Raw genomic sequence first — 57,302 nt, 5'->3', positions numbered from 1 at the left:
CGAGGCGCCGTTCGTGTTCAGCGGCGTCGTCGCCGTCGCTGCCACCATCGCCTGGTGGCTCGCCTCCCGACCGGCGCGGCCGCCGGGCCCCCGTTGGGCCGGAAGTCGTCGATGACCGCCTCACCGGTCGCCCAGCGGTTCCAACACCGCCGCGAGTGCGGCCGATTGCGGGTACGCGTGCACGGTAGGTAGCTGTCCATCTCGACGTTATGACCGAGACCACTACCTTGATGTGTCGATCGTGACGGACGCTGCGCCACTGCGGGGAACGCGCCCGGGCCCCGATGTTAAGAAGGGGCCCTTTTACTACCGCAGGCGTTAAGAAGGGGCCCTTCCTTACACCTCAGTGGGGTAGGGCCTGTTGGAGTTCGGCGCGGAGGGCAGGGGTGAGCATCTCCCCCGCCTGCTTGGCCAGCCGGGCCATCTCGTAGCCCACCACACCGATGTCGGCGTCCGCCGCCGCCAGGGTGGCCAGGATCGAGCCGTCGCGTACCTGCATCACCAGGAAGTAGCCGCGTCCCATCTCGACCACGGTCTGCTTGACCACGTCGCCGTCGAACATCGCCGCGGCGCCGGCCGTGATGCTCATCAGCCCCGAGGTCACCGCGGCGAGTTTGTCGGCGTGGTCTCTCGGCAGGTGGTCGGAGATCGCGACCAACAGTCCGTCGGAGGAGACCACGACCGCGTGCGCCACTCCGGGCACACGCTCGGCGAACGCGCTGACCAGCCAGCTCAGGTCCCGAGCTTCCTGTGACAAGGTCGTCACTGCTGTCCTCCTTCGTTCCACATCCCGGGCGGTGGCACGGGTATCTCGGCGGTCTGCTCAGCCTCGGCCCGCCGCACACCGTTGTACAGCCGCGACAGCATTCCGCCAACCGCCTCCGGGTCCGGGTCGCGCCGAGCCGGCTGCCGCTGTTGGGGACGGGCCGGCTGGGTGACGGTGCTCAGCTGTGCCATCGGCACCCGTACCGGCAGGCCCCGCTCGTTGGTTCCCGCGGTCACCGGCACCACCGGTGGGGCCGGACTGCCGGCGCCCGTCGTCGGGACGGCCGACGACGGACCTTCCCGGGACCACCAGCCGCCTCCGGTGGCCACCGGTGCCGCCGGGGCGAGCACGTCCTCCGCGCGTACCGGCACCGGGTGGGCCTGGCGGGGCACGGTGGTCGGTCGGCGGCCGGCGACCGGCAGTTCAGCCGGGCCCGGGCTGCTCGGTGTGTCCGGCCCCGACCTGCCGGCCGACAGGAACCGCCGCGACGGCGGCGGGTCCAGGCTCGGCGGCGGGGCCGCCGCCAGCAGCGCACCGGGCAGCCGTACCCGGGCCACCAGACCGCCGGCGCCACCGTGCAACCGCACCTCGATGCCGTGCCGGGCGGCCAGGTGGCTGACCACGAACAGCCCCATCCGCTCCACCGTCGCCACGTCCGCGGCCGGCGGCTCGGCCAGCACGGTGTTCGCCTCGGCCAGCGCCGTCGGGCTCATGCCCAGGCCCTGATCGGCGATCTCGATCACCGCCCCGGCGCCGTCAGGCCGGGCCATCACCTGCACGATGGTGTCCGGCCGGGAGAACGCGGTGGCGTTTTCCAACAACTCGGCGAGCAGGTGCACCAGCTCACCGACGGCGTGCCCGACGACATGAAGGTCGGCCACCGCCTCGTGTCGGACCCGCTGGTACTGCTCGATCTCGGCGCTGGCCGCCAGCAGCACCGCGTTCAGCCCGATCGGCCGGTTCCACCGGCGGGTCGACTCGGTGCCCGCCAGCACCAGCAGGCTCTCGTCGTTACGGCGCATCCGAGCGGCGAGATGGTCCAGCTTGAACAGGTTCTCCAGCTGGTCGGGGTTGCTCTCCTCGCGTTCCAGGTCGTCGAGCAGCTCCAGCTGCCGCTCCACCAGCACCTGGCTGCGTCGGGCGAGGTTGACGAACATCGCGTTGACGTTGCGCCGCATGGTGGCCTGCTCGACCGCCACCCCGACCGCGCTGCGGTGCACCGCGACGAACGCCTCGGCCAGTTCGCCGATCTCGTCGAGGGAGCGCACCACCGCCGGCGAGACCTCGATGTTCGGCACCCCGCCGGAGACCGACCTCAGCCGGGCAAGCGCCTCGGGCAGCTCGATCTGCGCGATGCGCAACGCCCGGGATCGCAGCAGCCGGATCGACCGGGCCAACGACCGACCGATCAGTACGGAGATCAGCAACGCCACCAGCAGCACCGTGATGATCACACCGACGACCAGCAGCGTCTCGCGGAGCTGGGCGCTGCTGGCCGTGTCGGCCTGTTCCGCCGACGCGGCCAGCACCTCGGCCTCGAAGTCCCGCAGCAGATCGTGCCGTACCTCGCTGGCCGTCCACCACTGTTCGGCGGGCAGCAGCCGCGGCGCGGTCGAGCCCTGCGTCAGGGCCCGCTCCTCCATCCGGGCGGCCTCGACGAAGGCCGGATCCTGGCTCAGCTGGTCGTAGCGGGCCACCTGGGCGTTGGTGGCGGCGATGCGGAACGTGCCCAACGCGGTGAACTGCCGCGACCGCAGATCGGTCAGTTGAGTCGCGGCACCCCTGTCGTACTCGCCGGCGCTGGCCGCCGCGTAGAGCTCCGCCCGTAGTCGCGAGGACAGTTCCTTGGCCCGGGCGAACTGTACGTAGCGCAGCGCCGCGGCGGACAGCTCGGACCGGTCGTCACCCGGCGACGGATGGGCCAGCAGGGTCAGCAGCGCGTCGATGGCACGGTGGTAGTTGCCGAGGATGGTCTCGTCGCCCAGCACCACGGTGGCGAGGACGTCCCGAATGTAGTCGACCTGCTGGTACGCCTGGGAGGCCACCGAGTAGTTGCCCCGCCAGGAGCTGTCCGCGTCGGCCAGCGGCTCCGCTGCCTGGCGCAGGGCCTGCGCCGCCTGGTCCGAGGCGTCCCGGTAGGGCTGCAGCGCGGTCAGCACCGCCGCGTTCTCCTCCTCGCCGGCGGCGGCGCGCAACGCGAACAGTTTTCCGGCCGTACGGTCGCGCTCCTGCTGCAACCGGTGCACCAGCTGGGTGATCTCCTGCCCGATGCCCACCTGCGCGGCGAAGTCACTGAGCGTGGTGGCCCGACCCACCAGGCTCTGGGTCTGCACTCCGGCCAGGACCAGGAAGGCGACCGACGGGATGACCAGCACCGTGGCGAGTTTGGTGCGCATCCGCCAGTCCTGCAGGCGCAACGGGGAGCGACGCCGGTGGGGCACCACCCGGACGTCGAACCGACGCCGGCGGTGCTGCGACACCGTCTGCGCCCGGCCCGCTCCTACACCCACCAGTCCTCCCCCCCATGCGTCCGCCGCGGCCCGGGGAGCGTCGTCCATCCAACCAGCCCCCGGAGCAGTGTCAAAGGCCTGCCCTTAAGAACGGTTCAGGAAGGGTACCGCCGGTCGGCACCCTATGCCGTGGTCGGTGAGGGTTGATCATCCGTCCGACCGATGTCGGCCATCATCGCGGCGTCGGCGATCCGGCCGCAGGCGACCAGCGCCGCACCGGTCGCCCCGATCTCCGGGTAGCGCCCGAAGCACACCGTCCGGGGCGCCAGCACCGTGGCGAACGTCCGACGCCACCAGCGCGAGGCCGCCATCGCGCCGCCGCCCAGGATCACCTCCACCGGCTGACCGACCGTGGACTCCAGCGCCGCCAGATCGTCGACGACCTGCTCGCACACCCCACGCATCAGCCCGGCCAGCATCTCCACCGCGCTGGTGCCGAAGCCCAGGCCGCGCAGCTCACCCGAGCCGGCGCGACGCCGCCCCGGCGGCCGGTCGCCACCGAAGCCGACGTTCGCCGGCCGGCCGCCGTGCGGGGGCAGCGCCGCCAGCGCCGCGTCCAGCGCCTCGCCGCTGGGCAACCGCAGCGTCCGGTCGGCCCAGGCGAACAGATTCCCACCGGAGGAGTACGCCGCCCCGGTCACCACATGGTCGTGGTCCACCCGGTACCGCCACAACCGTTGTGGCAGCGGCGGCAGCTCCGCCCCCGCGGGCATCCGTTGCAGCAGCCGTACCGCCGAGGAGGTGCCGACGGTCACCGCCACGCGGGTGTGGTCGACGCAGCCGGAGCCGACGTTGGAGGCGGCGCCGTCACCGACCGGGGCGGCCCACCGCGCCCGCGCCAGGTCGGGCCAGCGCCGGGCGGATTCGGCACCCAGCCGGCCGTACCAGCCCGGCGGCGCCAGCTCGGGCAGGTCCGTGCCCCGGACGTCGGCCAGCGCACACGCCTCGGCGTCCCAGTCCAGGGTGCGCAGGTTCAGCAGGCCGGTGCCCGACGCCTGGGACACCGACATCGGAGCGTCGGTGAGCAGCCGGCCCAGCACGTACTCGACCAGCCCGACGAAGCGGGCCGGCGGGCTGCCGATCTGCGCCCGCAGCCAGGGCAGCCGCGCCGACCAGTAGCAGCGGTGCCACCAGGTGCCGGTGCGCTGGTGGTAGGCGTCCGGGTCGGCCGGCCCGGCCTGCGTGGCCGGCGGCTCGGGCCGGGTGTCCAGCCAGGTGAGCACCGGGCCGAGCGGCTCCTCGTCCGGCCCGAGTGGCAGCACCGAGTGCCACTGGGCGCTGATCGCCACCAACTCCACCCCGCCCAACCGGCCCTGTTGGCTCAGCTCGTCCAGACACTCGGTCAGGCAGGCCAGGTAGTTACCGGCGTCCAGGGTGCCGGTGCCGTCGTCCTGGGCGGTCAACACCACCCGTCGCCGGGCCAGCGCGCCGGGCAGCGGCCGGGCGTCGGCGTCCAGCACGAGCCCGCGTACCGAGGAGGTGCCGAGGTCGAGAGCGAGAATCTTCATCGCGGGTCAACGTACCCGCTGGGGCCGGCAGCACAACGGCAGCGCACACCGGGTACGCCGATCGGCTTTCCGCGCCGGCACCGGGCGCGTAGGGTGAACGCATGCTCGCGCGACTGACCTGCTGGTGGCCCGCCGACCCGGCGGCCCATCTCCGCGCGTAGCTTTTCCACGCGGCCGCCCGACGAGGCGGCCGCCGGTCACTTCCCGGCCCACGGGCGCCCCGACGGCGGCACCCGGCCCCGAAGGAGACCGATGACCCCGCTGATCGACCTGCTCACCACCCTCGCCACCGGCGCCGATCCGGGCCCGTTCGCGCTGATCCGCCGGGACGGCGGCGACCATCTCGACCTGTTCACCGGTCCGGTGCACACCGTCGACCAGCTCGCCGACATCCCGCTGCCCGTCGGCTCGTCCGGCCCCACCACGCTGGCCCTGGTGCCGTACCGGCAGCTCGCCGAGCGGGGATTCGCCTGCGTCGACGACGGCGTCCCGCTGGAGTGCCTGCGCATCGCCCACCACGACCGGCTGCCGCTGGACACCGTCCTCGACGCCCTGCCCGACGCGCCGGTACGCACCACCGGCGCGGCGTTCGACGTCACCGACGACGAGTACGCCGCCGTCGTCGCCCGGGTGCTCGCCGAGGAGATCGGCCGCGGCGAGGGCGCCAACTTCGTCATCCACCGCACCCTGCACGCCCGGGTGCAGGGCGCGCCGGTGGCCGCCGCACTGGCCGCGCTGCGGTCGCTGCTGCAACGCGAACGTGGCGCGTACTGGACGTTCGTGGTGCACACCGGCGCGCGCACGCTGGTCGGCGCCAGCCCGGAGCGGCACGTCAGCGTCGACGACGGGCTGGTCATGATGAACCCGATCAGCGGCACCTTCCGGCACACCGGGACGACCGCGGACCGGGCCGCGCTGCTGCGGTTCCTCGCCGACACCAAGGAGACCGAGGAGCTGTACATGGTCCTCGACGAAGAACTGAAGATGATGGCCAGCGTGGCCGAGCACGGCGGGCAGGTGGTCGGGCCGTACCTGAAGGAGATGTCCCACCTGGCGCACACCGAGTACCTGCTGGCCGGGCGCGGCTCGAAGGATGTCCGGGACGTGCTGCGGGAGACGATGTTCGCGCCGACCGTGACCGGCAGCCCGATGGAGAACGCCTGTCGGGTGATCGCCCGGCACGAGTCGGCGGGGCGTCGCTACTACGGTGCCGTGCTGGCGCTGCTCGGTCACGACGACGCCGGCCGGCAGACCCTCGACGCGCCGATCCTCATCCGCACCGCTGAGATCTCGCCCGCCGGTGACCTGCGGGTGCCGGTCGGGGCGACCCTGGTACGCCACTCCACCGCGGCGGCCGAGGTCGCCGAGACCCACGCCAAGGCCGCCGGGGTGCTGGCCGCCCTCGGCCTGGGACCGCAGGCACCGGCCGTCGACCACCGCGGGGCGGCCCGGCTCGCCGACGACCCCGACGTACGCGCCGCCCTGGCCGCCCGCAACGTTCCGCTGGCCCGTTTCTGGCTGGACCAGCGGCCCCCGGGCGCCCTCGCCGTGCCCGGGTTGACCGACCGGCGGGCTCTGATCGTCGACGGCGAGGACACCTTCACCGGCATGCTGGCCCACCAACTCGGCGCGCTGGGGCTGGGGGTGACCGTGCGACCGTGGCACGACGCCGGGCCGGTGTCCGGGTACGACCTGGTGGTGGTGGGACCGGGGCCGGGCGACCCGACCGGCGACACCCCGAAGATGAGCGCCCTGCGCGCCCTGCTGGCCACGCTGCTGGACGGCGGGCAACCGACTCTCGCCGTCTGCCTGGGCCACCAGCTCCTCGCCGGTCTGCTCGGGCTGCCCGTGCACCGCCGCGACGCGCCCTACCAGGGGCTGCAACGCGCGGTGCCGCTGTTCGGCACGCCCCGGCGGGTCGGCTTCTACTCCACCTTCACCGCCCGCGCCGCCGCCGACCACCTGGACGGCCCGTACGGCCCGGTCGAGCTGGCCCGCGACGAGGTCGACGGGGCGGTGCACGCGCTGCGCGGGCGGGGTTTCGCCGGGGTGCAGTTCCACCCGGAGTCGGTGCTCAGCCCGGACGGCGTGACGGTCCTGGCCGACCTGCTGCGTGCGCTGTTGCCGGCACCGGCCGGGGAGTTGTCGGGCAGCGCCCAGGCATAGTCGGACGGATCCGGGGTAGCGCTGTGGACAGCCGACGGCCCGGGCGGGTCCGAGAGCCCCCGCCCGGGCCGCCGGTCCGGCTTCAGCCGACACACCGTTGTCGGTCGGCCGCCCGCACGTCCGGTCAGCCGGCCAGGCCCTGCTTGAGGGCGGCGCCGATCCGCACCGCCCGCTTGGCCGTCAGGGCCGTCGCCGACAGGGCCACCTGATCCGGCGCGATCTCGCCGTTGTTGCTGGTGTGCGACGCGCCGTACGGGTTCCCGGCGACGAACTGGCTCGGGTCGGTGTAGCCGGGCGCGACCACGATCCCGCCCCAGTGGTAGAAGACGTGGAACAACGACAGCAGGGTCGACTCCTGCCCACCGTGCTCGGTGGCGGTGGAGGTGAAGGCCGAGTACACCTTGTCGGCCAGCGCCCCGTTGGCCCACAGCGGGCCCGTGGTGTCGATGAACTGCTTGAGTTGGGCGGCGACCAGCCCGTACCGGGTCGGCGAACCGAAGATCACCACGTCGGCCCAGCTCAGGTCGTCCGGCTCGGCCTCCTCGACGTCCTGGGTCTCGAGCCGGTGCGCCTGCCACCCGGAGTTGGAACGGATCGCCTCGTCCGGCGCCAACTCCCGCACCTTGCGCAGCCGCACCTCCGCGCCCGCCTCACCGGCGGCGTCGCTCGCCGCCTGCGCCATCTGATAGGTGATGCCCGTGGCGCTGTAGTAGATCACCGCCACCTTGACCTGTGCCGCCATCGCACGTCCTTCCTGGTTTTGGATCAGCTTTGGCGACTACCCGATGTTTACGTCGACAAACAGCTCTGCTGTCCACCGTTCGATGGACAGCGCGATCCCGTCCACCGGTCGTCCCGTGCCCCGCCGGGGCCGGCCGACGATCGAGGCATGACCGACACCCCCGCCGTCCGCGTACGCGGACTACGCAAGACGTACGGCGACACCCTCGCCGTCGACGGCGTCGACCTGGACGTCGCCGCCGGCGAGGTGGTGGCCCTGCTCGGCCCCAACGGGGCGGGCAAGACCAGCACCATCGAGATCCTGGAAGGGCACCGCGACCGCGACGCCGGTGAGGTGAGGGTGCTGGGTCACGACCCGGCCCGCGCCGGTCTGGACTGGCGGACCGGGATCGGCATCGTCACCCAGGACGGCGCCGACCTGACCGAGCTGACCGTCCGGGAGGCCGTCCGCCACTTCGCCCGCTACTATCCCGAGCCCCGCGACCCCGACGATGCCATCGAACTGGTCGGCCTGACGGGCAAGGCCGACGCTCGGGTCCGTACCCTCTCCGGCGGCCAGCGCCGCCGCCTCGACGTGGCGATCGGCGTCGTCGGCCGCCCCCGGCTGCTCTTCCTCGACGAGCCGACGACCGGCTTCGACCCGCAGGCCCGTCGGCAGTTCTGGGCCCTGATCCGGCGGCTGGCCGCCGACGAGGGCTGCACCATCCTGCTCTCCACTCACTACCTGGAAGAGGCCGAGGCACTGGCCGACCGGGTCGCGGTGATCGTCGACGGCCGGATCGTCGCCGCCGGCACCCCGGCCACCCTCGGCGGGCGGGCCACCGCCCGCACGCTGGTGCGCTGGGCCGACGGACGGCAGGAAACCGACGACCCGGCCGCCCTCGTCGCCTCGCTGACCCGCCGCTACGGCGGCGTGGTGCCGGGGCTGACCATCAGCCGGCCCAGCCTCGAAGACGTCTACCTCGACCTGATCGGAGACCCGTCGTGACCACGACCCTGGGCCGCCCCGGCACGCGTCCCTCCGCCGCCCGGCTCGGGCTGTACCGGGCGGCGATCGAGCTGAAGACCTTCTTCCGGGAGCGCGACGCGGTGGTCTTCACCTTCGCCCTGCCGGCCGTCATCCTCGCCCTGCTCGGCGCCATCTTCGACGGCGTCTACCCGGGCAGCGACGTCACCTCCGCCGAGTACCTCGCGCCGAGCATGATCGCCGCCGGGATCGCCTCGACCACCTTCGTCAACCTGGGCACCGGCATCGCCACCGACCGTGACGACGGCACCCTGCGCCGGCTACGCGGGGCCCCGATGCCGCCGTCGGCGTACGTCATCGGCAAGATCCTGATGGCGTTGGTGGTCACCGTGGGCGAGACACTGCTGCTGCTCGGCATCGCGGTCGTCGCCTTCGACGTACGACTGCCGACCGACCCCGCCCGCTGGTTCACCTTCGGCTGGGTGTTCCTGCTCGGCACCACCGCCTGCGCCCTGGCCGGCATCGCCGCGAGCAGCCTGGCCGGTTCGGCGCGCAGCGCCGGTGCCGTGATGCACCTGCCCTACCTGGTGCTGGCCTTCGTCTCCGGCGTCTTCTTCACCCCGGTCGGGGCGCTGCCCGGACCGCTGATCACCCTCGGCTCGCTGTTCCCGCTCAAGTGGATGGCCCAGGGCTTCCGTTCCGTGTTCCTGCCCGACAGCATCCTTCCGCAGGAGGTCGTACCCTCCTGGGAGCATGGCCGGATCGCGCTCGTGCTCGCCGCCTGGTGCATCGGAGGCATGCTGCTGTGTCTGACCACCTTTCGCTGGCACGGCCGGCGGGGCCGGTGAGGCAGACCGACGCGACCGCCGAGGTGTGGAGCGCGCGCTTCCGGCTCTGGGACGGCTACTTCGCACTGGCGGCCACCGGCGTCGCGGTGGCCGTGGCCGCCGACGGGTTCTGGTCACCGGCCGCCCGCGCCGGCTGCCTCGGGCTCATCCTCGCCCTGGCCGGCTGGTATCTCGGCTTCGGGCGGCGACTGATGCGCGACTCCGTCGAGGACCGGCGCGGCTACCTCTACCTGGCCGGCGTCCTCCTGCTCTACGTGCCGGCGGTGCTGCTCGACGGAACGGCCTCGTTCCTGCTGTTCGTGCTCTGCCCGCAGGCGTTCATGGTGCTGCCGGCCGTCCCGGCGGTCGGCGGGGTGCTGCTGCTCAACTCGGTGCACGTCATCGTGCTGGCCGTCCGCGTACCGGACCTGAGCGACGTCGCCGCACCGGCGCTGATCGCGCTGCTGACCGTCTTCGTGGTCTGCGTCGTGGGTGTCTGGTCGCAACGCACGGTCACCGAGAGCGTCCAGCGGGCCGAGCTGATCGCCCGGCTGGAACGCACCCGGGCGGAGCTGGCCGAAGCCTCCCACCGGGCCGGGATCGCCACCGAACGTCAGCGCCTCGCCGCCGACATCCACGACACCGTGGCACAGGGCCTGTCCAGCGTGGTGATGCTGATCCAGGCCGCCGAGGCCGACCTCGACCGCGATGCCACGCAGGCCCGCCGACACCTCGACCTGGCCCGGCAGACCGCCCGGGAGAACCTGCTCGACGTGCGTACGCTGGTCGCCGCCCTCACCCCGGCACAGCTGGACGGCTCCCCGCTGCCGCAGGCCCTGCACCGGCTGGCCGAACGGTTCACCCGGGAGACCGGAGTGCCAACCAACTCTGCCGCCGCCGGCACCGGACCCGCGCCCGGCACCGCCACTGAGGTGGTGCTGCTGCGTGCGGCGCAGGAGGCGCTGACCAACGTGCGCCGGCACGCCGACGCCAGCGCCGTGGCGCTGCTGCTGCGCCACCACGACGACCGGATCACGCTGGAGGTGGCCGACGACGGCGTGGGCTTCGAGCCCGGCGACCGCACCGACGGCTACGGCCTGACCGGGCTGCGGGCCCGAGTCGAGCAGGTGCACGGCACCCTGGTCGTACGATCGGCGCCCGGCGAGGGCACGACGATCCGGGTGGAGGTGCCGTACGCATGATCACCGTACTGCTGGTGGACGACCATCCGGTGGTCCGCGCCGGAGTGGCCGGCATGCTCGCCGGCACCGAGGACATCGACATCGTCGGGGAGGCCGGCGACGCGGCCGAGGCGGTGGCGGCGGTCCGGGCCCGGCGCCCCGACGTGGTCCTGATGGATCTGCGGCTGCCCGGTGATGACGGGGTGAGCGCCACCGCGCGGCTCCTCGCCGAGTCCCCGGCCACCCGGGTGGTGGTGCTCACCACCTACGAAACCGACGCCGACATCCTGCGCGCCGTCGAGGCCGGCGCCGCCGGCTACCTGCTCAAGGACGTCACCCGGGCCGACCTGGTCAACGCGGTACGCACCGCCGCGCGTGGCGGCACCGTGCTCGCGCCGTCGGTGGCCACCCGACTGCTGCACCAGGTCCGCCGACCCGCCCGGGGCACGCTGTCCGCCCGGGAGGTGGAGGTGCTCCGGCTGGTCGGCCGCGGGCTGTCCAACGCCGAGATCGGCCGCGAACTGCACATCAGCGAGGCGACCGTGAAGACCCACCTGTTGCGTACCTTCAACAAGCTCGACGTCTCCGACCGCACGGCGGCGGTCACCACCGCGATGGCCGCCGACCTGCTGTGAGCCGTCCCGCGCCGGCCGATAGCCTGGGCCGGTGATGTTGCCCCTGCCCACCGGCGAGTTCCAGGCGTACCTGTTCGACTGCGACGGCACCATCGTCGACTCGATGCCCCAGCACTACACGGCCTGGCGGGAGACCCTCGACGAGTGGGACTGCCCCTTCCCCGAGGCGCTCTTCTACGCCTGGGCCGGGCGGCCGACGGCGGACATCGTGATCACCCTGAACGAAGAGCACGGCCTGCGGATGCCGGTGGAGACGGTCGTCGCCCGTCGGGAGGCCCGCTTCCAGCAACTGCTGCCCACGACCACCGGCATCCCGGGGGTGCTGCACCACATCGACGACGCGCACGGGCGCATCCCGTTCGCCGTGGTTTCCGGCAGCACCCGGGAGGCGGTCACCGCCTCCCTCGACGCCATCGGCATCCTCGACCGCTTCGACGTGTTGGTCTGCGCCGGCGACTACACCCGGCCCAAGCCCGATCCGGAGCCGTTCCTGCGCGCCGCCGAACTGCTCGGTGTGCCGCCGCAGTCGTGCCTGGTCTTCGAGGACGCCGATCTGGGCATCGAGGCCGCCACCGCCGCCGGCATGGCTGCGGTACGCGTACCGCAGCCCCGCCAGGGCTGACCGGGCTCCCGCCCGACCGGCACGACGGCGCTCGGTTCCTCAAGATATCCGCAAGTTGCGCCGATCACAGTTCTCGGCCGGGTCGGAAAGCGCCATCCTGATGGGATCGGTGCCGGCGATCCGTCGCCGCCCGCACCGACGAACCTGAACGGGGGATCGCGCTCCGCCATCAACGACGCTGGTGTAGCGCGGTCAGGGGCACCGGATGTCGGTGCCGATTTCTATGCTGCGGTCGACCCCGACGAAAGGCGGCCGACTCGTGGCAACGACCGGTTCGACGGCGCTGACCGGCGCCGAGGCGCTCGCGTTGCGAATGAGCAGTCTCCGGCTGCGCCCGCATCCCACCGCCGCCCCGCTCACCACGGTGGCCGAGGTGGTCGAGTGGTTCGGCGCCATGCAGGCGCAGGACATGGCCAGCGGCATGTGGTCACTGGGCGTACGGCTGCCCGGGTCGACCCACGCGGACGTGCACGCCGCGTTGGAACGCCGCCAGGCCCTGCGGACCTGGCCGATGCGCGGCACCATCCACCTCGTGCCGTCCCGGGACGCTCGCTGGATGCTGGAGCTGACCGGCGTACGCGCGCTGGCCGGGGCGGCCCGGCGGCGCGAGTTCCTCGGCCTGTCCGAGGCCGACGCGGACCGCGCGGCCGACGTGCTGGGCGAGCTCCTGGCCGGCGGCGGCCGGCTGACCCGCACCGAATGCGTGGCCGCGTTGACCGAGGCCGGCATCGACGGCGCCGGCCAGCGCGCGTACCACCTGCTGTGGTACGCGGCCCAGCGCGGCGTCACCTGCATCGCCCCCAACGTCGGCACCGAGCAGACGTTCGCGCTGCTCGACGAGTGGGCGCCGGGCCAGCACCAACCCGACCGGGACGAGGCGCTGGCCACCCTGGCGCTGCGCTACTTCCGCAGCCACGGCCCCACCACCCGGCAGGACTTCGCCGGCTGGACGGGCCTGACCGCGACCGACGCGAAACGGGCCATCGCCGCCGCCGGAGACGCCCTGGCCACGGTACGCGTCGACGGCGTCGAGGCGGTGCTGCCCACGCCGCTGCTCGACGCGCCCCGCACGGCGGTCGACGACGTGCTGACGCTGCCCGGCTTCGACGAGTACCTGCTCGGCTACAAGGACCGCACGCTGATGCTCGACCCGGAGCACAAGCAGGCGATCATCCCCGGCGGCAACGGCGTCTTCCAGTCCACCGTGGTCGTCGGCGGTCGGGTGGTCGGCACCTGGAAACGCAGCCTCGCCAGGACCCGCGTCACCATGGCCGTGCAGCCCCTGGTCGACCTCGCCCCCGCCAGGCGCGAGCAGGTCGACCAGGCCCTCACCCGCTACGCCGACTTCCTCGCCCTGCCACCCCGCGTGACCTGGCCCTGACCCCCCACCCCGTTGATCATGAGGTTAGCGGCAGTTGAGGAGATCAACTTCGCCGCTAACCTCATGATCAACCAGGTGGGCGGGCCGGGTCGCGCATCGCCAGGCCCTGGGAAGGGGGCGTTCTGCCCACGGCGAAGATCCTTGGTTGCGTCGGGTCGTCGCTGCTTGGCTGGGCGGCGTGGAGATTCTGGTGCTGGGCGGGACGGCGTGGCTGGGCCGGGAGATGGCCCGGCAGGCGATCGGGCGAGGGCATTCGGTGACCTGCCTGGCCCGGGGCGAGAGCGGCGCGGTGCCGCCCGGTGCCGTCCTCGTCCCCGCCGACCGGGCCGATCCGGCAGCCTACGACCCGTTGCGTGACCGGGACTGGGACGCCGTCATCGAGGTGTCGTGGCAGCCGGGCTTCGTCCGGGACGCGTTGCGGGCGCTGGGCGACCGGGCGCGGCACTGGAGCTACGTCTCCTCCGTCAGCGCCTACGCCGCGCACGACACACCCGGCGCCGACGAGTCGGCCACCACCCTGCCGGCCACGACCCGGGACGTGGTCGACCGCGAGGAGTACGGCGAGGCGAAGGTGGCCTGCGAGCAGCTCGCCACGACCGCGGTGGGCGACCGGCTGCTGGTGGCCCGCGCGGGCTTGATCGGTGGCCCCGGTGACCATACCGGCCGCTCCGGCTACTGGGTCGCCCGCGCCGCCCGTGACCCCGAGGCGCCGCTGCTGGTGCCCCGCACCCCCGACCTGCCCACCCAGGTCATCGACGTACGCGACCTCGCGGCATGGCTGCTCGACAACGCCCAGACGGGCACGGTCGGCACGTTCAACGCGGTGGGCCCGGTGGTGCCGTTCGGTGAGTGGGTCGCCCGGTGCCGCGCCGTCGGCGGGCACACCGGCCCGGTGGTCGAGGTCGATGCGGACTGGCTGCTGGCCCAGGGCGTGGCGCAGTACATGGGCCCCGAGTCGCTGCCGATGTGGCTGGTCGAGCCCGGCTGGTCGGGTTGGTCGGCGCGCAGCGGCGCGGCGGCGACCGAAGCCGGGTTACGCCACCGGCCACGCGCCGACCTGCTGGCGGACACTCTTGCCTGGGAACGCGAGGCCGGCCTGCACCGCGACCGGCGTGCCGGCCTGAGCGCCGCCCGCGAGGCCGAACTGCTCGCCGCGCTGCCCCGCCCGACCGGTGCCGTCTGAGCGGTCCCGCCGGGGCGCCGTGGCCCCGGGCCGCCGCTTCCGTCGGTGATCAGCGCTTCGGGTCGGCGGCCAGGAAGGCCCGGATGGTTTCGGTGATGGCCGGCCAGTCGGCGGCGAACTCGTAGAAGTGGTGATTGGCCTGGCTTTCCACCAGCTCGGCCCGACGAATCCGGGTGATCAGAGCCTCGGCATGCGCGAACGGCACCCCACCATCGCGGCGGCTGGCGATCACCAGGGCCGGCTGGGTGACCTGCGGGGTCAGATCCTCGCGGGGCCGCAGATCGTTGCGGAATCCGGCGCCGGAACGCATCCGGGAGAAGAGCCAGACCAGTTGCGTACGCTGCTCGGGGCTGAACTCGGCCAGCACCCGCTCGGCCGGAAGGGTGGAGAGGCCGGAGAGCAGCTGCCGCAGGGCCAGATCCGGGTTACGACGCAGCAGTGCCCGCATCCCGCCCCACGTCAGGCCCTCGATCCAGGGTGAGAACATCAGGCCCGCGAGGAGACGGGTGCGGCGGTCCGGATAGGGCAGCGGCCCCACTGCGGCCTGTGTGATCAGCCGCTCGACCAGGGCCGGGTGACGGGCGGCCAGGGCCACCGCGGTCGGCCCGCCGGCGGAGATGCCGACCGCCGCCGTGATTCGTTCGATGCCCAGGTGCCGGCAGAGTTCGGCGGCCACGTCGGCGAAGCCCGGCAGGGTCGTCCCGGTGGTGAGCGGGGTCCGGCCGTAGCCCGGACGCGACGGCGCCAGCACGGTCACGTTGGCCTCGGCGTACACCCGCTCGTCCAACGTCAGACCGGCCCGCATGTGGCCACCGTGAAACACCACGACGACGGCGTCCCCGCGTCGTTCCAGCCGATAATCCACCGGGCCAGCAGGTAGGTCCACGATGGTCGTCGGGCGCTCCGTCATCGGGATCACCGCACGAAGACTAGGGCACCCGAGCCGCACAGTGGAGCTCCGGCCCAACGCCGGCTCCGGCTCAGTCCCGGCTCACGGCCACCATGGCACTCTCACTCCCACTGTCGCTTCCGGTGCCTGTCGAGCTGATCCGTTTGCGCTATCACGCCTGCCGCAGAGATCCGCGTTCGCCATGGCCACCTCGCCTCCGCCGGCACCACCCGACGACGGCGAGCGGCCCGACCCGAGCGACACCACCCCGGCCCCACCCGGCACCACCCCGGTGCCCGTCGGGGCCAGTCCCCGCGATCCGTTCACGCCATCAGCTCGACACGCTCACCCTCCACCTCCACCTCCACCCCCACCCCCACCCGGCACCCCGGCACAGGCACAGGCACAGGCACAGGCGTTGATCATGAGGTTAGCGGCGCTTTGAAGATCAACCACTGCCGCTAACCTCATGATCAACGCCTGGGTGGGGGTCAAGGGGTCCAGGAACGGGGCGAGCGTTTCGGGGAGGCCGGTGATAGGTGGTGGTGGCGAGGTCCAGGCCGGGTGGCCGATGTACCTGAGGGTGCGGGCGGCGCGGGTTGCGGCATCTCGGGGTATTCGGGTGCTCAGGGCGGGCACGGGTTACGGCATGTCGGCCCATCCCGCCCTTCGGGCGGCGCGGGTTGCGGCATGTTGGGCTTTCCGGACCGGTTGACACCGCGAGTTACGGCGTCCTGCGCGCGGCCCCGCGAGTTGCGGCATCCTGTGGCAGAGCCCGCGAACTGCGGCATCCTGTGGGCAGGGCCGCGAGTTGCGGCGTCCTGTGACATGCGGCGGTGCCGGTTGAGGATGTGGTCTCATCGCCCGGCCGCCGTGTTAGGACCTGCCCCGAACGGGGGCCGATCACCGCTGCGCGAGCCCGGCCCGCCGTCCTATTGCCGGTCGCTCTCGGAGTGGCGAAAAGCCCTCGGCCGGGTGGCCGAGGGCTTTTGCGAGGGTTGGGAGGTCGGTCAGACGGTTGGGTCGGCGGTCTTTGCCAGCTCGACGAAGCTGCGCCACGCTGCCGGCCCGAAGGCGAGCGTCCCGCCGTCGCGGTCCTTCGTGTCGCGGACCAGGACGACGCCGGAAAGGTTGTCAGCCACCTCGACGCAGGCCCCGCCGTTGTTGCCGCTCCTGCTGCTCTTGCGCCACTGCGCGCCGGTCACGTCCATGCTGCTGCCGCCTCCGTGATGAGTGCCAGGGACTGGGCTCGCGGTAGGGCTTCCCCGGTTATCCGCGCCCATCTGCGTTCCAGGGTAGCGAGTTCGGGCCGCTGCTCCATTATCTGCGCCTGCACCTGTCCATCGATGTGTGCGATCCGGCTGCCGTCGGGCAGATCCGCCAGGATGAATGGCCCGCCGTAGCCGGGGTGCATCCCGGCGCTGGCCGGTACGATGTGGAGCTGCACGGACGGCAGCGCGGCGCAGGCCGCGAGGTGTTCGCACTGCTCGCGCATCATGGCCCGGTCACCGCCGGACGTTCGGCGCAGCACCAGTTCATCGATCACCGCGACCAGCAGCGGCGGGCGGTCACGGTGCAGGATGGCCTGTCGGGCGAGACGCGCGGCCACCAGGTCGTCGACCTCACCAGGGGTCAGGTCTTCGCCGGCTAACGTGGCTCGTGCGTACGCCTCGGTTTGCAGCAGGCCCGGCACCCAGGCCAGCTCGAACCAGCGCAGCGCCACCGCGTCGCGTTCGTGGTCGGCCCACGGGCGGAACCACACCGGCTCGCGTCGTTTCAGGACGTCCGGCCACAGCTCGGTGATCTCTCGTCCGAGGAGTCTTGCGACCTGGGCGCGGTGTCGGGTCTGCGGAATGCGTCCCGGGTTTGCCCAGCGGGCGGCGGTCTTCGGGTCGACGCCCGTCTCGGCTGCGAGCATGTCGGCGGTCATACCGACTTCGGTCATCGCCTCGATTACCAGGTGATTCATCCGCTATCCCTTCAGGACGTCCCAAACAACCATCAACCATCCTGTTACAGGGTGTGATTGGTTGGCAACCCTCGGCAGGCTGTTGTTCGACGGCAGGTGCCAGTGGAGGCATGTGAGGCCCGGTGGTCCTGCTGTCGGGGGTCGCCCCATGTGGCGAGCACCTCCGGGGCGACCCCCTCCCACATCCGTGTCGACACCAGGAGGCGCCCGTGTCCGTGCCGAAGCCCGCGAAGGCCGTACCCGAGTCGCGCTGGTCGGACCGAGCCAACCGCCGCGATGTCCGGTGACCGGACGCCGGAGGGACGGGACACCGCTGGTCTCCCCCGGCGTGTACCTCCTGACCCGGGAGGCGTCCCCGCAGTTCGGCAACCCGATCATGGTCCGGGTGATCCGGGAGCTGACCGACCGACAGACCTACCACGGGTGGACCTGGATCGACTGCTATCAGCTCGACCGGCACGGGGACGCGACGGACAAGCGGCAGCTGTTCGTACGGCCGGAGGGGATGCGCTCGGTGACCGTACCCCCGGTCCCGTACGCCGCGCGTCGCTCCCCGCGCCGATCCGGCGTCGGACGAGCGGTCGAGTGAGCGGCAGACTGGCTGATCATGTGCCGTCTCGACCGACCTGGCGCTGCCAGGCGTGCGGGGTCGCCTGGCCGTGCTCACCGGCGAAGCTGCGCCTGCTGGCGGAGTACCGGGGGAACATGCCCGGTCTCATGGTCTACCTCGTGACGGTACGCGAGGAGGCCGCCGGACAGCTCATTGAGGCCAACCCCGACGGGCCTCCTCCTGACCTGCATCGTCGATTCACCGACTGGGTCCCGGTCCGCAGCAAGGAACCCACCCGCGACACGTCCTAGTCCGGCTTTCAGAAGTCGATCAGCAGGTGCCATGATGTGCCGTTTGCCTGAGGGAGAACTGAGGGGTTGGGATGTTGCACCTGCTGTTCCTGCAGTACACGGGGTCGGAGCAGGAATCCGAGCCGTTCGTCGCCGGGCATGTCCTCTTCTTGGAGCGCTATCACCACGAGGGGACGTTCTTGGTGTCCGGGCAGGCGGTGCCCTCGGTGGAAGGCGGTGCCATCGTGGCCTGGACCGTCGATCGTGCAGCAGTCGAGCGGATTCTTGCGGAGGACCCGTTCGTCGTGGCAGGGGTCGCGAAGTACACGGTTACGACGATCGATCCGGGGCGGGTTCACCCGGCGCTGGCGGGCATACTTGGGGTCGACGGCTCCCGGGTACGCGGCTGACGCCGACTACAGCCACTCGTTGATCGTGTCGATGTGGACGGTGGCGTGGTGGCGGACGGCGAGTTTGTCGTATCGGGTGGCCAGAGCTCGGTTGCGTTTCAGCTGGTTGATGCCGCACTCGACGGCGTGGCGTTGCCGGTAGATGTGGGGGTCGAAGCTCGGCGGCCGGCCGCCCTGGGAGCCCTTCTTGCGACGGTTCGCGGCTTGGTCGGCCTTGATCGGGATGGTCGCGGGAACTCACCCGTTGTCGCAGGTGTAGCCGAGCTCGCGGGAGATCTGATTCGCGGTGTCGAGCAGGAGGGGAAGGCTGCCCTGGAGCTGGTCGAGGTTTGCGATGACCTCGATCGCGGTCATCGAGGCGGCAGCGATGACCCGCCCACGCACGTCTCTGATCGGCGCGGCCACGCACATGACGTAGGTGTCGTGCTCACCGTTGTCGACGGCCCAGCCCTGTTCCCTGATGCGGACGAGTTCGGCGTCGAGTGATTCGCGGTCGGCGTACGTGGTCGGGGTGAATCGTTCGAACACGACGTGCGAGAGGAGGCGGTCCCGCTCCTCCGTCGGCAGGTACGCAAGAATGATCTTGCCGACGGCGCTGGCGTAGATCGAGACCGCACGCCCGATCCGGGACGGCAGCTTGACGGCGTCGAAGGCCGGGCTGTCGACCTTGTCGATATAGATGATCTCGTCGCCGGTGAGCTGCGCCAGGTGTACGGTGTGGCCGGTCTCGCGCTGGAGCACGCGGAGGGGCGCGGCGGCGAACTGGCGCAGGTCCATCGAGCCGAGGGCGAGTTCCGACAGCTCGATGATGCCGCTGCCGAGCACGTAGGTCCCGGCGCCGGTCCGGCGGACGAAGCGGGCCGATTCGAGCGTCTGCAGGATCCGCAGGGCCGTGGACTTGTGGACCCCGAGGACCTGCGCCGCCTCGGTGAGTGACAGCGGGTGCTCGGCAGCACGACGGATCAGATCGACCGCACGGCGAATCGATTGCGACAAGACGATGTCTCCGTTACCTTTCAGTGCGCTCTAGTGGGCATGTGATCAGTAGTCCTACCTTGCGGTGGGACGGTCCCGGTCTGATCGGCGATCGCCGTGCCGGGTTGACGCTTCGTAGCCACCAGCCCGCCGGGGCGGGTCTTACGGTCGGCTCCACGTCCAGTCACCGGGCCACTCCCGGCGGTGTCCACTCCAGTCGCCAGTGCGGCGAGGTTGCGTGCGGCGTTGAGGTCGCGGTCGAGGATGATGCCGCAGGTGGTGCAGGTGTAGGTGCGCTCGGACAGGGGCAGCTTGGCTTTCACCGCGCCACAGCCGGAACAGGTCTTCGAAGACGGGTACCAGCGGTCGGCCACGATCAGCCGGCCACCGTTCCATTGCGTTTTGTACGCCAGTTGGCGGCGAAGCTCGCCGAAGCTGGCGTCGGCGATGTGCCGGGCCAGCCTGCGGTTGCGCAGCATCCCGGCCACATTCAAGTCTTCGACCACGATCGTGCCGTGCGCGCGGGCGAGTCGGGTGGTGAGTTTGTGCAGGCCGTCACGACGCAGATTGCTCACCCGGGCATGCGCGCGGCCCAGCCGAGCGGATGCCCGGGCCCACCGCTGCGATGGACGCTGCCCGGTACGCCGGTCAGGGCCGGTCTTACGCGACAGTGCCCGTCCCAGACGCCGCAACCGGGTCTGCGCCGCGGCCAGGTGACGCGGGTTGTCGACCAGTTCACCGGTGGACAACACCGCCAGATGCGTGACGCCGACATCCACACCCACCACCGAGCCAGGGCATGCTGGCGCCCGGTCGGCCCGGTCCACCTCGACGCAGAACGCCACATGCCACCGACCGCCGTCACGACGCACCGTGGCCGACATGATCCGGGCCGTGCCGTTGTCCAGGCGTCGAGCCAGCTTCCGCGCCGACTCATGCAGCTTCAACCGACCCAGCCGGGGCAGCATCACATGCTTACGGTCCGCCTCGACACGGATCGCTCCCGTGGTGAACCGCACACTCGGTGCGCTGCGGCGACGCGACTTGAACCGAGGAAACCCGATCGACCGGCCCGCCCGTCTTCCCGTGCGGGAGTCGGACCAGTTCTTCAACCCGCGGGCGAGAGCGTCCAGGCCGGTGTTGAACGCCTCCTTCGAGCACTCCCGCCACCACGGCGCCACCACCTCTTTCCCAGCGTTCCACGCCTTCCGCAGCGCCGGCAGCGACCAACCGATCGCAGGCGTCAGATCAGCCTCGGCGACCCCGTAGCTGCGTTCAGCCGCCCGCTGGCTCATCACCGCCACCACTCGAGCCAACGCCCAGTTATAGGCAACCCGAGCCGCCCCCGCATGGGCCAACACCGCCCGCTCCTGCACCGGCGTGAGATCCAGCGCGTACCGATACGCCTGAATCGTCTTCACGCCAGGTCATCTTCGATGGTGGCCTCGACGGCCCGACGAACGCGGTCCGCAGCGGCACCTCGGCCGTACCGGCGGGCACACAACGACGCCACAATCTCGGCCACGTCCCCGACACGGTCGTCATCGACCCCGGCAGAGTCGACCACCAGCAGACGGCGGCCCTGCCCAGACAGCGCGGCCTCCACGTACTCGGCACCGAAACAGGCGAACCGGCCGCGATGCTCGACCACAATCGTACTCACGCTCGGATCCCGTAGCAGGGCGAGGAACCTCTTACGGTGACCGTTGAGCGCCGGCCCGACCTCGGTCACCACCCGATCCACCGCAATACGCCGCCCCGTCGCCCACACAGTCACACGCGCAACCTGCCGATCAAGCTCCGCCCTCTGACCAACCGACGACACACAGCGAACACCACAGTCTGCCCCACGACCGGAGCCGAACCGGCTAGCGGCTCTCCGACCATGATCAGCCGCGAGACGATACGTAGGAACAGGAAGCCTCCCAGCCGCGTACTGCCGCCGCGCAGTCACACACGCGACACCCTGGGAAGCCGCCCACTCCTTCAAATTCACCCAACCACCCTGCACCCCACAGAGCGCTAAACAACGCTGACACGCCAGCAGCAGACAACCCTCCGCGCGGCGACCCCGACGGCCGTCTCGTTGCATCATATGCAACGCGGCGTGCTCCTTGCGCAACCCACTATTGACACCGTTGTATAGATCGTTACGATCGTTGCAGATTCCAGCTCGGCGACACCTGACCTGTTTCAGGGGAGTGACGATGAGCAAGGAGCCCTGGTTCGGGAGTGCCGCCGAGGCGTTGCCGGACGACGTCGATGACAGCGTCCTCATCGGCCGGATCTGGGACCCGTCCGTCGACGGCCCCTCACCCGTGACCGTCCGCCACGGCGAGGTCATCGACGTCAGCCACCGGTTCCCCACCGTCCGGGACATCTGCGAGCTGCCCGACCCCGCCGCGACGGTGGCCGGGCTGGACGGGCCGCGAGTCGGCGGCTTCGGCGAGCTACTGGCCAACACCGACGCCGCGAACCGTGACCGGAGCCGGCCCTGGCTGCTCGCCCCGGTCGACCTGCAAGCACTCAAGGCCGCCGGCGTGACCTTTCCGGTCTCGATGATCGAACGCGTCATCGAGGAGCGGGCCCGGGGCGACCTGACCCTCGCGGCGGACATCCGTGCCCGGATGCTCGCCGACATCGGTGCCGACCTGCACCGCCTGGTCCCCGGCTCGGCGGCGGCGGAGCGGCTCAAGGCCGCGCTGATCGCTGAAGGCATCTGGAGCCAGTACCTGGAGGTGGGGATCGGACCGGACGCCGAGATCTTCACCAAGGGTCAGATCCTCTCCGCCGTCGGCACCGCCGTTCCGGTCGGTGTGCTCGCGGCGTCGACCTGGAACAACCCGGAACCCGAGATCGCGCTCATCGCCCAGTCCAGCGGCCGGGTCGTCGGCGCCACCCTCGGCAATGACGTCAACCTGCGGGATGTCGAGGGTCGCTCGGCGCTCCTGCTCCCCCGAGCCAAGGACAACAACGCCTCATGCGCACTCGGTCCGTTGATCCGGCTGTTCGACGAGCGGTTTCCGCTCAGCCGGGTGCGCGAACTCGAGGTGGGCCTCCAGGTCCGCGGGGTGGACGACTTCCACCTGGCGGCGACCTCGGAGATGGCCCAGATGTCGCGCGACCCAGTGATGCTGGTGCGGCAGTTGATCGGCCCGCATCACCAGTATCCGGACGGCGCCGTCCTGATGCTCGGCACCATGTTCTCGCCCACTCAGGACCGGGAGCGCCCCGGTGAGGGCTTCACCCACAAGGTCGACGACGTGGTGCGGATCAGTTGCCCGGCGCTCGGCGCCCTGGTCAACCGGGTGCGGCACGCGGAGCAGTGCGAGCCCTGGCAGTTCGGCGTCCGCGATCTCATGGGCAACCTGGCGAGGAGAGGACTGCTGTGAACGTCACCACCACCGATCCGCGTGACGGCCGACGCCGCGCGACGGATCTCACCGAGACGGACGAGTCTGGCGTGGCGGCGATCGCCGACCAGGCGGCCCGGGCGGCACAGTGGCTGTTCGACCTGGGCAGGCTCGGGAGGGCGCAGCTGCTGGACACGATCGCCACGTCCCTGGAGTCCCGTCGCGTGGACCTGGCCGCGGCCGCGGAGGCGGAGACCGGACTGGGCCAGACCCGACTCGACTCGGAGCTCACCCGGGCGGCGGTCCAGTTCCGGATGTTCGGGGCGGTGCTGCGCGACGGTGGGTATCTGGAAGCGGCCATCGACCACGCCGCCGACACACCACTCGGCCCCGGCCCCGACCTGCGGCGGATGCTCGTACCCCTCGGACCGGTGGCCGTCTTCGGAGCCAGCAACTTCCCGTTCGCCTTCTCCGTCGCCGGAGGCGACACCGCCTCGGCGCTGGCCGCCGGTTGTCCCACGGTCGTGAAGGCCCACCCGTCCCATCCGCTGACGTCGCGTGCCTCCGCCGACGCGATCGAGTCGGCCATCCGCGACCTGGACGGGCCCGGCGGTGTGATCGCGACCGTGTACGGGGAACAGGCCGGCCGTTGGCTGGTGCGCCATCCGGCGATCCGGGCGGTTGCCCTGACCGGTTCCCTCGGCGCCGCCCGCGCCATCCAGGCGGCCATCGACGAACGAGCTGATCCCGTTCCGCTCTACGCCGAGTTGAGCAGCGTGAACCCGATCGTCGTCCTGCCCGGGGCGGCCGCCAGCCGGGGAGACCAGATCGCCGAAGGTCTGTTCGCCTCCTTCACCGGCTCGGGCGGTCAGCTGTGCACCAAGCCCGGGCTGGCGTTCGTCCCGGCGGACCCGGGCGGCGACCATCTGGTCGACACGCTCCAGGGGAAGGTCGCCTCCGCTGGCGGGATGGTCCTGCTGAACCAGCGCATCCGTGCCGCGTACGAGAGCGGGGCCAAAGCGTTCGAGCGGGCCGGCGCTCGCCTCTCCGCACGGCCCCGAATCGAGGCGGGGACGGGCTTCGCGGTGGCACCGACGCTCCTGGAAGTAGATCTGTCGGGCCTGACCGCCGAGCTCGCCGACGAGTGCTTCGGCCCGCTCATGGTCGTGGTCCGCTACCGCCACGTCGCCGATCTCGACGCCGCGCTCGCGATCGTTCCGCCGTCGCTGACCGGGTCCGTCCACAGCGGACCGCGAGACGGCACCGATGCCATGCGCAAGCTGGTCGACGTCCTCACGGCCCGCTCGGGCCGCATCGTCTTCGACGGCTATCCCACCGGCGTCCGGGTGTCGTGGGCGCAGCACCACGGTGGACCCTGGCCGTCGACGAATGCCGTGCACACCTCGGTGGGCGGCACGTCGATCCGACGGTTCCTGCGCCCGCTGGCCTGGCAGAACGCCCCGGAATGGATCCTCCCTGAGGAGCTGCGAGACGAGTACGCCGCCGTTCCCCGCCGCGTCGACGGGAGGTTGGTGCCAGCGATCGATCGCCCGTCCTGATGTCGACGCATGGAACCTCGTGCACCGCGAGCCCGAAGGGAACATGTCAATGAAGACGACACGAACACTCGCCACGGTAGCGATGCTCGCAGCCGCGAGCGGCCTCGTCGCCTGCTCCTCGGACGGAGGCGGAAGCGACGCGAGCAACTGCACCAACACCATCACCAAGCAGGACCTGCCGGTTGTCACGATGTGGGCCTGGTACCCCAACATGGAACTGGTCGTGGACAACTTCAACAAGGCCAACGACGAGGTACAGGTCTGCTGGACCAACGTCGGACAGGGCGGCGACCAGTACGACAAGTTCCAGACCGCCATCTCGGCGGGCACCGGCGCACCCGATCTGGTCATGGTCGAGATGGACCGGATCCCGACCTTCCAGATCCAGAACGCGCTCGTCGACATCAGCGGGTACGACCTCGAAGCGGCCCGGGCCAACTACGGCGAGGGGGCCTGGAAGGACGTCTCGGTCGGCGACGCGGTCTACGGCGTCCCGGTCGACGGCGGCCCGCTGGCGATGATCTACCGCAAGGACATCTTCGACAAGTACGGCATCGCGCCGCCGAAGACCTGGGCGGAGTACGAGCAGGCCGCACAGAAGGTGAAGGACGCTGGCGGACCGCTCTTCGGTGACCTGGGCGCGAACGTCCCGGCGCTGATGATGGCGCTACAGATTCAGAAGGGCGCGGCCCCGTACACCTATGATCCCGCGCAGCCGGAATCGATCGGTGTGCGACTGAACGACCAGGCCTCGAAGGACGTGCTGGAGTACTGGGGCGGCCTCGTACGCAAGGGCCTGGTCGGTACGCAGGACCAGTTCACCCCGGAGTACATCTCCGGGGTCATCAACGGCAACTACGCCACCTACATCTCGGCCGCCTGGGCGCCCGGTTACCTGACCGGCGCGGGCGTCGGTCAGGGACAGGACACCGGCACGTTCGCGGTGGCGCCCCTGCCGCAGTGGGATCCGACCAACCCGGTCCAGGTGAACTGGGGCGGGTCGGCCTTCTCGGTCACCAGCCAGTCCAAGAAGCCGGAACTCGCGGCCAAGGCCGCCTACGGCCTCTACGCCGACGAGGAGTCGCTCACCGACGGCTGGACCAACCAGATCATCTTCCCGCTCAACCTGACGGCGCTCAACAATCCCGAATTCGTCGATCTCAAGGTGGCGTTCTTCGACGGCCAGCAGGCGAACAAGGAGGTGTACGTTCCCGCCGCCAACGCCTACCAGGGCGTCGTCTACAGCCCCTTCGGCCAGTACTACTTCGATGCCATGACCAAGCAGATCAGCGCGATCAGCGCCGGCTCCGTCACCGGTTCGCAGGGCGCTGACCGGCTCCAGGAAGACGTGACGAAGCACGCCACCGAACAGGGCTTCACCGTTCGATGACGTCGTTGACCGAGAAGCGCGCACCGCGCACTCACGATCAGAAGCACAAGATCCGCGGCAAGGTTCAGCGCCGTGAGCACCTGACGGGGTGGCTCTTCGTCGGGCCGTTCGGGGTCGTCTTCCTGGCGTTTCTCATCGCCCCGCTGGCGTACGCGCTGTACCTCAGCCTGTTTCAGAAGAAGCTGATCGGGGGCACCAGCTTCGTCCTGTTCGACAACTACGTGAAGGCGTTCACCGACCCGAGCTTCCTGTCCGGAGCGTGGTTCGTCGTTCGCTTCGCGCTCGTCGCCATTCCGGTCCAGATCGCCGTCGCGCTCGCGATGGCCCTCATCCTGGACGCGGTGACCTCGCTGTTCACCCGCTTCTCCCGCCTCATGATCTTCCTGCCCTATGCGATCCCCACGGTCATCGGGGCCGTGATGTGGGGGTTCCTGTACAGCCGGAGCTTCGGCCCGCTCTCCGACGTCTTCGGGCTCTTCGGCGCCACCGCACCCGACTTTCTGAGCAGCAGCCTGATCTTCTACGGCCTGCTCAACATCGTCACCTGGCAGTGGGCCGGCTACTACATGATCATCCTGTACGCGGCTCTGCAGGGAATCGACCCGACGCTCTACGAGGCCGCTCGGATGGACGGCGCCGGACGGTGGCAGGTCGCCCGGCGGATCAAGATTCCGCTGATCGCGCCCGCGCTGATCCTGATCCTGGTCTTCTCGCTCATCGGCACCCTGCAGTTCTTCAACGAACCGCAGTTCCTGCGATACCTCGCCGCGGGCACGATCGGGTCGGACTTCACGCCCAACATGTACGCGTACCAGCAGGCGTTCGGACTGGCCAACTTCAACTACGGGTCGGCGATCTCGTTCGCCCTCGGCGGACTCGTCTTCATCTGCGTCTACGCATTCCTGTTCTTCACCCGCAAGCGGAGGAGCTTCCTCTGATGGCCGAGCACCCCAACATCAGCGCAGGCCACCGCCGACCGCAGCGCCACCTTCCGCTGCAGATCCTCCTCGGCTTCCTGGTGATCTACTTTCTCGTGCCGTTCTGGTGGGTGATCGTCAACAGCTCCAAGGACGCGCCAGGCCTGTTCGGCGGCGGCAACAGCCTCTGGTTCGCCGACCAGATCGACTACCTCGGCAACCTCAGGCAGTTGTTCACCCACGACGGGGGCATTTACGTCAGGTGGATCCTGAACTCCACGTTGTACGCGCTCGCCGGTGGAATCGGTGCCACCGTCCTGGCGGTGATGGCCGGCTACGGGTTCGCCAAGTACCGGTTCGCCGCCCGGCGCTTCAGCTTCGCCGTCGTGCTCGGCGCGCTGATGGTGCCCGCCACCGCCCTGGTCATCCCGACCTTCATCATGTTCGCCAAGCTCGGCCTGACGAACACGGTCTGGGCCGTGATCCTTCCCTCGCTGCTCAATCCGTTCGGCGTCTACCTGATGCACGTGTACGCGCGCGACGCGGTCCCCGACGAGATCCTGGACGCGGCGCGGGTCGACGGCGCGGGAGAGATGCGCACCTTCCTCCAGGTCGCCCTGCCGCTGATGCGCCCTGCGGTGGTCACCGTCCTGCTCCTGTCCGCCGTCGCGTCCTGGAACAACTACTTCCTGCCGCTGGCCATGCTCTCCGACAACCGACTCTTCCCCGTCACTGTCGGCCTCGGCCTCTGGCAGGGAGTCGCTTCCGCGAACAACGCGGGCGGCACCTCCCTGTGGAGCCTGATCATCCTGGGCTCGCTCGTCTCGGTGATTCCACTGATCATCGCGTTCTTCAGCCTGCAACGACACTGGCGCGGCGGGCTGTCCGTCGGGGGCCTGAGGTAGGTCACCGCTGCCGTCATTTGCTCACCGATCGCCGCGCTTCCCGTGCGGCCAGACAGTCGACAGGAAGGTGTGCTGATGTCGTTGACGAACCGACCGCTGCGCAGCGGGCAGTGGTTCAGTGCCGAAGGCCGCAACGGGTTCATTCATCGGTCCTGGATGCGTAACCAGGGGTTCGCCGACGATGTCTTCGACGGCCGCCCGGTGATCGGCATCGCCACGACCTGGTCGGAACTGACCCCGTGCAACGCCCACCTGAGGGAACTGGCCGACTCGGTGAAGCGGGGGGTGTGGGAGAGCGGCGGCCTGCCGCTGGAGTTCCCCGCGATGAGCCTCGGCGAGCCCCTCATGCGGCCCACGACCATGCTCTACCGCAATCTGCTGGCAATGGAGGCGGAGGAACTGGTCCGCGCCAACCCGCTCGACGGCGTGGTCCTGCTCTCCGGCTGCGACAAGACCACCCCCGGCCTGCTGATGGGTGCGGCCAGCGTCGACCTCCCGACCCTGTTGATCACCGGTGGCCCGATGCTCAACGGCAAGTTCCGCGGTCAGGACATCGGCTCGGGCACCGACGTCTGGCGCTTCACCGAGGAGCTGCGGGCCGGCCGGATGACCGTGGCCGACTGCGCGGAGGCGGAAATCTGCATGTCCCGCAGCAGGGGTCACTGCATGACCATGGGCACCGCCTCCACGATGGCCTGCGTGACCGAGGCGTTGGGCGCTCAACTGCCGGGGGCCGCCGCGGTCCCGGCGGTCGACTCGCGACGGTACGCGCTCGCGCACGCCGCCGGACGCCGGATCGTCGCCATGGTCGAACAGGACCAGCGGCTGTCCACGGTGCTCACCCGCCAGGCGTTCGAGAACGCCATCCGGGTCAACGCGGCGATCGGTGGCTCCACCAACGCCGTCGTACATCTGCTCGCCATCGCCGGACGCGTCGGTGTCCCCCTGTCGCTGGAGGATTTCGACACCCTCACCGCCGACGTGCCCATGCTGGTCAACCTGATGCCGTCCGGCACGTACCTGATGGAGGACTTCGCCTACGCGGGCGGCGTCCCGGCGGTGATGAAGGAGATCGCCCCGCTGCTGCACCTGGACCAGATCACGGTCAGTGGGAAAAGCGTGGCCGACAACATCAGCGGCGTCCAGTGCTGGAACCGGCAGGTCATCGGTACCCTGGCCGAGCCCTTCCAGCCGGCGGGGTCGGGCACCGTCGTGCTGCGGGGGTCACTCGCGCCGTCCGGGGCGGTGCTGAAGGTCTCCGCCGCCTCGGCCCACCTCCTCACACACACCGGGCCGGCGCTCGTCTTCGACCGGATCGAGGACTACGCCGTGGCAGCCGACGACCCGGAACTCGACGTCACGCCGGACACGGTCATCGTCGTACGCAACGCCGGACCGCGCGGCTACCCGGGCTTCCCGGAGGTGGGCAACGTGCCCATGCCACGACGGTTGCTCGCCGCCGGTGTCACGGACATGGTGCGGATCTCCGACGCCCGGATGAGCGGCACCGGGTACGGCACCTGTGTCCTGCACGTGGCACCCGAGGCGTCGGTCGGCGGTCCGCTGGCGCTGGTACGCACCGGTGACCTGGTCCGCGTCGACGTCCCGGCGCGACGATTGGACCTGCTGGTCGACGAGGCGGAACTCGCCCGACGCCGCGCCGCGTGGCAGCCGCCGCAGCCGCCGGCCGATCGAGGATGGGTACGGCTGTACAGCGAGCACGTACAGCAAGCCGACAAGGGCGCCGACCTGGACTTCCTCGTCGGTGGCAGCGGCAGTGCGGTGCCTCGTCACTCACACTGATTCCGGCTGACGTCCGGTTCGGCACGTCCTACCGGGTACATCTGCTGCCGGAACGACAACAGATGTACCCGGTAGTCATCGCACCCGGTCAGTCGGCGAGGGCGCCGGCGGCGCGGCCCTCGCGGAGGGTGAGGTTACGGCCGTCCGCCGGGTTGAACAGGTGGATCTTCTCCAGGTTGAACCAGACCCGCCGGTTCTGTCCCTCGGTCACGGTGGACTCCGCGGACAGGCGGGTGACCAGGTGCGAGCCGACGCCGGTGAAGTCGGCGGCACCGGCGTCGGCGGCCAGTTCCTCCAGCTCGGCGGCGGTGGCCCGCTCCCCCTCGACGGTGAGGTAGACGTACTTGTCCGAGCCCATCGACTCGACGATGTCGACCGGTGCCTCGAAGACGATGCCCCGGCGGCGGGTCTCCTCGTCGATCAGTTCGGCGTCCTCGAAGTGCTCGGGGCGGATGCCGAGGATCAGCTCGCGTGGGGCGTCCGCCCTGGAGAGCTCGCGACGGATCCGGTCGCCGATCGGCACGTCGCCCAGGGCGGTACGCAACCGGCTCTCCTCGATGGCGGCGGGCAGGAAGTTCATCGAGGGCGAGCCGATGAACCCGGCCACGAAGAGGTTGTGCGGGTTGTCGTACAGCTCCTGCGGCGGGCCGACCTGCTGCACCGCACCGCCCCGCATGATCACCACACGGTCGCCGAGGGTCATCGCCTCGGTCTGGTCGTGGGTGACGTAGACGGTGGTGGTGCCGAGCCGCTTCTGCAACCGGGACACCACGGTACGCATCTGCACCCGCAGCTTGGCGTCCAGGTTGGACAGCGGCTCGTCCATCAGGAACGCCTTGGGCTTACGGACGATCGCCCGGCCCATCGCCACCCGCTGCCGCTGCCCGCCGGAGAGGTTGGCCGGCCTGCGGTCCAGCAGCGGGGTCAGCTCCAGGACCTTGGCCGCCTCCTCGACCTTCTGGTTGATCGTCTTTTTGTCGAGCTTCGCCAACTGCAGCGGGAAGGCCATGTTCTCCCGCACGGTCATGTTCGGGTACAGCGCGTACGACTGGAAGACCATCGCGATGTCCCGGTCACGGGGGGCCTTGTCGTTTACCCGTTCCCCGCCGATGCGCAGCTCACCGGAGCTGATGTCCTCCAACCCGGCGATCATGTTGAGGGTGGTGGACTTGCCGCAGCCGGAGGGGCCGACCAGGATCACGAACTCGCCGTCGGCGATCTCCAGGTCGACATCCCGCACCGCGATGGTGCCGTCCGGGAACTTCTTGCTCACCTTGTCGAGCACGATGTCAGCCACAGTTACCACCTGATCCCTTGGCTTCGCATTTTGACCCACCTATCCCTTGACGGCGCCGGAGGTCAGGCCGGAGACGATGCGGCGCTGGAAGAAGAGGACGAACAGGATGATCGGCACGGTGATCACCACGGCGGCGGCGCAGATCGCCCCGGTCGGGTCCTCGAACTGCGACTCGCCGGTGAAGAACGACAACGCCACCGGCACCGTGCGGGACCGCTCGGTGGAGGTCAGCGAGATGGCGAAGAGGAAGTCGTTCCAGCAGAAGATGAAGACCAGGATCGCCGTGGTGAACACTCCCGGTGCCGCGAGAGGGGCGATGACCCGGCGGAACGCCTGCCCCTGGGTGGCGCCGTCCATCTTCGCCGCCTTCTCCAGGTCCCAGGGGACCTGCTTGAAGAACGCCGACAGCGTGTAGATCGCCAGCGGCAGCGCGAAGGTGATGTACGGCAGGATCAACCCCGGCCAGGTGTCGAAGAGCCCCAACTGCCGCTCGATCTCGAACAGCGGCGAGACCAGCGACACCTGCGGGAACATCGCGATCAGCAGGGCGACGCCGACGAGCAGCCGCTTGCCGGGGAAGTCGAGCCGGGCGATCGCGTACGCGGCCATGGTGCCGAGCACGACGGCGATCACGGTGGCGATCAGCGCGATGCCGATGGAGTTGACCAGGGCCCGCACGAACTGGTCGGTGTCGAAGATGTTCCGGTAGTTCTCCAGCGTCCACTCGCGCGGAATGAATTTCCCGTCGGTCAGCGTGGCCGGCGTCTTGAACGACAACGACATGATCCACAGCACCGGGATCAGCGCGAAGACGACCACGACGGTGTTCAGCACGCCCCACTGGAGCTTGACTCGGGTAGTGGTGTCAGCCATCTCAACGCCCCTCCCCGTCGTCGCTGCCGGGGGCAGCGGTACCGAACAGCTTCACGAAGATGAACGCGATGATCGCCACGGCGATGAAGATCAGCACCGACATGGTGGACCCGATGCCGAGGTTCAGGCCCCGGATCAGGTTGTTGTAGGCGATCATCGACACCGACGAGGTCTCGTTGGCCCCGGAGGTCAACACGTAGATGTTGTCGAAGACCCGGAACGCGTCGAGCGTGCGGAACAGCAGGGCGACCAGGATCGCCGGCTTCATCACCGGCAGCATCACCTTGGTGAACCGCTGCCACGCGGTGGCCCCGTCGGTGGAGGCCGCCTTGAGCAGGTCCTCCGGCACCAGCGCCAGCCCCGCCATCAACAGCAGCGCCATGAACGGCGTGGTCTTCCAGATCTCCGCCAGCATGATGATCGCCAGGGCGCTGGCCCGTTCGGTCAGCGGAGCGCCGTCGGAGAAGAGGTTGGCCAGGTATCCGGTGCCGGGCGTCCACGCGTACCGCCAGGAGAACGCGGCGACGACCGTGACGATGCCGTACGGGATCAGCGCCGCGGTGCGGACGATCCCCCGGCCGACCAGCGTACGGTGCATGACCAGCGCCAGGCCCATGCCGAGCACCAGCTCGACCGCGACCGTGACCACCGTGATCAGCATGGTCACCCCGAACGCGGTCCACCAGAAGTCGTTGGTCAGCACGGTGACGTAGTTGTCCAGGCCGACGAACTCGCGTTCGGCGGGAAAGCGCAGATCGAAGCGCTGCAACGACAGCCACAGCGAGTACAGGATCGGGTAGCCGGTCACCGCGACCATGACCAGCGCGGCCGGCGCGCAGAGCAGCCAGCCCAGCTTGCGCTCGGCCCGCTTGTTCTCGCTCAGCGGGGCCCGCTTGCGCCGGTTGGCCCGCTGGGCGGGCACGACGGCCTGCCGGCCGCCGGTGCGGGTGTCGGTACCGTCGGCGGCCACGTCCGCGCCGGGTTCGATGGTTCGCTCGCTGCGCTCGCTCACGGCAGGACTCCCCTCGACTCGAGGGCGTCGGCGACGGCGTCCCGCAGCTCATCGGCGGTGGCCTGCGGGTCGATCGCCGCCGGCGGCGACAGTATCGCCGACGTCACGGTGGAGATGCTCTGGTACGCCGGGGTCAGCGGCCGCACCGCCGGCTCCCGCAGCTGCTCCAGGATGGTCTCCTTCATCGGGTACGCCTCATCCATCTCCGGGTCGTCGAAGACGCTCTCGATGGTCGGCGGGACGCCGTCGTTGATCGCGGAAAACTTCTGGTTCTCCGCGTTGCGCAGGCACTTCGCCGCGTCGAACGACTCCTCCGGGTGCTGGGAGTACGCGCTGACGGCGAGGTTGATCCCGCCGATGGTCATCCGGCCCGGGGTGTCCGCGTCGACGCCCGGCACCCGGGCCCAGGCGACCTGCTCGGCCAGCTCGGGGTTGGCCTCCTGCATCGCCGGATAGACGAAGGGCCAGTTGATCTGGAACGCGCCGTTGCCGGCCTGGAACTCCAGCCGCATCGGGTCCTCGGTGGCGTTGCTGAACGACGGCGACGTCACGCCCGACGTGGCAAAGTTCTTCAGCACCTCCAGCGCCCGTACCGCACCCTCGTCCACCACGGACTCGGTGCCGTCTTCGCTGAGGATGTTGCCGCCGGCGCTGGCGACCAGGCTGTTGTAGAGCACCACCAGGCCCTCGTACTGGGCGCCCGTGGCGAGCACCTGGTACGGCTTGCCCTGTTCCTTCAGCCGCTGCGCCGTCGAGATCATCTCGTCCCAGCTGGCCGGCGGCTCGGGCACCAGGTCCTTGCGGTACCACAGCAGCTGGACGTTGGTGTGCTTCGGCGCCCCGTAGAGCTTGTCCTCGTAGCGGGCCGTCTCCAGCGGGCCCTCGAGGGTGCCCTCCTCCACCTCGGCCCGGTCCTGGCCGGTCCACTCCCGCACCCAGTTCGCGCTGGCGAACTCCTGGGTCCAGGTAACGTCGAGGCCGAGCACGTCCATGCCGTCGTCCTCGGCCGCGAGCCGCCGCACCAGTTGCACCCGCTGCTCGTCGGCCTCACGCGGCAGCACCCGGTTGACGATGCGGTACCGCCCGTCGGCCTCGATGTTGCACCGGTCGACCACCTGCTGGAGGTTCTGCTCCGGCGGGTAGTACAGGTTGATCGTGGGTACCCCGCCGTCCCCGCCGGAGGCACAGGCCGCCATCGGCGCCATCAGCGTCAGCGCCGCAGCCGTGGCCGCCACGCGTACGCGGGCCGGGCGCCGGGACCGGACCCGGTCATGCCCGCCCATGTCGACCCCCACTGTGCTCCGCACCGCCATGAGGCAGCACCGCGCTGAGCCCGATGTGTCGCTCACCACACTCGCTCATGACCCTCCCCTCGCACCTTGAGCAACAGCCGGGAAGGTCTCCGTGCCCGGCGCACGGCGGAACGCTCAGGGCGGTGACCTGCTGGTCACCGCCCACCACCATTTGTAGCTGCAACACTGCCCGAGCTGCGAAGTCGCGAAACCCGACCAAGATGAGACGCGTTGAACATCCGGCGGTGTGGCTCGGCTCACGCCCACTGCCGGGCGCCGCCGCCGGGTCGAGGCATGGCGCGCCGAGGGCCGACACGCCGACGCCGGCCGGTTCTACGCGGAGTTGGGCGTCCGCACCCACGACGCCGGCAATCCGGCGAGCGGCAAACTGGTGTCGGCGGCCGTCGAGGCGCACCTTCGGCCGCAAGATCCGCGCACCCTCCGCCGCAAGATCCGCGCAACTTCCGCCGCAAGATCCGCGCAACTTCCGGGAAAGTGTCCCCTCATCGCCCGAGGAGGCGACATCTTCCCCGAAGTTGCTCAGCAGGCGGCTCCGCCCAGGCCGGATTCTGGTTATCCACAGGGGCGGGGTTTCGGTTATCCACAGGGGCAGACGGGGACGGCAGGCGGCGGTCAAGGTGGACGGATGCCGGTTTCTCCTCGACGGCCCAGCCGCCTGCAGGGCCGTGTCTTTCGTGGTTCCCACGTCGTGTCCCAGGGGCTGCTCACCCGCGCCGAGCTTCGCAGCAGTGCGTGGCAGCCCCTCTTCAAGGACGTCTACGCCGACGCCCGACTCGTCGTATCGCATCCGACGCGCTGCTCGGCGGCGGCACGGTGGCTGATCCCGCCCGGCGCGGCGATCGCCGGACGTAGTGCCGCGGCCCTGTTCGGAGCCGGACGCGTCGAGGAACACGAGCCACTCGACGTCCTAGTGTCCACGGGCCAGCGGTTCGGTCCGGTGGCCGGTCTGGCCGTACACACCGCCTCGCTGCCCGACACCGATGTGCTCCTACGGACCGGTGTTCCGGTCACCACGCCGGAACGCACCTGCTGGGATCTCGCGCAGTGGTTGCGGGTGGAGGACGCCGTCGCCCTCGTCGACGTTCTCGTCCGTCGCCGGCTCGTCGAACCCGCCCAGTTGAGCGAGCGGGCACGTCGCCACACGGGAGAGCGCGGCTGGAAGCGGATGCTGCGGGTCGCCGACCTCACCGACGGCGGGGCGGAGTCACCACCGGAGTCCCGCCTCCGGGTCCGGCTCGTCCTGGCCGGCCTGCCCGCCCCGGTCACCCAGTTCGTGGTCGAACGCAACGGTGCCTTCGTCGCTCGGCTCGACCTCGCCTGGCCGCAGTGGAAGATCGCCATCGAGTACGACGGCATCTGGCACCACGACCCGGAACAGCTCCACCGGGATCGGCGCCGGCTCAACCGGCTGGTCGGCGACGACTGGATCGTCCTGCACCTGACCTCGAAGCGCTTCGCGACCGACTTCGACGGTTTCCTCGCCGAGGTATGCCACGCCATCCGCACCCGCAAGCGCTGAGCACCGCTGCTGGGCGTAAGGGTCTCCGCTGGAGCCGGCAACTTCGGGAAAGATGCTGCCTCATCCACGGTGCGAGGTCTTCCCCGACGTTGCGCAAAGCCAGGGGCGGGTGCGGAATGTCGGTGCCGGCGGGCATGATCGGCGCATGATCGCACGTTTCAAGGACCTGTGTCTGGATGCCGCCGACCCCCACGCGCTGGGCGGGTTCTGGGCCGGCATCCTCGACGGGAAGTTGGTCGACACCGGTGACGGCGACACCCGGGTGGAGCCGGCCGCTGGCCGTGCCGAGGCCGAGTCGATCTGGGTCAACCGGGTGCCCGAGCCGCGTACCGGCAAGACCCGCGTACACCTCGATCTGCGGCTGGTTGAGGCGAGCCCGGCGGCGCTGCTGGCGGCCGGCGCCCGGCTGATCCGGGAGCCGGACGCGGAGATCAACTGGTGGGTGCTGGCCGACCCGGAGGGCAACCTGTTCTGCGCCTTCGCTCCCGGCGAGGGCACCCGGCCAGGCCCGTTCGAGCTGGTGGTGGACTCGGCTGACCCGGTGGCCCAGGCCACCTGGTGGGCCGGCGTCGTCGGTGGCGAGGTCGAGACGAGCGACGAGGGGTACGCCTCGGTGGTCGGCGCGGACGGCTTCCCCTGGGACCAGTGGGTCTTCGACCCGGTGCCGGAGCGCAAGACGGTCAAGAACCGGATGCACTGGGACGTCGACCTGACCGGACCCGAGCCGAGCGCGCTGATCCGGGCCGGCGCCACCCTGCTGCGAGAGCCGGACGACACGGCGCGCTGGTGGGTGCTGGCCGATCCGGAGGGCAACGAATTCTGCGCGTTCGCACCTCGACCGGCGAGCTAAGGCAGCTCCGGATGCTCGCCGCACATGGAAATAGCCGTTCGTCGTCCCCGGCACCGGAACGGCCCAGGCGGCGTCGCGGGCGCGGCGTTTCCGTCAACCGCCCTGATGTCCCGGACCGGGCCGGCCTGATGACGTCCAGCCCTGCTGTCGTAGCCGTTCGATGCCGTCCAGCAGCAGGTCCAGTGCGAACTCGAACTCGAACTGGTCGTCGCAGCCCTGCCCCACCACCGACGCGTCGTCGTGCGACGCTGCCGTGGCGATCGCCGCGACGTGCGGGAACCGGGCCGCGACCTCCGGTGGCAGGGGCGCCGGCGGGTCGGGCTCGCTCGCGCCGGTCCGGCCGGCGTCCCGGGAGGTGTCGAACAACTCCTGACTGAAGCCCAGGATTCGGCTGCCCAGCGCGTGCATCACATGGTGGGCGAGGTCGACGGAGAACCCGCCGGCCAGCAACGTCCCGATCGTCGAGTCGAGGTAGGCGAGGATGGCCGGCGTCGCCATGTTCCGTGCCTCGATCGCGAGCGGCGCCCAGGGGTGGCGCCGCAGCGCCTGCCGCGCCGAGAGGATGCCGGCCCGGACGGCGGGCTTCCAGTCGGCGCCGGGGGTCGGCGGGTCGATCTCGCCGACGATCACGTCGATCATGCCGTCGAGCAGTTCGTCCTTGTTGGCCACGTGCTTGTAGAGGGCCATCGGCACGACGCCCAGTTCCTGGGCGAGGTTGCGCATGCTGAGCGACTCGATGCCGGCCTGGTCGGCGAGCGCGACGGCGGCGCGCAGGATCCGATCCCTGCTCAGCGGCGTCCGGCGCAGCGTCCCAGCCATCCCCGTCCTCGTCTTCTAGCGGCGGTTGAACCATAACCGCCTTGACAGGTGTACGCCGTACACCTAGATTCAGGTGTACGGCGTACACCTGATAGGGGAGGAATGATGAAGGCGATCGTTCAGGACCGGTACGGGCCGCCGGAGAAGCTGCGGCTCGCGGAGGTCGACACGCCCGTGCCCGCCGCCAACGAGGTGCTCGTCCGGGTCGAGGCGGCCTCGCTCAACGCGTACGACTGGCATGCCATGCGCGGCGACCCACGGATGGCGCGGCTGGCATTCGGCCGGTCGGGCCCCCGGGCGCGCATCCGGGGCCGCGACTTCGCCGGTCGGGTCGCGGCGGTCGGCGCCCAGGTCGACCACCTGCGCCCCGACGACGCCGTCTTCGGCGACCTCGGCGACGCCAACGGCGCCTTCGCCGAGTACGTGTGCGTGCCCGCGACCCTGGTCGCGCCGAAACCGGCGAACCTGACGCCGCAGCAGGCCGCCGCCCTGCCGTTGGCCGGCGTCACCGCGCTCATGGGACTGCGCGACGTCGGGCAGGTCGAGCCGGGCCAGCGCGTCCTGATCAACGGCGCCTCCGGCGGCGTCGGCACCCTCGCCGTCCAACTGGCCAAGCTGCTCGGCACCACCGTCACCGGGGTGTGCAGCACCCGCAACGTCGACCTGGTCCGTTCCCTCGGCGCCGACCACGTCGTCGACTACACCCGCGACGACTTCACCCGCGCCGGCCACCGGCACGACGTCGTGTTCGACCTGGTCGGCAACCGCTCGCTCACCGCGCTCCGGCGGGCGCTGGCCCCGACCGGGACGCTGGTGCTCTCCGGCGGCGGCGTCTACCGCGGCGGCAGTCTCATCGGGCCGGTCTGGCTGCTCGCGCGCGGCCGGCTGCTCGCGCCCTTCGTGCGACAGCGCATCGTCACCCTCACCGCGGCGCCCAGCCGGCAACACCTCGACACGCTCCGTGGCCACGCCGAGGCCGGCCGGCTCACCCCGGTCATCGACCGCACCTATCCGCTGCCCGAGGTGCCCGAAGCCGTCCGGTACCTCGAAGGTGAGCACGCCCGGGCGAAGGTGGTCATCACCGTCTGACACCGTCGGTGCTACCGAGCGACCGTCGGGTCGACTAGCGTCTATCGTCGCCAGCGCGTACGCCGTCGCCGTCGATACGCCACCGACCGACCCCGACCCGCCCGATCGGCTGGTTTCCGCGGGAACAGCCCCGCACCGACCCGCCGGTTGGGCAGGATCGCCCCAATGAGGAGGTGTCGTCGTGGTGCAGGACACCCGCGCTCTCGCCCTGACGTTCGAGGTGGAGGGACTGCCGCCGGTCAAGACCGAGGCATTGTCCATCTTCGCCGCCGGGCACCGGCAGGCGACGAGGGTACGCGCCCTGCTCCGGGCCGCCTGCGAGGCGGCGCAGCAGACCGGCTGGACCCCGCTGTCCGGGCCGATCGAGGTGGAGGTGACCCTGCGCTGCCCGCCGGGACGGCGGACCGCTGACGCCAGCACCCTGCTGGGCGGGGTCTGCGCAGTGCTGCAGGACAAGAAGCGGGTCGCCAACATCGGCCTGGCCCACCTCGGCGTCCTGGTCGACGTCGCCGTCTACGACGACGACAAGCAGATCCGCCGGCTGTCGTACGTCGAGGAGCCGGCGGAAGAGTTCTCGTATCAGGTACGTGTCGCCGCCGTCCCACCGGCGGTTTGACGGGCGGTCACGCCGGGGTACGGCAGCCGCCGACGAAGGGAGCGCCGATGTCGGAGCCACATGTCACGCTGGAGCCTCGCGATCCGGTGCAGGAGAAGCTGCGCGGGGCCCTGGAGGAGCAGCTGACCTCCGCCCTCCAGGCGGCCGCCGACCGGGTCCGGGACAGCTACGCCGGCGAGCCGGTGGAGCAGGTGTGTCAGCGGCTGCTCGACGAGACGCGGGGCGGTCTGCATCCCGACATCGCCGCCGGCTTCGAACCCGACATGGACGAGTTCTGCCGGGTCGCCGTCGCCATCGTGCGCGGCGGGACCACCTGAGCCGGCCCAGCCGCTCAGGCCAGAATGCGGGGTCAGGACGGGCCCGTAGGTGCCGGCCCTGACCCCGGTCCGGCGTGGGCAGCGGGCCAGGCCAAGCGCTGGCGCGGCGTGTCCCACAGCCCCAGCACGGTGCAGGCCCGCCTCGCACTCAGCTCCACGGTGCCCCACACACCGAACTCCGACGCAGCGACCCACCCCGGCGGGCCGCAGCGCCGAAGACGAGGCTAGGACCCGTCCCACGGGCTGACGATTGCCAGAGCGGACGATTACCAGCCGGGTGCAAAAGCGGCAGCCTGCTGTAACACCGCGCCGACCACCGGCGCTGATCACGATCGAGGGCTCGGCGCTGATCACGATCGAGGGCAGGGGCTCGCCGATCGGCCGGCTCAATCCGGCGTGAAGACCACCCGGGAGCGCAACCGCCGAAAGCCGGTCCGTTCCAGCTCCGCCACCACAGCGCGTCCACATCGGCGATCACCTCGTACGCACCGGCCTCGGCCATCGTCGCGACCACGTCGACCAGCAGTTCACTGCGGACCGCCTCGTCGAGCAGTCCAAGGTAGGCGATCATCGGATAACAGGCGTCACCGGCCGGCGCGGCCAGCCCGACCCGTTCGCCGCCGTCGAGCACCACGCGCCAACCCGAGCCGGGCCCACTCCGCTCGCCGATCTTGCACTTTCCGTCCCCGCGAATACCTACGAAAGGGGCATCCCGGCGACCGAAAGTGCAAGATCGGCGGAGTGGGGGTGGCGGGTGGGGTGGGTGGGTCAGGGAGGGGGGAAGAGGTGGGTGGTCAGGAGGTGTTCGCGTTGCTCTTGTGCCTCGGGGCGGAGTCGGCCGCCTCGGGTGAGCATGACCAGGCCGTGCAGCAGGCTCCAGCCCAGCTCGGTCAGGGTGTCCGGGTCCCGGCCGGCGGCCATCGGGGCCAGCGCCGCACGCAGTTCGTCGGAGGTCGCCGCGACCGTCTCGGGGACCTGCTCGGCACCGAGGGTCAGGTCTGGCGTGTACGCGAACATGGCGTCGTAGATCTCCGGGTTGGCGTACGCGAAGTCCAGGTAGGCCGTCATCACCGCCGGCCACATCTCGGGCGGCCGGTCGACCGCCGTACGGGCTGCGGTCAGCGCGGCGGCCAGGTCGGCGAAGCCGCGCACCGCGACCGCAGCGACCACCGCGTCCCGGTCGGCGAAGCGCTGATAGAGCTCGCCGAGATCGACGTCGGCCCGTTCCGCCAACCGGCGCGCGGTCACCGCCGCCCATCCCTCGGCCTCGGCCAACCGCCAAGCGGTGGCGACGATGGCGTCGCCATCCCGCCCGGCGCCAGGACCGTCCCCGTCCCGCCCGGTGCCAGGACCGTCCCCGTCCCGCCCGGTGCCAGGACCGTCCCCGTCCCGCCCGGTGCCAGGACCGTCCCCGTCCCGCCCGGTGCCCGGGTCGACCCTGTCCCGCTCGGTGCCCGGATTGACGCCGCCCTGCTCGGTGTCCGGGTCGTCTGCGCCCACCACGCAGCCGATGCTATCGGCAGGCAACTCAGAGTGACTCTCCGGCGACGGATTGGCGACTCATCGCGCCCGGACGAGCCCTTGATCGACTCGGTTCCGCCGGAACGGCGGTATCCGGCCGGAGTTGAGGCCGCCACTTCGACGGAACGGCGACTCCGGGCCGGGATCGAGGCCGCCCACCTCGGCGGAATGGCGCGCTCGCACGCCCGGCCGGCCGAGCGGGCGGTCAGCGGCGGAGGGTGAGGATGAGATCGGCGACCAGGGCGCTCCAGCCGGTCTGGTGCCAGGCGCCGAGGCCGGCGCCGTTGTCGCCGTGGAAGTACTCCGGGAAGGCGATCAGGTCGCGCCAGTCCGGGTGGGTCTGGAACAGCTGGGCCGCCCCGTAGATCGGCCGCCGACCCCAGTCGTCCCGAGTGAACAGCGCGATCAGCCGGGCCGAGAGGTCGTCGGCGATCTCGTCGAGGGTCTTCTTCACCCCCGACCGGGTCGGGTACTCCACCTGGAGGTCGTCGCCGAAGAACGCCGCGTAGTCGCGTAGCGCGCTGATCAGCAGGAAGTTGGTCGGCATCCAGATCGGACCGCGCCAGTTGGAGTTGCCGCCGAACAGGCCGCTGGTCGACTCGGCCGGCTCGTAGCCGACGCAGAACTCCTGCCCGCCGAGGGTCACCGCGAACGGCTTGTCCAGGTGCGCGCGGGACAGCGTCCGCAGGCCGTACTCGGAGAGGAACTCGTCGGTGTCCAGCATCCGGGCCAGCAGGCGCACCACCTGCTCCGGGCCGCACATGGAGAGCAGCCGCTGCTGGCGGCCGTCCGGGCCGAGCCGCCGGGCACCGATCACCGAGGCGTACTCGGGGCGGTTGGTCAGGAACCAGCGCAGCCGGGCACCCAGCTCGGGCAGCCGGTGCAGGGTACGCGCGGGCAGCCGGGTCACCGCGGCCAGCGGCAGCAGCCCGACCACCGAGCGCACCTTCAGCGGCACCTTCGTGCCGTCGGTCAGCCGCAGCACGTCGTAGAAGAAGGCGTCCTCGTCGTCCCACAGCCCCTGGTCGTAGGCCGCCGCGGCGATGTAGGCGAAGTGCTCGAAGAACTTCGTCGCGGTGTCCACCCAGGTGCGGTCGTGTTCGGCCAGCACGATGGCGATGTCGAGCAGGTTGAGCGCGTACATCGCCATCCAGCCGGTGCCGTCGGACTGTTCCAGCACCCCGGCCACCGGCAGCGCTGCCGACCGGTCGAACGGGCCGACGTTGTCCAGCCCGAGGAAGCCACCCTCGAAGACGTTGTTGCCGCCGGTGTCCTTGCGGTTCACCCACCAGGTGAAGTTCATCAGCAGCTTGTGCATCATCCGGGCCAGGAAGTCGTGGTCCCGGCTGCCATCGATCTCGAACACCTTCAGCGCGGCCCAGGCGTGCACCGGCGGGTTGACGTCACCGAACGCCCACTCGTACGCCGGGATCTGCCCGTTGGGGTGCAGGTACCACTCGCGCAGCAGGAGCAGCAGCTGTCCCTTGGCGAAGCCGGGGTCGACCCGGGCGATGCTCACGCAGTGGAAGGCCAGGTCCCAGGCGGCGTACCAGGGGTACTCCCACGGGTCCGGCATGGAGATCACGTCGAAGCTGGTCATGTGCCACCAGGCGCTGTTGCGCCCGTGCCGGCGCCCGGCCGGCGGGGTCGATCCCGGGTCGCCCTCCAACCACCGCTTGACGTCGAAGTGGTAGAACTGCTTGCCCCACATCAGCCCGGCGATGGCCTGCCGGGCGATCAACGCCTCGTCGGCGCTGGCCTTGGCCGGGATCACCGTCTCGAAGAACCGGTTCGCCTCGGCGCGTCGCGCCCACAGCACGGTGTCGAAACCGGCGCCCAGGTCGGCCGGCGGCGGGGCGCCGGCGGTGGGCGGCGGGGCGGTACGGGTCAGCCGCAGCCGGATCTGCCGCTGCTCGCCGGCCGGCACGTCGAGTACGTAGTGCAGCGCTCCCTTGGTGCCGGTCAACTCCGGGTTCACCGTGGCCGCGCCGGTGACCACGTGGTCGTTGATGCCGTCCTTCGGGTACGGCGTACGGCTGGGCAACCCCCACAGCCGCTCGGCGTGGGTGTCGTTGTCGCAGAGCAGCGGCGTCGGGTCGCCGTCGCCGTCGAGGGTGATCTGCCCCAGCACCCAGTGCTCGCCGACCAGCCGGCGACCCGCGCCGACGATCCGGGGCACCCGGTCGGCGCCGGGCAGCCCCCAGGCCCAGGTGTTGCGGAACCACAGGTGCGGCAGCACGTGCAGCCGCTCGGCGCGGTCACCCCGGTTGGCCACGGTCACCACGATGCAGAGGTCCGTCGGGGTGGCCTTGGCGTAGTCGACGGTCACCGCCCAGTACCGGTCGTCGTCGAAGATGCCGGTGTCGACCAGCTCGTACTCGGTGTCGTCCCGGCCGCGCAGCCCGTTGACCGCGACCAGTTCGTCGTACGGGAAGGCGGCCTGCGGGTAGTGGTAGCGCCAGCGCATCCACGAGTGGGTGGGTGTGGAGTCCTCGTACCACCAGTACTCCTTGACGTCCTCGCCGTGGTTGCCGCCGTCCCCGCCGAGGCCGAACATCCGCTCCTTGATGATCGGATCATGCCCGTTCCACAGCGCGAGGGCGAAGCAGAACGTCTGCCGGTCGTCGCAGATGCCCGCCATGCCGTCCTCGGACCACCGGTAGGCTCGGGACCGCGCGTGATCGTGGGGGAAGTAGTCCCACGCCGTGCCGTGCTCGCTGTAGTCCTCCCGCACCGTCCCCCACGCCCGCTCGGACAGATAGGGGCCCCATGCGCGCCAGTCCTGCTCGCCGGCGTCTGCCTGGGCGAGCCGGATTCGCTCGGCGTCGGGTGCGGAAGGCGTACCGTCAGTGATCACCTGACCATCTTCGACGCCGCCGGGGTACTCCACCACAGCGGCCATTGTCGTCGTGCCCTGTCACACCCCGCGGCCGGTGGAGGAAAGTTGATCGAAATTTGCTTCGGTTCCCAGGTCTGCGGCGACCTGTCCAGCGCCGTCGGCCGGGAGTGGCTGGTCCCCGACGGGCTCGGCGGCTACGCCATGGGTACCGTCGGCGGGCTGCGCACCCGCCGCTACCACGGGCTGCTGGTGGTGCCGGGAGAAACCCCGGCCTCCCGCAAGGTGGGACTGGCCAGTCTCGATCCGGCGGTGCTGCTGCCCTCCGGGGCCCGGGTCCGCCTCGGCGCCCACGAGTGGTCCTCCGGCGACGTCGACCCGCGCGGCTTCGAACTGCTGGAGCGCTTCGACCTGACCGACGGGCTGCCCCGCTGGCGGTGGCGCGTCGGCGACGTGGTGATCGAGCGGGAGCTGGCCATGCTGCACGGTCGGTCCTGCGTGGCCGTGGTGCACCGGTTGGTCAGCGGCGGCCCGGTCGAGCTGGAACTGGCCGCCGCCGGCACCTGGCGGGACGCCCACGGCGAGCGCCGGGCCGACGGGCCGCCGCTGCGGATGGACCCGGTCGACGGCGGCGCGATCATCGAGGGGGCGTACCGGCTGGCCGGGCCGGGCTGGACGCCGCAGGGCCACTGGTGGCGCGGGGCGTACCACCGCGAGGAAGCGGCGCGCGGCCTGCCCCCCGAGGAGGACCTGTGGTACGCGGGCCAGTTCCGCGGCCCCCTGCGCCGGCCCGGCGACACGGTGTCGGTGCTGGCCTGGGCGGGTGAGCTGGAGCAGGAACCACCGCCCGGCCCGCAGGTGGTGGCGGCGGCGCGGCGACGCAACCGGGAGGTGGTGGCGTCGGCGAAGCCCGCCGACGACGTCGAGGCCACCCTGGCGCTGGCCGCCGACGCGTTCGTGGTGCGCACCGCCGCCGGCCCGGACGTGGTCGCCGGCTACCCGTGGTTCGGCGCCTGGTCGAGGGACACGATGATCTCGTACGAGGGGCTGTTCCTGCGTACCGGCCGGGCGGATCTCGGCCGCGAGCTGCTGCGCTCGTACGCGGCGACGCTGTCGGAGGGGATGCTGGCCAACACGGCCGACACCGGTCGGGTGGAGTACAACACCGTGGACGGCACGCTGTGGTTCCTGCACGCGGTCAGCCGGCACGTCACCGCCACCGGCGACACCGATCTCGGCGACGAGCTGCTGCCGGCGCTGCGCGCGGTGGTCGACGCCCACCTGGCCGGCACCCGGTACGGCATCGGCGTCGACCCGGCCGACGGTCTGCTCACTCAGGGCGCTCCGGGCGCCGCGCTGACCTGGATGGACGCCCGGGTGTACGGGGTGCCGGTCACCCCCCGGCACGGCAAACCGGTCGAGGTCAACGCCCTGTGGATCAACGGACTGGCCGGGGTCGCCGAGCTGGCCGGCCGGGACGCCGACCCGCTGCACCGGCTGCACGAGCGGGCGAGCGGGGCGTTCCGGGACCGCTTCCCCACCCCGTCCGGCTGGTTGCACGACGTGATCGACGCCCCCGCCCCCTCGTACCCCCTGGGTGGCGCGGTCCACCACGACGACGACCTGCTGCGGCCCAACCAGCTGTTGGCCTGGTCGCTGCCGAACGCGCCGCTGGAGCCGGACCCGGCGGTCCTGGGCCGCGTCGGCGCCGGACTGCTCACCCCGCTCGGCCCGCGCAGCCTCTCCCCCGACTGCCCCGGCTTCACCGGCCGGCACCGGGGCGGACCGGCCGAGCGGGACAGCGCCTACCACCAGGGCACCGTCTGGCCCTGGCTGATCGGCCCGTACGCCGACGCCAGTCGCCGGGCCGGACTGCCGGTCGACGAACTGTTCACCGGCCTGGAGGCGCACCTGACCGAGTACGGCCTCGGCTCGGTCAGCGAGACCGCCGAGGGTCTCGCCCCGCACAGCGCCACCGGCTGCCCGTTCCAGGCATGGTCCGTGGCGGAGCTGCTGCGCGCCCGCCGATAGCGCTTTACACCCCCGCAACGGGTACGTCTCCGCTGGTTATCCAGGTGCGACGAGGATTGGTGTCAATCCGGCCGCGACACGAACGCCGCCCGTCGGGGGCTGCTGGCGGGCGCGCGGAGACAACTCAAAGGGGGCGCGCATGTCACCGAACGCCGACGTGATCGACATCAACCCCGCACGCTCACAGCGGGTGCTGATGCTGTCCTGGGAGTATCCGCCCGTGCTCGTCGGCGGTCTGGGCCGACATGTGCACGCCCTCTCCGTCGCCCTGGCCGCCGCCGGCCACCAGATCACCGTGATCACCCGGCACGCCGAGGGCGCGCCGCTGGAGGAGCACGTCGACGGCGTACGCGTCGTGCGCGCCGCCGAGGACCCGGTCACCTTTTCGCTGGCCACCGGCTCGCTGCTGGCCTGGACGATGGCGTTCAACCACACCCTGACCCGAGCCGCCCTGCGCGCCACCGGCACCGGCGATCACGACGTCATCCATGCCCACGACTGGCTGGTCGCGCACACCGCGATCACCCTGGCGGAGCACCTGCGGCTGCCGCTGGTGACCACCATGCACGCCACCGAGGCCGGCCGGCACCAGGGCTGGCTGCCCGAGGAGATGAATCGCACCATCCACGGCGTGGAGCACTGGCTGAGCAACGCCTCGGCCCGGCTGATCGCCTGCTCCGGCTACATGCGCGAGCAGGTGGCCACCCTGTTCGACGTACCCACCGGCCGGATCGAGGTGGTGCCCAACGGCGTCGACGACCGGGCCTGGCGGGCCCGCCCCCGCGCCGTCGCCTCGGCCCGCGCCCGGTTCGCCGGGACCGGGCCGCTGATCGGGTACGCCGGCCGGCTGGTCTACGAGAAGGGCGTGCAGCACCTGGTCGACGCCGTGCCGCAGCTGCGCGACCGGCACCCCGGGCTGCGGGTGCTGATCGCCGGCGACGGCCCCTACCGGGGCGAGTTGGAGGAGCGGACCCACCAGCTCGGCCTCGGCGGCACCGTACGCTTCGCCGGGTTCCTCGACGACACCCAGCTCCCGGCGGTGCTCGGCGCCACCGACGCGACCGTCGTACCGAGCCTCTACGAGCCCTTCGGCATGGTGGCTCTGGAGGCGGCGGCGGCCGGGGCGCCGCTGGCGGTGGCGCGTACCGGCGGCCTCGCCGAGATCGTCGAGCCCGGCGTCACCGGCGTCACCTTCCCGCACAGCGACCCGCCCGCCCTGGCCGGCGCGGTCGACCAGCTCCTCGACGACGAGGTCTTCGCCCGCCGGGTTGCCCGCCAGGCCCGCTCCATGGTCGGCCGGCGCTACGGCTGGGCCACCGTCGCCGCCCGCACGGCCGAGGTGTACGCCACCGCCCGCCGCGAGCACACCCCGATGTCCACCCGCCGCACCACCGACGTGCCGCCCCGCCGCCATCCGATCACGATCCCCACCGGCAACCTCCTCACCCCCACCGCCTGCTAGCGCTGGGCGATCTTGGTCCGAGAACGCCCTGGGGGTGTTCTCGGACCAAGATCCGTGCAAAGGGGCGGTGAGGTGCACCAGTAGGCTCGGGGCGTGGAGTGGGAACGGCACGATGACACGGACCGGCTGCGCGTCTCCGACCGGGAGCGGGAGGAGATCGTGGAGCTGCTCGGCAAGGCCACCGCCGAGGGACGGCTCACCCTCGACGAGTACACCGAGCGGGCCGGTGCCGCCCACGCCGCGCAGACCCGCGGCGAGCTGGCCCGGCTGACCACGGACCTGCCGGGCGCGGCCGGCCGGTCACCCGCACGTCCCGCCGACGCGCTCGCCCCGGCGTCGGAGAAGCTCCTGGCCGTCTTCGGCAGCGAGGTACGCAAGGGGGCCTGGCCGGCACCGGAGCACATCGAGGCCCGCGCGATCTTCGGCGACTGCCGGATCGAGCTGCACGAGACCGGGATGCCCCGGCAGGCGATCACGATCGACGCGGACGCGATCTTCGGCGACATCACGATCGTGGTGCCCGAGGGCACGGATGTCCGGCTCACCGGCAGCGCGATCTTCGGCAGCAAGAAGTCCAAGCTGAGCGGCCCGGTCGCCCCCGGCGCCCCGGTCATCGAGGTGCGCTGCCGCGCCGTCTTCGGCGACGTGACCGTCCGCCCGCCCCGCAAGCGCTGGTGGTGACGTTCGCAGCTCACCGGCGCTGTTCGGACGCGACGCGGACCCGCCGCTCGCGCCGCTCACCCTCGATGGATGGGACGGCACGAGCGGCGGTATGCGCCAATGGAATCATCGGTGTCAGCCGGCGGTCGTGGCAGCGGGACTCGGGGAGCCCACCCGGTGCAGCGTCCCGTCGGGGTCGACGAAGGCGAACTCGCGCAGGCCGTATGGGGTGTCCCGCGGGTCGCCCAGGCGGCCCTCGACACCTGCCGCGGCCCAGGTGGCGTGCAGCGCGTCAGCGTTGGAGACGTAGAGGTAGACCGCCGACGCGGTACGGGCCGGGTCGTGCTCGGCCCATTCGGTGAGGTGCAGCGAGACATGGCCACGCTCGACGAACCCGTACCGTTCACCGCCGCCGTAGGCACGCACGGCGAAGCCCAGCCTCCGGTAGCGGTCGAGCGCGGCGTCCAGATCGCGCACGGGCACGACCGGGGCGACCCGGTCGAAGCTGATCTCCTCGGCCATCCGATCCTCCCGGTCTCCACAACGATTCTGCGGAACCGTAACCCGCCCGGCCGACACGTGCGCCCACCTTGCGGCCGTCCCATGGCCGACAGAGCGCTCCGGCCGGCGGTCGTGCGCTGCCATACTCCCTGGTGAATGGCCCGGTCCCTGGACGACACTCCGGCACCGTCCGCTATGGACCGTCCGGTGGTCCCCCTGCGGCGTCGCAGCGAACTACAGTGGCGTAGTTTTGGCGCTCAAGATCCCTGGGGAGGGCGAGCCGAGATGATGGGACCGTCGCACGCGCTGTCCGGCGCGGCGGTATGGCTGAGCGGGTCCTGGGCGCTGCAGCACTTCTACGACTACGAGCAGTCGCCGCTGGCGCTGGCCGTCGGCACGGCCGTCTGCGCCGGTGGGGCACTGCTGCCCGACCTCGACCTGTCCGGCAAGGTGACCCGCAACAAGGGCGGCGCGACGGTGGCCCGCACCTTCGGCGTCTTCTCGCTGTTCGTCGCCGAGGTGGTGGAGAAGATCTCGCTGGGCGTCTACTACGCCACCAAGCTCAGCCGCGACCCGAAGCGCAACAACGGGCACCGGACGCTGACCCACACCATCCCGTTCACCGTGCTGGTGGGCTGGGGCACCACCACCCTGTGTGCCAGGTACGGCAAGTGGGCCGTGATCGGCATCCTGTTCTTCATGATCGGTCTGGCCCTGCGCGGCCTGTTCGACAAGTGGGCCGAGCGCGCGGGCTGGCTCATCGTCACCCTGGTCTCGGCCGGCGCGGCCGTCTTCACCGCCGCCAACCTGCCCGGCGATCGCGGCTACCCGATGATCGGCCTGGCGGTCGGGGTGGGCTGCTTCGTGCACATCATCGGTGACATGATCACCCGGGCCGGCGTGCCGATCCTCTGGCCGATCCCGATCAAACGCCGGATGTGGACGCCGATCAGCCTGCCGGACAAGATCGCACTGCGCGCCGGTGGCCGCACCGAGGTCGTCTTCGTCCGCACCGGGCTGACCATCGTCTCGATCCTGGCCGCGATCGGCCTGGTCGCCCCCTCCGTACTCCAAAAACTCACCCAAGACCTCTGACCACCTCGTCGATCATGCACTTTCCGTCGGGATGAAGGGCTGCAAAAGCGGCATTACGGCGACGGAAAGTGCAAGATCGGCGGGGGCTGGGGGGATGAGGTCGGTTCGTCATGGGTGTTGACGGGTCGTGATGCTTGGCCTAACTTTCAGTCGAAGCGGTTAGTCGAAACGCTTCGACTGAGCGGTCACCGCCGGTGAGGAGGTGCCGATGGCCACCATGCAGGACGTCGCGCGTCTCGCCCGGGTCTCGGTCAGCACGGTGTCGTACGCGCTCACCGGTGCCCGTCCGATCTCCCAGGCCACCCGGGACAAGGTCCTCGCCGCCATGGCGGAGCTGGACTACCAGCCGAACGCCATGGCGCGCGGGCTGGCCAGCCGGCGTAGCCGGATCCTCGGGTTGCTGCTGCCGATGGACGAGCGGGGCCTCGGTGCCACCGAGACCGCCTTCGTCACCGGCGCGGCGGCCGCCGCCAGCGCGGCCGGCTACCACCTGGTGCTCTCCCCGATCGGCGTCGGCGACCTCGATCAACTGCGCCGGCTGGCCAGCCAACGGATGCTCGACGGCGCGTTGCTGATGGAGGTGCAGCTGCACGATCCCCGGGTGGACGTGCTGCGGGAACTCGGCGTACCGCTGGTGCTGATCGGTCGCACTGCCGACACCACCGGCCTGTCGTACGTGGACATCGACTTCGACCAGACCGTCCGGGCGGCGGTCGGTCACCTGGTCGACCTCGGCCACCACCGGATCGTCTACGTCAACCACTCCGCCGACACCCTCGCCGAGGGTTACGGCCCGGCCCTGCGCACCCGGGACGCGTTCACCGCCGCGATGGCCGGGCACGGGCTGGAGCCGCTGATGATCCCCGCCGAGGACAGCGCGGCCGGCGGCCGGACGGCGCTGGCCACCGCCCTGCGCCGGGTGCCGGACCTGACCGCGATCCTGGCGATGAACGAGAGCGCCGTCTTCGGCCTGCTCGGCGAGTTGGCCGCCCGTGGGCGGAGCGTTCCCGACGACGTCTCGGTCGTCTCGATGGTCACCTCGCCCCAGGTCGCCGAGCTGGCCACCCCGGCGCTGACCGCGATGAACTCACCCGGCTCGGCGCTGGGCCGGATCGCCATCGAGACGCTGCTACGGCACGTCGATGTCGGCGACGCTCAGATCAACCAGCAACTACTGCCGTGCGCGCTGGAGGTCCGTGGATCCAGCGGTCCGCCGCGCACGGAAGGCACCACCACGGAAGCCGCCCGTCGCCGCGCTGCCACGCGGCGACGGGCGTGAAGGAGTACCGCTCGATACTCGTCAGGGAGACTAGCAATGCGACATTTTCGCAGAGTAGCCGTGGTGGCCACGGTCGCCGCGCTCACGGCGACCGGCCTGGCCGGCTGCGGCGGCGACGGGGACGACAGTGCCGCCAAGGTCCTCAAGCTCTGGCACTACGAGAGCGCGAACAGCGCGATGGGGGTCGCCTGGGACCGGGCGATCGAGATCTTCAAGGATGAGCATCCCGGGGTCGAGGTGCGCTTCGAGCGCAAGGCGTTCGAGCAGATCCAGCAGAACGCCGGCATGATCATCAACTCGTCCGAGGGCCCGGACGTGATGGAGTACAACAAGGGCAACGCCACCGCCGGTCTGCTCTCCTCGCAGGGCCTGCTGACCGACCTCACCGAGGAGGCGACCAGACGCGGCTGGGACAAGGCGCTGAGCCCCAGCCTCCAGACCACCGCGCGGTACGACAACGGCGTGATGGGCACCGGCAACTGGTACGGCGTACCGAACTACGGCGAGTACGTGATGGTCTACTACAACAAGGAACTCTTCGCCGAGCACGGGGTCAGCGTCCCGACCACGCTGGCCGAGCTGACCGCCGGGATGGACACCTTCGTCGCCCGGGGCGTCACGCCGCTGGGCATGTCCGGCGCCGAGTATCCGGCCGGTCAGCTCTTCTACCAGCTCGCGCTCTCCCGGGCAGACCGCAACTTCGTCGACGCGTACCAGCTCTACACCAACCCGGTCGACTTCCGGGCCGACCCGCTGCGCTACGGCGCGGAGACGTTCGCCGAGTGGGTGCGCAAGGGCTACCTGGCCAAGGACTCCGCCGGCCTGAAGGCCGAGGACATGGGGACCGCATTCATCTCCGGCAAGGTGCCGATGATCGTCTCCGGCAGTTGGTGGTACGGCCGGTTCAAGAACGAAATCAGCTACGACTGGGACAGTTTCCTCTTCCCCGGCAACACCCTGCACGCCGGCTCGTCCGGCAACCTCTGGGTGGTCCCGCAGACCAGCAAGGCCAAGAGCCTGGCGTACGACTTCATCGACATCACCATGCGTCCGGAGATCCAGGCGCTGATCGGCAACAACGGCGGCGTGCCGGTCGCCGGCGATCCGACCACGATCAGCGACGAGAAGGACCGCAAGCTGATCGAGAACTTCAACACCGTCAGCTCCCAGGACGGCCTGGCGTTCTATCCGGACTGGCCGGTGCCGGGCTACTACGACGTGCTGGTCTCCGGCTTCCAGGGCCTGATCAACCAGTCCAGGTCGCCCGAGGAGGTCCTCGACGCGATCGCCAAGCCCTACCACGACGGCGTCGCGGAGATCACGCGCGACTGAGCGGCGGCCGGGGCGGGCGCGACCGGCGCACCGGTACGCCCGCCGCAGGCGTGGAAGGACCTCCCATGGCAGTGCCCGACAGCATCGCCGCCCGCCGACCGGCGGCCACCTCACCCCCGTCCCCGACGGCCAACGCGAAGCGTCGGCCGTCCCGCCCCGACGCCGCGTACTGGCTGTTCCTGCTGCCCGGCACGGTGCTCTTCCTGCTCGTCATCGGCGGCCCGCTGCTCTACACCGGCTACCTGTCGCTGACCAGGTGGTCCGGCGTCGGCGAGCCCAGCTTCATCGGGCTGGAGAACTACCGGAACCTGCTGACCGACGAGGTCTTCTGGACGTCGTTCCGGAACACGGTCGCGATGATCGTCGCGATGGTGGTGGTGCCCACCCTGGTCGGGCTGGTGCTCGCCGCGGTCCTCTTCGACACCATCGGACGCCGGTTCCGCCCCCGCACCGCCGCCGCGCTGCGGGCCGCCTTCTACCTGCCGCAGGTGCTCCCGGTGGTGGTGGCCGGCATCGTCTGGGGTTGGATCCTGCGGCCGGACGGCGCGCTCAACGGGCTGCTCGACGCGGTCGGGCTCGGCGCGCTGCGCCACGACTGGCTGGGCGACCCGGGCAGCGCGCTGCCTGTGGTGATGGCCGTGATGATCTGGGTGCAGATCGGCTACCCCGTGGTCGTCTTCATGGCCGCCCTGGAACGGGTGAATCCGGAGCTGTACGAGGCGGCGGAGATCGACGGCGCCGGCTGGTGGCGGCGGTTCCGGGCGATCACCCTGGCGCAGATCCGGCCGGAGACCTTCGTGGTCGGGCTCACCTGCACGATCGCGGCGATGAAGGTGTTCGGGCCGATCTACGCGCTGACCCGGGGCGGGCCGGAGAACGCCACAAACGTGCCGTCCTACTTCGCCTACTTCACCTTCTTCAAGCGGCTGCACGTCGGCTACGGCTCGGCGATCTCGATGGTGCTGACGTTGATCATCGTGGTGGTGGCGGTGCTCTTCATCGGGGCGCAGAACCGGGCCGAACGACAGGACGGGGCGCTGTAGATGGCCGCCACGCTCGCCCCGGCCCGCCGCACCCCACCGCCGGCCCACCCCGCCCGACGACCGCGGCAGCATCGCGGCGTCGGCCGCTGGCTCGTACTCCTGCTGGTCGGCGCCGCCGCGCTGGTCATGCTGGTGCCGTTCGCGTTCATGCTGCTCAACGCCTTCAAATCGCCCGGCGACTACTCGGCCAACGGCCCACTGAGCTGGCCGACCGAGTTCTACACCACCGGGTTGCGGACCTACTGGGAACAGGTCGACTTCCCGGTCAAGCTGTGGAACTCGATCGTCATCTCCGGTTCGGTAGCGGTCCTGGCCGTGATCGTCTCGCTGCTCAGCGCGTACGCGCTGGGCATCGGCCGGGTCCGCGGCCGCCTCTGGATCATCGGTCTCTTCCTGCTGGCCAACATGCTGCCGCAGGAGGCGCTGGTCTACCCGCTCTACCACTTCGCCAAGGAGGCCGGACTCTACAACAGCCGCCTGGCGGTGATCATCATTTTCACCGTCATCCAGGCCGCCTTCGGCACGTACCTGCTCGCCTCGGTGCTCGGCACGTTCCCCCGGACGCTGCTGGAGGCCGCCGCGCTGGACGGGGCGGGCACGTGGCGGATCCTGTGGCGGGTGGTGCTGCCCAACGTGCGGCCCACCATCGCGGTGCTGCTGGTGTTCTTCTTCATCTGGACCTGGAACGAATTCCTCATCCCCTTGGTCATGCTCATCGACAACCAGACCCAGACGGTGCCTGTCGCAATCGCCACGTTGCAGGGGGACCGATTGATGGACGCCCCCACCACCAACGCCGGAGCGTTACTCAGCCTCCTCCCGGCGATCCTGTTCTTCCTCATCTTCCAGCGCACCCTCGCGCGCGGCATCACGGCAGGAGCCGACAAGTGAAGTTCACCGACGGGTACTGGCAGTTGCGCCCCGGCGTCACCGTGCTGCGGCCCGGCGCGGTCGAGTCGATCGAGCCGGACGAGCGGGCCTTCACCGTGTTCGCGCCGATCGGGAAGATCACCGGACGCGGCGACACCCTCAACCGGCCGGTCGTCACGGTGCGGTTCTCCTCCCCCGCGCCCGGCGTGGTCGGGGTGACCATCGGCCACCACTCCGGTGGGCTGCCCAAGCAGCCCCGCTTCGCGCTCGCCGAGAATGCCGAGCATCCCGTGCAGGTGGAGGTCACCGGGCTCAGCGCCCGGCTGACCACCGGCGAGCTGACCGTGCGGGTCGCGTTGACCGGAGCGTGGCGGGTCGATTTCCTGCGCGGCGATCGGCTGGTCACCTCGTCCACCGAACGCAGCATCGGCGTGGTCACCGACGCCGATGGCCGCAAGTACGTGCACGACCGCCTGGCGCTCGGCGTCGGCGAGACGATCTACGGGCTGGGTGAGCGCTTCGGGGCATACGTCAAGAACGGCCAGACCGTCGACATCTGGAACGCCGACGGCGGCACGGCCAGCGAGCAGGCGTACAAGAACGTGCCGTTCTACCTGAGCAGCGCCGGGTACGGCGTCTTCGTCGACCACCCGGAGCACGTGTCGTTCGAGGTGGGCTCGGAGGTGGTGTCGCAGACCCAGTTCAGCGTGCCCGGACAGTCGCTCACCTACCACCTGATCGACGGGCCCACCCCGAAGGACGTGCTGCGCCGCTACACCGCGCTGACCGGCCGCCCGGCCAGGGTGCCGGCCTGGTCGTACGGGCTGTGGCTGTCGACCTCGTTCACCACCTCGTACGACGAGAAGACGGTCACCGAGTTCATCGACGGGATGGCCGAGCGGGACCTTCCCCTGTCGGTGTTCCACTTCGACTGCTTCTGGATGCGCCAGTTCCACTGGGTCGACTTCATCTGGGATCCGGCGACCTTCCCCGATCCGGAGGGGATGCTGCGCCGGCTGCACGAGCGTGGCCTGAAGGTGTGCGTCTGGATCAACCCGTACATCGCCCAGCGGTCGTACCTGTTCGAGGAGGGGCGGCAGGCCGGCTACCTGGTCCGCAACCCGGACGGCTCGATCTGGCAGTGGGACAAGTGGCAGGCCGGGATGGCGCTTGTCGACTTCACCAACCCGGAGGCCGTCGCCTGGTACGCCGGCAAGCTCAAGACGCTGCTCGACATGGGGGTCGACTGCTTCAAGACCGACTTCGGCGAACGCATCCCGACCGACGTCGTCTGGCACGACGGCGCGGACCCGCAGCACATGCACAACTACTACTCGTACCTCTACAACAAGACGGTCTTCGAGCTGTTGGCGGCGGAGCGCGGCGAGGGTGAGGCGGTGGTCTTCGCCCGGTCGGCGACCGCCGGCGGGCAGCAGTTCCCGGTGCACTGGGGTGGCGACTGCGAGTCCACCTTCGTGGCGATGGCCGAGTCGTTGCGCGGCGGCCTGTCGCTGGCCGCCTCGGGCTTCGGCTACTGGAGCCACGACATCGGCGGCTTCGAGGGCACCCCGGATCCGGCGGTGTTCAAGCGCTGGATCGCCTTCGGGCTGCTCTCCTCGCACTCGCGGCTGCACGGCTCCGGCTCGTACCGGGTGCCGTGGGCGTACGACGACGAGGCGGTCGACGTGCTGCGCCGGTTCACCCGGCTCAAGCTGAGCCTGATGCCGTACCTGGCGGCGGCGGCCGAGGAGGCCCACCGCGAAGGCGTACCGGTCCTGCGGCCGATGATCCTGGAGTTCCCGGACGACCCGGCCACCGCCTATCTGGACCGGCAGTACATGCTCGGCCCGGACCTGCTCGTCGCGCCGGTGATGAGCGCCGACGGGCAGATCACCTACTACGTGCCGGCCGGCACCTGGACGCATCTGATGACTGGCGCGCAGGTCACCGGCCCGGGCTGGGTGACCGAGAAGCACGGCTACGACAGCGTGCCCGTGCTCGCTCGGCCCGGCGCGGTCATCCCGTTCGGCTCGGTCACCGACCGGCCCGACTACCCGTGGGCCGACGGCGTCCGGCTGCGGTTGTTCTCCCCGACCCCGGGGCAGCGGAGCCGGGTTCGGATACCGTCGCCCGACGGTGGTACGGGCACCGAGTTCGAGGTGCGCTACCGGGACGGGACGGCCACCGTCGAGCTGGTGGCCGGTGTCTCGTCGGGGTACAGCTGCGAGTTGACCGGGGGCGGGCGGAGTTAGACGCCGACGCGTTGCTCCGGCACGGAGAGGCCGTAGAGGGCCATCAGCTCCGGGGTGTCGACGCGGTTGCCGTCGGCCACCGAGTCGCAGGCGATGTCGACGATCTGGTCCTTGTGCGCCAGCAGGTAGGGCCGGGCACCGACGTCGGCGCTGGCCAGGGTCGCGATGCCCGGCCAGTGCCGCTGACCGAACAGCATCGGATAGCCGCGTAGCCCGTGGTACGTCGCGCAGACCAGCACGTCGGGGAAGGGCAGCGCGGCCACCCGGCGCACCGCGGCGACGGTCAGTCCCGGCATGTCGACCGGCACCACCACCACCGCTTCGACCTCGTCGTCGTCGATTCCGGCCAGGCCGGCACGGATGGACGAGCCGACCCCGGTGCCCCAGGCACGGTTGACCACCACCGTGGCACGGTCCAGGTCGGCGGTCTCGCGGACCTGGTCGGCCGCGGCACCGAGGACGACCACGATCTGCCCGCAGCCCGCCTCCGTCAGCGTGTCGATCATCTGGTCGACCAGAGGTTTGTCACCCTGGTGCAGCAGGGCCTCGGGGCCACCGATCCGGCGGCCACCCCCCGCGGCGATGATCATTCCTGCGATCCGGTTCAGAGCTGCGCTCCCTCCAGCATGGGACCGGCAGGCACCGTGGCGCTGTCCGTCCCTCCGACGCACACCGTGAGCAACGATCGCGGCCGACGCAGAGTGGCGGGCAAATCGCATAAATTGGACAGCTAGGGCGAGGAAGGCCCGGCGGCAGCCGCGCCGTCGCCCGAGTCACCCGGCAGACGCGGTAGCCGTCGTGCTGTGAAGCGCCCTGGCCGGAGACGCTTGTCCAGTTGAACGTTATTTCAGGGTGAAGTATTTATGCCTCCGTGAAATGGAGAGATCGGCAATGAATGGTGGTGGCGGCGAGATCCAGGCGTGGTGGCCGCCATGGCGGCTCCGGTGCGGCCACGACCAGGCCGCAGCCGCGCGAACGTTGAACCAACCTCCTAACTAACCATGGACACCGATGGCCGGCCGCTCGCGGCTCTGGCCTGGTGCGCGGACCAACCACCGGACGTTGCGCGTCTCCGTGTCGCAGACGACCTGACCTCCCCTGTTCAGAGGGGATTTGACTGATCGAGGTCAGTGAAGGAAAGGTGCACCTGACCTGCAAGGATGTGGGTGTCGAGTCCATGTCCACAGCAGAATCGGGTGCACCTTCCTGGTGGGTAAG

General features: G+C 70.7%; 51 protein-coding genes and 1 pseudogene (1 of these 52 running past the window's edge). 32 read left to right on the top strand and 20 right to left on the bottom strand.

What is annotated here, in order from left to right:
* Positions 1-115 carry the 3' end of a hypothetical protein gene (locus tag IEY61_RS32215; protein ID WP_189048213.1) on the top strand. 299 nt of this gene lie to the left of the window's left edge, so only the last 115 of its 414 coding nucleotides appear in the window; its start codon lies off the left edge, out of view; its stop codon occupies positions 113-115.
* 228 nt (positions 116-343) lie between these two features.
* Here IEY61_RS32215 and IEY61_RS24240 read toward each other — a convergent pair whose 3' ends face one another.
* From IEY61_RS24240 to IEY61_RS24230, 3 genes are all read right to left on the bottom strand, one after another.
* Positions 344-766, bottom strand: a complete 423-nt coding sequence (locus tag IEY61_RS24240; RefSeq protein WP_189048211.1) for a roadblock/LC7 domain-containing protein — start codon at positions 764-766, stop codon at positions 344-346.
* Entirely contained in the window at positions 763-3,276 is a 2,514-nt protein-coding gene (locus IEY61_RS24235; RefSeq protein WP_229706404.1) for a nitrate- and nitrite sensing domain-containing protein, read from the bottom strand. The genes IEY61_RS24240 and IEY61_RS24235 overlap by 4 nt, the downstream gene beginning before the upstream one ends.
* Positions 3,277-3,398: 122 nt before the next feature.
* Positions 3,399-4,784: an FGGY family carbohydrate kinase gene (locus IEY61_RS24230; protein WP_189048207.1), complete on the bottom strand. Its 1,386-nt coding sequence runs from the start codon at positions 4,782-4,784 to the stop codon at positions 3,399-3,401.
* A gap of 252 nt (positions 4,785-5,036) precedes the next feature.
* Here IEY61_RS24230 and IEY61_RS24225 point away from each other — a divergent pair, with 252 nt between their 5' ends.
* Entirely contained in the window at positions 5,037-6,950 is a 1,914-nt protein-coding gene (locus IEY61_RS24225; protein WP_189048205.1) for an anthranilate synthase family protein, read from the top strand.
* A 124-nt stretch (positions 6,951-7,074) separates the two neighbouring features.
* Here IEY61_RS24225 and wrbA read toward each other — a convergent pair whose 3' ends face one another.
* Positions 7,075-7,692, bottom strand: coding sequence for an NAD(P)H:quinone oxidoreductase (gene wrbA, locus IEY61_RS24220; protein WP_189048202.1), 618 nt, complete (start codon positions 7,690-7,692; stop codon positions 7,075-7,077).
* A 147-nt stretch (positions 7,693-7,839) separates the two neighbouring features.
* Here wrbA and IEY61_RS24215 point away from each other — a divergent pair, with 147 nt between their 5' ends.
* The 7 genes from IEY61_RS24215 (at position 7,840) to IEY61_RS24185 (ending at position 14,487) form a co-directional block, all read left to right on the top strand.
* Complete coding sequence (locus IEY61_RS24215) at positions 7,840-8,679, top strand: ABC transporter ATP-binding protein (protein ID WP_189048200.1); 840 nt, start codon at positions 7,840-7,842, stop codon at positions 8,677-8,679.
* Positions 8,676-9,506, top strand: coding sequence for an ABC transporter permease (locus tag IEY61_RS24210; protein WP_229706403.1), 831 nt, complete (start codon positions 8,676-8,678; stop codon positions 9,504-9,506). The genes IEY61_RS24215 and IEY61_RS24210 overlap by 4 nt, the downstream gene beginning before the upstream one ends.
* Entirely contained in the window at positions 9,503-10,687 is a 1,185-nt protein-coding gene (locus IEY61_RS24205) for a sensor histidine kinase (RefSeq protein WP_229706402.1), read from the top strand. Before IEY61_RS24210 ends, IEY61_RS24205 begins: the two co-directional genes overlap by 4 nt.
* Positions 10,684-11,301 (top strand): response regulator, encoded by a 618-nt coding sequence (locus IEY61_RS24200; RefSeq protein WP_189048198.1) that lies wholly within the window; start codon positions 10,684-10,686, stop codon positions 11,299-11,301. The genes IEY61_RS24205 and IEY61_RS24200 overlap by 4 nt, the downstream gene beginning before the upstream one ends.
* 34 nt (positions 11,302-11,335) lie before the next feature.
* Positions 11,336-11,923, top strand: coding sequence for an HAD family hydrolase (locus IEY61_RS24195; protein ID WP_308424590.1), 588 nt, complete (start codon positions 11,336-11,338; stop codon positions 11,921-11,923).
* Positions 11,924-12,236: 313 nt separating this feature from the next.
* Positions 12,237-13,304, top strand: coding sequence for a winged helix DNA-binding domain-containing protein (locus tag IEY61_RS24190; RefSeq protein WP_189048255.1), 1,068 nt, complete (start codon positions 12,237-12,239; stop codon positions 13,302-13,304).
* Positions 13,305-13,482: 178 nt separating this feature from the next.
* Positions 13,483-14,487 carry an NAD-dependent epimerase/dehydratase family protein gene (locus tag IEY61_RS24185; protein WP_189048194.1) on the top strand — a complete coding sequence of 335 codons (1,005 nt, stop codon included), beginning with the start codon at positions 13,483-13,485 and terminating at the stop codon, positions 14,485-14,487.
* Between the two features lie 49 nt (positions 14,488-14,536).
* Here IEY61_RS24185 and IEY61_RS24180 read toward each other — a convergent pair whose 3' ends face one another.
* From IEY61_RS24180 to IEY61_RS24170, 3 genes are all read right to left on the bottom strand, one after another.
* Positions 14,537-15,397 carry an alpha/beta fold hydrolase gene (locus tag IEY61_RS24180; RefSeq protein WP_189048192.1) on the bottom strand — a complete coding sequence of 287 codons (861 nt, stop codon included), beginning with the start codon at positions 15,395-15,397 and terminating at the stop codon, positions 14,537-14,539.
* A 989-nt stretch (positions 15,398-16,386) separates the two neighbouring features.
* The gene (locus IEY61_RS24175) at positions 16,387-16,587 is read right to left on the bottom strand and encodes a DUF397 domain-containing protein (protein WP_189048190.1); all 201 of its coding nucleotides are present in this window, start codon (positions 16,585-16,587) and stop codon (positions 16,387-16,389) included.
* The gene (locus IEY61_RS24170) at positions 16,578-17,345 is read right to left on the bottom strand and encodes a Scr1 family TA system antitoxin-like transcriptional regulator (protein ID WP_189048188.1); all 768 of its coding nucleotides are present in this window, start codon (positions 17,343-17,345) and stop codon (positions 16,578-16,580) included. Before IEY61_RS24170 ends, IEY61_RS24175 begins: the two co-directional genes overlap by 10 nt.
* A 283-nt stretch (positions 17,346-17,628) precedes the next feature.
* Here IEY61_RS24170 and IEY61_RS24165 point away from each other — a divergent pair, with 283 nt between their 5' ends.
* The 3 genes from IEY61_RS24165 to IEY61_RS24155 all read left to right on the top strand — a co-directional run bounded on the left by IEY61_RS24165 (position 17,629) and on the right by IEY61_RS24155 (position 18,595).
* Complete coding sequence (locus IEY61_RS24165; protein ID WP_229706401.1) at positions 17,629-17,934, top strand: hypothetical protein; 306 nt, start codon at positions 17,629-17,631, stop codon at positions 17,932-17,934.
* Positions 17,931-18,206 (top strand): flavin reductase, encoded by a 276-nt coding sequence (locus IEY61_RS24160; RefSeq protein ID WP_189048186.1) that lies wholly within the window; start codon positions 17,931-17,933, stop codon positions 18,204-18,206. The genes IEY61_RS24165 and IEY61_RS24160 overlap by 4 nt, the downstream gene beginning before the upstream one ends.
* 71 nt (positions 18,207-18,277) lie before the next feature.
* Positions 18,278-18,595, top strand: a complete 318-nt coding sequence (locus IEY61_RS24155; protein WP_189048184.1) for a YciI family protein — start codon at positions 18,278-18,280, stop codon at positions 18,593-18,595.
* A gap of 6 nt (positions 18,596-18,601) precedes the next feature.
* On the opposite strand, the pseudogene IEY61_RS24150 reads toward IEY61_RS24155, so the two are convergent.
* From IEY61_RS24150 to IEY61_RS24135, 4 genes and pseudogenes are all read right to left on the bottom strand, one after another.
* A pseudogene (locus tag IEY61_RS24150) lies at positions 18,602-18,832 on the bottom strand (IS5 family transposase); the annotation flags it as partial.
* On the bottom strand, positions 18,833-19,591 hold the full coding sequence (locus tag IEY61_RS24145) for an IclR family transcriptional regulator (RefSeq protein WP_189048182.1): 759 nt from the start codon (positions 19,589-19,591) through the stop codon (positions 18,833-18,835).
* 20 nt (positions 19,592-19,611) lie between these two features.
* Complete coding sequence (tnpB, locus tag IEY61_RS24140; RefSeq protein ID WP_189048180.1) at positions 19,612-20,991, bottom strand: IS607 family element RNA-guided endonuclease TnpB; 1,380 nt, start codon at positions 20,989-20,991, stop codon at positions 19,612-19,614.
* Positions 20,988-21,566: an IS607 family transposase gene (locus tag IEY61_RS24135; RefSeq protein ID WP_189048177.1), complete on the bottom strand. Its 579-nt coding sequence runs from the start codon at positions 21,564-21,566 to the stop codon at positions 20,988-20,990. The genes tnpB and IEY61_RS24135 overlap by 4 nt, the downstream gene beginning before the upstream one ends.
* A gap of 211 nt (positions 21,567-21,777) precedes the next feature.
* On the opposite strand from IEY61_RS24135, the gene IEY61_RS24130 reads away from it, so the two are divergent.
* The 6 genes from IEY61_RS24130 (at position 21,778) to IEY61_RS24105 (ending at position 29,497) form a co-directional block, all read left to right on the top strand.
* Positions 21,778-22,962, top strand: coding sequence for a fumarylacetoacetate hydrolase family protein (locus tag IEY61_RS24130; protein WP_189048175.1), 1,185 nt, complete (start codon positions 21,778-21,780; stop codon positions 22,960-22,962).
* Entirely contained in the window at positions 22,959-24,482 is a 1,524-nt protein-coding gene (locus IEY61_RS24125; protein ID WP_189048173.1) for an aldehyde dehydrogenase (NADP(+)), read from the top strand. The genes IEY61_RS24130 and IEY61_RS24125 overlap by 4 nt, the downstream gene beginning before the upstream one ends.
* Positions 24,483-24,531: 49 nt before the next feature.
* Positions 24,532-25,872, top strand: coding sequence for an ABC transporter substrate-binding protein (locus IEY61_RS24120; protein ID WP_189048171.1), 1,341 nt, complete (start codon positions 24,532-24,534; stop codon positions 25,870-25,872).
* On the top strand, positions 25,869-26,810 hold the full coding sequence (locus IEY61_RS24115; protein ID WP_189048169.1) for a carbohydrate ABC transporter permease: 942 nt from the start codon (positions 25,869-25,871) through the stop codon (positions 26,808-26,810). The genes IEY61_RS24120 and IEY61_RS24115 overlap by 4 nt, the downstream gene beginning before the upstream one ends.
* A complete protein-coding gene (locus IEY61_RS24110; protein ID WP_189048167.1) occupies positions 26,810-27,694 on the top strand; it encodes a carbohydrate ABC transporter permease in 885 nt (294 codons plus the stop codon). Before IEY61_RS24115 ends, IEY61_RS24110 begins: the two co-directional genes overlap by 1 nt.
* 75 nt (positions 27,695-27,769) lie before the next feature.
* Complete coding sequence (locus tag IEY61_RS24105) at positions 27,770-29,497, top strand: IlvD/Edd family dehydratase (protein WP_189048165.1); 1,728 nt, start codon at positions 27,770-27,772, stop codon at positions 29,495-29,497.
* An 88-nt stretch (positions 29,498-29,585) separates the two neighbouring features.
* Here the strand turns inward: IEY61_RS24105 and IEY61_RS24100 are convergent, their stop codons facing one another.
* The 4 genes from IEY61_RS24100 to IEY61_RS24085 are packed head-to-tail and all read right to left on the bottom strand — an operon-like array spanning position 29,586 to position 33,962.
* Complete coding sequence (locus IEY61_RS24100) at positions 29,586-30,794, bottom strand: ABC transporter ATP-binding protein (protein ID WP_189048163.1); 1,209 nt, start codon at positions 30,792-30,794, stop codon at positions 29,586-29,588.
* 39 nt (positions 30,795-30,833) lie between these two features.
* Positions 30,834-31,667, bottom strand: coding sequence for a carbohydrate ABC transporter permease (locus tag IEY61_RS24095; RefSeq protein ID WP_189048160.1), 834 nt, complete (start codon positions 31,665-31,667; stop codon positions 30,834-30,836).
* Position 31,668: 1 nt separating this feature from the next.
* Positions 31,669-32,655, bottom strand: coding sequence for a carbohydrate ABC transporter permease (locus IEY61_RS24090; protein WP_444543360.1), 987 nt, complete (start codon positions 32,653-32,655; stop codon positions 31,669-31,671).
* Positions 32,656-32,675: 20 nt separating this feature from the next.
* Positions 32,676-33,962: an ABC transporter substrate-binding protein gene (locus IEY61_RS24085; protein ID WP_189048158.1), complete on the bottom strand. Its 1,287-nt coding sequence runs from the start codon at positions 33,960-33,962 to the stop codon at positions 32,676-32,678.
* Between the two features lie 718 nt (positions 33,963-34,680).
* On the opposite strand from IEY61_RS24085, the gene IEY61_RS24080 reads away from it, so the two are divergent.
* Positions 34,681-35,511: an endonuclease domain-containing protein gene (locus IEY61_RS24080; protein ID WP_189048156.1), complete on the top strand. Its 831-nt coding sequence runs from the start codon at positions 34,681-34,683 to the stop codon at positions 35,509-35,511.
* A 145-nt stretch (positions 35,512-35,656) separates the two neighbouring features.
* The gene (locus tag IEY61_RS24075; protein ID WP_189048154.1) at positions 35,657-36,361 is read left to right on the top strand and encodes a VOC family protein; all 705 of its coding nucleotides are present in this window, start codon (positions 35,657-35,659) and stop codon (positions 36,359-36,361) included.
* 93 nt (positions 36,362-36,454) lie between these two features.
* Here IEY61_RS24075 and IEY61_RS24070 read toward each other — a convergent pair whose 3' ends face one another.
* Positions 36,455-37,180 (bottom strand): TetR/AcrR family transcriptional regulator, encoded by a 726-nt coding sequence (locus IEY61_RS24070; RefSeq protein ID WP_189048152.1) that lies wholly within the window; start codon positions 37,178-37,180, stop codon positions 36,455-36,457.
* A 105-nt stretch (positions 37,181-37,285) separates the two neighbouring features.
* Between IEY61_RS24070 and IEY61_RS24065 the strand changes: the two genes are divergently transcribed.
* From IEY61_RS24065 to IEY61_RS24055, 3 genes are all read left to right on the top strand, one after another.
* Positions 37,286-38,269, top strand: a complete 984-nt coding sequence (locus tag IEY61_RS24065) for an NAD(P)-dependent alcohol dehydrogenase (RefSeq protein ID WP_189048150.1) — start codon at positions 37,286-37,288, stop codon at positions 38,267-38,269.
* Positions 38,270-38,453: 184 nt separating this feature from the next.
* The gene (locus IEY61_RS24060; protein WP_189048249.1) at positions 38,454-38,885 is read left to right on the top strand and encodes a RusA family crossover junction endodeoxyribonuclease; all 432 of its coding nucleotides are present in this window, start codon (positions 38,454-38,456) and stop codon (positions 38,883-38,885) included.
* A 47-nt stretch (positions 38,886-38,932) separates the two neighbouring features.
* Positions 38,933-39,202 (top strand): hypothetical protein, encoded by a 270-nt coding sequence (locus IEY61_RS24055; protein ID WP_189048148.1) that lies wholly within the window; start codon positions 38,933-38,935, stop codon positions 39,200-39,202.
* A gap of 768 nt (positions 39,203-39,970) precedes the next feature.
* Here the strand turns inward: IEY61_RS24055 and IEY61_RS24050 are convergent.
* Entirely contained in the window at positions 39,971-40,705 is a 735-nt protein-coding gene (locus IEY61_RS24050; protein ID WP_229706399.1) for a TetR/AcrR family transcriptional regulator, read from the bottom strand.
* A gap of 223 nt (positions 40,706-40,928) precedes the next feature.
* The gene (locus IEY61_RS24045; RefSeq protein WP_189048146.1) at positions 40,929-43,625 is read right to left on the bottom strand and encodes an MGH1-like glycoside hydrolase domain-containing protein; all 2,697 of its coding nucleotides are present in this window, start codon (positions 43,623-43,625) and stop codon (positions 40,929-40,931) included.
* Positions 43,626-43,667: 42 nt separating this feature from the next.
* Between IEY61_RS24045 and IEY61_RS24040 the strand changes: the two genes are divergently transcribed.
* The 3 genes from IEY61_RS24040 to IEY61_RS24030 all read left to right on the top strand — a co-directional run bounded on the left by IEY61_RS24040 (position 43,668) and on the right by IEY61_RS24030 (position 47,733).
* Positions 43,668-45,590: an amylo-alpha-1,6-glucosidase gene (locus IEY61_RS24040; RefSeq protein WP_189048144.1), complete on the top strand. Its 1,923-nt coding sequence runs from the start codon at positions 43,668-43,670 to the stop codon at positions 45,588-45,590.
* Between the two features lie 139 nt (positions 45,591-45,729).
* On the top strand, positions 45,730-47,052 hold the full coding sequence (locus tag IEY61_RS24035) for a glycosyltransferase family 4 protein (RefSeq protein ID WP_189048142.1): 1,323 nt from the start codon (positions 45,730-45,732) through the stop codon (positions 47,050-47,052).
* 93 nt (positions 47,053-47,145) lie between these two features.
* Positions 47,146-47,733: a DUF1707 SHOCT-like domain-containing protein gene (locus IEY61_RS24030; protein WP_189048140.1), complete on the top strand. Its 588-nt coding sequence runs from the start codon at positions 47,146-47,148 to the stop codon at positions 47,731-47,733.
* Between the two features lie 114 nt (positions 47,734-47,847).
* Here the strand turns inward: IEY61_RS24030 and IEY61_RS24025 are convergent, their stop codons facing one another.
* Positions 47,848-48,234 carry a bleomycin resistance protein gene (locus IEY61_RS24025; protein WP_229706398.1) on the bottom strand — a complete coding sequence of 129 codons (387 nt, stop codon included), beginning with the start codon at positions 48,232-48,234 and terminating at the stop codon, positions 47,848-47,850.
* Between the two features lie 264 nt (positions 48,235-48,498).
* Between IEY61_RS24025 and IEY61_RS24020 the strand changes: the two genes are divergently transcribed.
* The 6 genes from IEY61_RS24020 (at position 48,499) to yicI (ending at position 56,084) form a co-directional block, all read left to right on the top strand.
* The gene (locus IEY61_RS24020) at positions 48,499-49,308 is read left to right on the top strand and encodes a metal-dependent hydrolase (RefSeq protein WP_189048138.1); all 810 of its coding nucleotides are present in this window, start codon (positions 48,499-48,501) and stop codon (positions 49,306-49,308) included.
* Between the two features lie 208 nt (positions 49,309-49,516).
* The gene (locus IEY61_RS24015) at positions 49,517-50,587 is read left to right on the top strand and encodes a LacI family DNA-binding transcriptional regulator (RefSeq protein WP_189048136.1); all 1,071 of its coding nucleotides are present in this window, start codon (positions 49,517-49,519) and stop codon (positions 50,585-50,587) included.
* Positions 50,588-50,623: 36 nt separating this feature from the next.
* Entirely contained in the window at positions 50,624-51,919 is a 1,296-nt protein-coding gene (locus tag IEY61_RS24010; RefSeq protein WP_189048134.1) for an ABC transporter substrate-binding protein, read from the top strand.
* A gap of 65 nt (positions 51,920-51,984) precedes the next feature.
* Positions 51,985-52,962 carry a carbohydrate ABC transporter permease gene (locus tag IEY61_RS24005; protein WP_189048132.1) on the top strand — a complete coding sequence of 326 codons (978 nt, stop codon included), beginning with the start codon at positions 51,985-51,987 and terminating at the stop codon, positions 52,960-52,962.
* Positions 52,963-53,853 (top strand): carbohydrate ABC transporter permease, encoded by an 891-nt coding sequence (locus IEY61_RS24000; RefSeq protein WP_189048130.1) that lies wholly within the window; start codon positions 52,963-52,965, stop codon positions 53,851-53,853.
* Positions 53,850-56,084, top strand: coding sequence for an alpha-xylosidase (gene yicI, locus IEY61_RS23995; protein ID WP_189048128.1), 2,235 nt, complete (start codon positions 53,850-53,852; stop codon positions 56,082-56,084). The genes IEY61_RS24000 and yicI overlap by 4 nt, the downstream gene beginning before the upstream one ends.
* Here yicI and IEY61_RS23990 read toward each other — a convergent pair.
* Positions 56,081-56,674, bottom strand: a complete 594-nt coding sequence (locus IEY61_RS23990) for a nucleotidyltransferase family protein (RefSeq protein ID WP_189048126.1) — start codon at positions 56,672-56,674, stop codon at positions 56,081-56,083. The genes yicI and IEY61_RS23990 overlap by 4 nt on opposite strands.
* Positions 56,675-57,302 lie beyond the last annotated feature (628 nt).

This window comes from Micromonospora sonchi (assembly GCF_014646235.1).
Classification (GTDB): domain Bacteria; phylum Actinomycetota; class Actinomycetes; order Mycobacteriales; family Micromonosporaceae; genus Micromonospora; species Micromonospora sonchi.
Note: the sequence above shows the minus strand (reverse complement) of the source record. Positions and strands in the feature narration are given on the sequence as shown.

Excerpts from the sequence above, each read along its gene's own strand:
- IEY61_RS24010 (WP_189048134.1), top strand. The coding sequence starts at position 50,624 with ATGCGACATTTTCGCAGAGTAGCCGTGGTGGCCACGGTCGCCGCGCTC.
- IEY61_RS24000 (WP_189048130.1), top strand. The coding sequence starts at position 52,963 with ATGGCCGCCACGCTCGCCCCGGCCCGCCGCACCCCACCGCCGGCCCAC.
- IEY61_RS24065 (WP_189048150.1), top strand. The coding sequence starts at position 37,286 with ATGAAGGCGATCGTTCAGGACCGGTACGGGCCGCCGGAGAAGCTGCGG.
- IEY61_RS24045 (WP_189048146.1), bottom strand. The coding sequence starts at position 43,625 with ATGGCCGCTGTGGTGGAGTACCCCGGCGGCGTCGAAGATGGTCAGGTG.
- IEY61_RS24095 (WP_189048160.1), bottom strand. The coding sequence starts at position 31,667 with ATGGCTGACACCACTACCCGAGTCAAGCTCCAGTGGGGCGTGCTGAAC.
- IEY61_RS24055 (WP_189048148.1), top strand. The coding sequence starts at position 38,933 with ATGTCGGAGCCACATGTCACGCTGGAGCCTCGCGATCCGGTGCAGGAG.
- IEY61_RS24225 (WP_189048205.1), top strand. The coding sequence starts at position 5,037 with ATGACCCCGCTGATCGACCTGCTCACCACCCTCGCCACCGGCGCCGAT.
- IEY61_RS24025 (WP_229706398.1), bottom strand. The coding sequence starts at position 48,234 with ATGGCCGAGGAGATCAGCTTCGACCGGGTCGCCCCGGTCGTGCCCGTG.
- IEY61_RS24035 (WP_189048142.1), top strand. The coding sequence starts at position 45,730 with ATGTCACCGAACGCCGACGTGATCGACATCAACCCCGCACGCTCACAG.
- IEY61_RS24190 (WP_189048255.1), top strand. The coding sequence starts at position 12,237 with ATGAGCAGTCTCCGGCTGCGCCCGCATCCCACCGCCGCCCCGCTCACC.
- IEY61_RS23990 (WP_189048126.1), bottom strand. The coding sequence starts at position 56,674 with ATGATCATCGCCGCGGGGGGTGGCCGCCGGATCGGTGGCCCCGAGGCC.
- IEY61_RS24005 (WP_189048132.1), top strand. The coding sequence starts at position 51,985 with ATGGCAGTGCCCGACAGCATCGCCGCCCGCCGACCGGCGGCCACCTCA.
- IEY61_RS24085 (WP_189048158.1), bottom strand. The coding sequence starts at position 33,962 with ATGGGCGGGCATGACCGGGTCCGGTCCCGGCGCCCGGCCCGCGTACGC.
- IEY61_RS24070 (WP_189048152.1), bottom strand. The coding sequence starts at position 37,180 with ATGGCTGGGACGCTGCGCCGGACGCCGCTGAGCAGGGATCGGATCCTG.
- IEY61_RS24170 (WP_189048188.1), bottom strand. The coding sequence starts at position 17,345 with ATGAATCACCTGGTAATCGAGGCGATGACCGAAGTCGGTATGACCGCC.
- IEY61_RS24020 (WP_189048138.1), top strand. The coding sequence starts at position 48,499 with ATGATGGGACCGTCGCACGCGCTGTCCGGCGCGGCGGTATGGCTGAGC.
- IEY61_RS24180 (WP_189048192.1), bottom strand. The coding sequence starts at position 15,397 with ATGACGGAGCGCCCGACGACCATCGTGGACCTACCTGCTGGCCCGGTG.
- IEY61_RS24175 (WP_189048190.1), bottom strand. The coding sequence starts at position 16,587 with ATGGACGTGACCGGCGCGCAGTGGCGCAAGAGCAGCAGGAGCGGCAAC.
- IEY61_RS24200 (WP_189048198.1), top strand. The coding sequence starts at position 10,684 with ATGATCACCGTACTGCTGGTGGACGACCATCCGGTGGTCCGCGCCGGA.
- IEY61_RS24215 (WP_189048200.1), top strand. The coding sequence starts at position 7,840 with ATGACCGACACCCCCGCCGTCCGCGTACGCGGACTACGCAAGACGTAC.
- wrbA (WP_189048202.1), bottom strand. The coding sequence starts at position 7,692 with ATGGCGGCACAGGTCAAGGTGGCGGTGATCTACTACAGCGCCACGGGC.
- IEY61_RS24015 (WP_189048136.1), top strand. The coding sequence starts at position 49,517 with ATGGCCACCATGCAGGACGTCGCGCGTCTCGCCCGGGTCTCGGTCAGC.
- IEY61_RS24230 (WP_189048207.1), bottom strand. The coding sequence starts at position 4,784 with ATGAAGATTCTCGCTCTCGACCTCGGCACCTCCTCGGTACGCGGGCTC.
- IEY61_RS24075 (WP_189048154.1), top strand. The coding sequence starts at position 35,657 with ATGATCGCACGTTTCAAGGACCTGTGTCTGGATGCCGCCGACCCCCAC.
- IEY61_RS24110 (WP_189048167.1), top strand. The coding sequence starts at position 26,810 with ATGGCCGAGCACCCCAACATCAGCGCAGGCCACCGCCGACCGCAGCGC.
- IEY61_RS24155 (WP_189048184.1), top strand. The coding sequence starts at position 18,278 with ATGTTGCACCTGCTGTTCCTGCAGTACACGGGGTCGGAGCAGGAATCC.
- IEY61_RS24120 (WP_189048171.1), top strand. The coding sequence starts at position 24,532 with ATGAAGACGACACGAACACTCGCCACGGTAGCGATGCTCGCAGCCGCG.
- IEY61_RS24115 (WP_189048169.1), top strand. The coding sequence starts at position 25,869 with ATGACGTCGTTGACCGAGAAGCGCGCACCGCGCACTCACGATCAGAAG.
- IEY61_RS24105 (WP_189048165.1), top strand. The coding sequence starts at position 27,770 with ATGTCGTTGACGAACCGACCGCTGCGCAGCGGGCAGTGGTTCAGTGCC.
- IEY61_RS24130 (WP_189048175.1), top strand. The coding sequence starts at position 21,778 with ATGAGCAAGGAGCCCTGGTTCGGGAGTGCCGCCGAGGCGTTGCCGGAC.
- IEY61_RS24195 (WP_308424590.1), top strand. The coding sequence starts at position 11,336 with ATGTTGCCCCTGCCCACCGGCGAGTTCCAGGCGTACCTGTTCGACTGC.